General features: G+C 64.1%; 48 protein-coding genes and 1 tRNA gene (2 of these 49 cut by a window edge). 28 read left to right on the forward strand and 21 right to left on the reverse strand.

Features of this window, described 5'->3' with window-relative positions; translation table 11 throughout:
• Nucleotides 1-146, reverse strand: the beginning of a protein-coding gene (fucP, locus tag GCN78_RS01355) for an L-fucose:H+ symporter permease (RefSeq protein WP_152250076.1). It extends 1,156 nt beyond the left edge of the window; only the first 146 of its 1,302 coding nucleotides appear in the window; the start codon lies at nucleotides 144-146; the stop codon falls past the left edge of the window.
• A gap of 382 nt (nucleotides 147-528) precedes the next feature.
• Here fucP and GCN78_RS30015 point away from each other — a divergent pair, with 382 nt between their 5' ends.
• On the forward strand, nucleotides 529-762 hold the full coding sequence (locus GCN78_RS30015; RefSeq protein WP_152250078.1) for a DUF3563 family protein: 234 nt from the start codon (nucleotides 529-531) through the stop codon (nucleotides 760-762).
• 97 nt (nucleotides 763-859) lie between these two features.
• Complete coding sequence (locus tag GCN78_RS01365; RefSeq protein ID WP_193316566.1) at nucleotides 860-1,387, forward strand: NADPH-dependent FMN reductase; 528 nt, start codon at nucleotides 860-862, stop codon at nucleotides 1,385-1,387.
• Between the two features lie 58 nt (nucleotides 1,388-1,445).
• Here GCN78_RS01365 and GCN78_RS01370 read toward each other — a convergent pair whose 3' ends face one another.
• From GCN78_RS01370 to GCN78_RS01385, 4 genes are all read right to left on the reverse strand, one after another.
• A complete protein-coding gene (locus GCN78_RS01370; RefSeq protein WP_152250080.1) occupies nucleotides 1,446-3,152 on the reverse strand; it encodes a lactate permease LctP family transporter in 1,707 nt (568 codons plus the stop codon).
• A 102-nt stretch (nucleotides 3,153-3,254) separates the two neighbouring features.
• Nucleotides 3,255-4,700, reverse strand: coding sequence for a LutB/LldF family L-lactate oxidation iron-sulfur protein (locus GCN78_RS01375; protein ID WP_152250081.1), 1,446 nt, complete (start codon nucleotides 4,698-4,700; stop codon nucleotides 3,255-3,257).
• Nucleotides 4,697-5,413, reverse strand: a complete 717-nt coding sequence (locus GCN78_RS01380; RefSeq protein WP_152250082.1) for a LutC/YkgG family protein — start codon at nucleotides 5,411-5,413, stop codon at nucleotides 4,697-4,699. Before GCN78_RS01380 ends, GCN78_RS01375 begins: the two co-directional genes overlap by 4 nt.
• Complete coding sequence (locus GCN78_RS01385; RefSeq protein WP_152250083.1) at nucleotides 5,410-6,213, reverse strand: (Fe-S)-binding protein; 804 nt, start codon at nucleotides 6,211-6,213, stop codon at nucleotides 5,410-5,412. The genes GCN78_RS01380 and GCN78_RS01385 overlap by 4 nt, the downstream gene beginning before the upstream one ends.
• Before the next feature lie 152 nt (nucleotides 6,214-6,365).
• On the opposite strand from GCN78_RS01385, the gene GCN78_RS01390 reads away from it, so the two are divergent.
• From GCN78_RS01390 to GCN78_RS01430, 9 genes are all read left to right on the forward strand, one after another.
• Nucleotides 6,366-7,064: a FadR/GntR family transcriptional regulator gene (locus tag GCN78_RS01390; protein WP_152250084.1), complete on the forward strand. Its 699-nt coding sequence runs from the start codon at nucleotides 6,366-6,368 to the stop codon at nucleotides 7,062-7,064.
• 109 nt (nucleotides 7,065-7,173) lie between these two features.
• Nucleotides 7,174-8,274, forward strand: a complete 1,101-nt coding sequence (locus GCN78_RS01395; protein WP_193316568.1) for a GGDEF domain-containing protein — start codon at nucleotides 7,174-7,176, stop codon at nucleotides 8,272-8,274.
• Between the two features lie 81 nt (nucleotides 8,275-8,355).
• The gene (locus tag GCN78_RS01400) at nucleotides 8,356-9,375 is read left to right on the forward strand and encodes a helix-turn-helix transcriptional regulator (protein WP_152250086.1); all 1,020 of its coding nucleotides are present in this window, start codon (nucleotides 8,356-8,358) and stop codon (nucleotides 9,373-9,375) included.
• 63 nt (nucleotides 9,376-9,438) lie between these two features.
• Nucleotides 9,439-9,852, forward strand: a complete 414-nt coding sequence (locus GCN78_RS01405; RefSeq protein ID WP_152250087.1) for a hypothetical protein — start codon at nucleotides 9,439-9,441, stop codon at nucleotides 9,850-9,852.
• Nucleotides 9,853-10,092: 240 nt separating this feature from the next.
• Complete coding sequence (locus tag GCN78_RS01410; RefSeq protein WP_193316569.1) at nucleotides 10,093-10,884, forward strand: TorF family putative porin; 792 nt, start codon at nucleotides 10,093-10,095, stop codon at nucleotides 10,882-10,884.
• Nucleotides 10,885-10,941: 57 nt separating this feature from the next.
• On the forward strand, nucleotides 10,942-13,020 hold the full coding sequence (locus GCN78_RS01415) for a methyl-accepting chemotaxis protein (RefSeq protein WP_152250088.1): 2,079 nt from the start codon (nucleotides 10,942-10,944) through the stop codon (nucleotides 13,018-13,020).
• Between the two features lie 371 nt (nucleotides 13,021-13,391).
• A complete protein-coding gene (locus tag GCN78_RS01420; protein WP_152250089.1) occupies nucleotides 13,392-14,048 on the forward strand; it encodes a hypothetical protein in 657 nt (218 codons plus the stop codon).
• A 217-nt stretch (nucleotides 14,049-14,265) separates the two neighbouring features.
• Nucleotides 14,266-14,886 carry a hypothetical protein gene (locus GCN78_RS01425; protein ID WP_152250090.1) on the forward strand — a complete coding sequence of 207 codons (621 nt, stop codon included), beginning with the start codon at nucleotides 14,266-14,268 and terminating at the stop codon, nucleotides 14,884-14,886.
• Nucleotides 14,887-15,002: 116 nt separating this feature from the next.
• Nucleotides 15,003-16,031 (forward strand): acyl-CoA dehydrogenase family protein, encoded by a 1,029-nt coding sequence (locus GCN78_RS01430; protein ID WP_152250091.1) that lies wholly within the window; start codon nucleotides 15,003-15,005, stop codon nucleotides 16,029-16,031.
• Nucleotides 16,032-16,064: 33 nt separating this feature from the next.
• Here the strand turns inward: GCN78_RS01430 and GCN78_RS01435 are convergent, their stop codons facing one another.
• Nucleotides 16,065-18,077: a S9 family peptidase gene (locus GCN78_RS01435; RefSeq protein ID WP_152250092.1), complete on the reverse strand. Its 2,013-nt coding sequence runs from the start codon at nucleotides 18,075-18,077 to the stop codon at nucleotides 16,065-16,067.
• A 537-nt stretch (nucleotides 18,078-18,614) separates the two neighbouring features.
• On the opposite strand from GCN78_RS01435, the gene GCN78_RS01440 reads away from it, so the two are divergent.
• Nucleotides 18,615-18,860, forward strand: coding sequence for a hypothetical protein (locus tag GCN78_RS01440; protein ID WP_152250093.1), 246 nt, complete (start codon nucleotides 18,615-18,617; stop codon nucleotides 18,858-18,860).
• Nucleotides 18,861-19,083: 223 nt separating this feature from the next.
• Here GCN78_RS01440 and GCN78_RS01445 read toward each other — a convergent pair.
• The 5 genes from GCN78_RS01445 to GCN78_RS01465 all read right to left on the reverse strand — a co-directional run bounded on the left by GCN78_RS01445 (nucleotide 19,084) and on the right by GCN78_RS01465 (nucleotide 25,780).
• Nucleotides 19,084-19,160 (reverse strand) — tRNA-Pro (locus GCN78_RS01445).
• 103 nt (nucleotides 19,161-19,263) lie between these two features.
• Nucleotides 19,264-19,878 (reverse strand): TetR/AcrR family transcriptional regulator, encoded by a 615-nt coding sequence (locus GCN78_RS01450; RefSeq protein ID WP_152250094.1) that lies wholly within the window; start codon nucleotides 19,876-19,878, stop codon nucleotides 19,264-19,266.
• 63 nt (nucleotides 19,879-19,941) lie between these two features.
• Entirely contained in the window at nucleotides 19,942-21,390 is a 1,449-nt protein-coding gene (adeC, locus tag GCN78_RS01455; protein ID WP_152250095.1) for an AdeC/AdeK/OprM family multidrug efflux complex outer membrane factor, read from the reverse strand.
• Between the two features lies 1 nt (nucleotide 21,391).
• Entirely contained in the window at nucleotides 21,392-24,556 is a 3,165-nt protein-coding gene (locus tag GCN78_RS01460; protein WP_152250096.1) for an efflux RND transporter permease subunit, read from the reverse strand.
• A 15-nt stretch (nucleotides 24,557-24,571) separates the two neighbouring features.
• Entirely contained in the window at nucleotides 24,572-25,780 is a 1,209-nt protein-coding gene (locus GCN78_RS01465; protein ID WP_152250097.1) for an efflux RND transporter periplasmic adaptor subunit, read from the reverse strand.
• 419 nt (nucleotides 25,781-26,199) lie between these two features.
• On the opposite strand from GCN78_RS01465, the gene GCN78_RS01470 reads away from it, so the two are divergent.
• Both GCN78_RS01470 and GCN78_RS01475 read left to right on the forward strand, forming a co-directional pair.
• Entirely contained in the window at nucleotides 26,200-27,714 is a 1,515-nt protein-coding gene (locus tag GCN78_RS01470) for an ATPase domain-containing protein (RefSeq protein ID WP_226939405.1), read from the forward strand.
• Nucleotides 27,715-27,722: 8 nt separating this feature from the next.
• Nucleotides 27,723-29,273 carry a hybrid sensor histidine kinase/response regulator gene (locus tag GCN78_RS01475; protein ID WP_152250098.1) on the forward strand — a complete coding sequence of 517 codons (1,551 nt, stop codon included), beginning with the start codon at nucleotides 27,723-27,725 and terminating at the stop codon, nucleotides 29,271-29,273.
• Nucleotides 29,274-29,276: 3 nt separating this feature from the next.
• On the opposite strand, the gene GCN78_RS01480 is transcribed toward GCN78_RS01475, so the two are convergent.
• Nucleotides 29,277-31,163, reverse strand: coding sequence for an MFS transporter (locus tag GCN78_RS01480; RefSeq protein WP_152250099.1), 1,887 nt, complete (start codon nucleotides 31,161-31,163; stop codon nucleotides 29,277-29,279).
• Nucleotides 31,164-31,397: 234 nt separating this feature from the next.
• Between GCN78_RS01480 and GCN78_RS01485 the strand changes: the two genes are divergently transcribed.
• Both GCN78_RS01485 and GCN78_RS01490 read left to right on the forward strand, forming a co-directional pair.
• A complete protein-coding gene (locus GCN78_RS01485) occupies nucleotides 31,398-34,580 on the forward strand; it encodes a DUF2339 domain-containing protein (protein ID WP_152250100.1) in 3,183 nt (1,060 codons plus the stop codon).
• Complete coding sequence (locus GCN78_RS01490; protein WP_152250101.1) at nucleotides 34,577-36,031, forward strand: DUF3999 family protein; 1,455 nt, start codon at nucleotides 34,577-34,579, stop codon at nucleotides 36,029-36,031. The genes GCN78_RS01485 and GCN78_RS01490 overlap by 4 nt, the downstream gene beginning before the upstream one ends.
• A 28-nt stretch (nucleotides 36,032-36,059) precedes the next feature.
• On the opposite strand, the gene GCN78_RS01495 is transcribed toward GCN78_RS01490, so the two are convergent.
• On the reverse strand, nucleotides 36,060-36,803 hold the full coding sequence (locus GCN78_RS01495; RefSeq protein WP_077407465.1) for a helix-turn-helix domain-containing protein: 744 nt from the start codon (nucleotides 36,801-36,803) through the stop codon (nucleotides 36,060-36,062).
• A 160-nt stretch (nucleotides 36,804-36,963) separates the two neighbouring features.
• On the opposite strand from GCN78_RS01495, the gene GCN78_RS01500 reads away from it, so the two are divergent.
• From GCN78_RS01500 to GCN78_RS01510, 3 genes are read left to right on the forward strand one after another with little or no spacing between them, the layout of a single operon-like run.
• Nucleotides 36,964-37,386, forward strand: a complete 423-nt coding sequence (locus tag GCN78_RS01500; RefSeq protein ID WP_152250102.1) for a hypothetical protein — start codon at nucleotides 36,964-36,966, stop codon at nucleotides 37,384-37,386.
• A 6-nt stretch (nucleotides 37,387-37,392) separates the two neighbouring features.
• Nucleotides 37,393-37,821, forward strand: coding sequence for a hypothetical protein (locus tag GCN78_RS01505; RefSeq protein ID WP_152250103.1), 429 nt, complete (start codon nucleotides 37,393-37,395; stop codon nucleotides 37,819-37,821).
• Nucleotides 37,822-37,825: 4 nt separating this feature from the next.
• Nucleotides 37,826-38,611, forward strand: coding sequence for a DUF2145 domain-containing protein (locus GCN78_RS01510; RefSeq protein ID WP_152250104.1), 786 nt, complete (start codon nucleotides 37,826-37,828; stop codon nucleotides 38,609-38,611).
• On the opposite strand, the gene GCN78_RS01515 is transcribed toward GCN78_RS01510, so the two are convergent.
• The 6 genes from GCN78_RS01515 to GCN78_RS01540 all read right to left on the reverse strand — a co-directional run bounded on the left by GCN78_RS01515 (nucleotide 38,608) and on the right by GCN78_RS01540 (nucleotide 45,798).
• On the reverse strand, nucleotides 38,608-39,654 hold the full coding sequence (locus tag GCN78_RS01515) for an AbrB family transcriptional regulator (RefSeq protein ID WP_152250105.1): 1,047 nt from the start codon (nucleotides 39,652-39,654) through the stop codon (nucleotides 38,608-38,610). The genes GCN78_RS01510 and GCN78_RS01515 overlap by 4 nt on opposite strands.
• Before the next feature lie 2 nt (nucleotides 39,655-39,656).
• Nucleotides 39,657-40,730 (reverse strand): ABC transporter ATP-binding protein, encoded by a 1,074-nt coding sequence (locus GCN78_RS01520; protein WP_152250106.1) that lies wholly within the window; start codon nucleotides 40,728-40,730, stop codon nucleotides 39,657-39,659.
• Between the two features lie 20 nt (nucleotides 40,731-40,750).
• The gene (locus GCN78_RS01525) at nucleotides 40,751-42,541 is read right to left on the reverse strand and encodes an ABC transporter permease (RefSeq protein WP_152250107.1); all 1,791 of its coding nucleotides are present in this window, start codon (nucleotides 42,539-42,541) and stop codon (nucleotides 40,751-40,753) included.
• A 69-nt stretch (nucleotides 42,542-42,610) separates the two neighbouring features.
• Nucleotides 42,611-43,708, reverse strand: coding sequence for an ABC transporter substrate-binding protein (locus GCN78_RS01530; protein WP_152250108.1), 1,098 nt, complete (start codon nucleotides 43,706-43,708; stop codon nucleotides 42,611-42,613).
• A 44-nt stretch (nucleotides 43,709-43,752) separates the two neighbouring features.
• Nucleotides 43,753-44,733: a Bug family tripartite tricarboxylate transporter substrate binding protein gene (locus GCN78_RS01535; protein ID WP_193316570.1), complete on the reverse strand. Its 981-nt coding sequence runs from the start codon at nucleotides 44,731-44,733 to the stop codon at nucleotides 43,753-43,755.
• Between the two features lie 3 nt (nucleotides 44,734-44,736).
• On the reverse strand, nucleotides 44,737-45,798 hold the full coding sequence (locus GCN78_RS01540; protein WP_152250109.1) for a porin: 1,062 nt from the start codon (nucleotides 45,796-45,798) through the stop codon (nucleotides 44,737-44,739).
• A 214-nt stretch (nucleotides 45,799-46,012) separates the two neighbouring features.
• Here GCN78_RS01540 and GCN78_RS01545 point away from each other — a divergent pair, with 214 nt between their 5' ends.
• From GCN78_RS01545 to GCN78_RS01560, 4 genes are all read left to right on the forward strand, one after another.
• Nucleotides 46,013-46,735, forward strand: coding sequence for a response regulator (locus tag GCN78_RS01545; protein ID WP_152250110.1), 723 nt, complete (start codon nucleotides 46,013-46,015; stop codon nucleotides 46,733-46,735).
• Nucleotides 46,732-48,225: a sensor histidine kinase gene (locus GCN78_RS01550; RefSeq protein WP_152250111.1), complete on the forward strand. Its 1,494-nt coding sequence runs from the start codon at nucleotides 46,732-46,734 to the stop codon at nucleotides 48,223-48,225. The genes GCN78_RS01545 and GCN78_RS01550 overlap by 4 nt, the downstream gene beginning before the upstream one ends.
• A gap of 168 nt (nucleotides 48,226-48,393) precedes the next feature.
• The gene (locus GCN78_RS01555; protein WP_152250112.1) at nucleotides 48,394-48,954 is read left to right on the forward strand and encodes an outer membrane beta-barrel protein; all 561 of its coding nucleotides are present in this window, start codon (nucleotides 48,394-48,396) and stop codon (nucleotides 48,952-48,954) included.
• Nucleotides 48,955-49,098: 144 nt separating this feature from the next.
• The gene (locus tag GCN78_RS01560) at nucleotides 49,099-49,464 is read left to right on the forward strand and encodes a ribonuclease E inhibitor RraB (RefSeq protein WP_152250113.1); all 366 of its coding nucleotides are present in this window, start codon (nucleotides 49,099-49,101) and stop codon (nucleotides 49,462-49,464) included.
• Between the two features lie 64 nt (nucleotides 49,465-49,528).
• Here GCN78_RS01560 and GCN78_RS01565 read toward each other — a convergent pair whose 3' ends face one another.
• Complete coding sequence (locus tag GCN78_RS01565; protein ID WP_152250114.1) at nucleotides 49,529-50,851, reverse strand: homoserine dehydrogenase; 1,323 nt, start codon at nucleotides 50,849-50,851, stop codon at nucleotides 49,529-49,531.
• A 74-nt stretch (nucleotides 50,852-50,925) separates the two neighbouring features.
• On the reverse strand, nucleotides 50,926-52,155 hold the full coding sequence (locus GCN78_RS01570) for a pyridoxal phosphate-dependent aminotransferase (protein ID WP_152250115.1): 1,230 nt from the start codon (nucleotides 52,153-52,155) through the stop codon (nucleotides 50,926-50,928).
• A 424-nt stretch (nucleotides 52,156-52,579) separates the two neighbouring features.
• On the opposite strand from GCN78_RS01570, the gene GCN78_RS01575 reads away from it, so the two are divergent.
• The 5 genes from GCN78_RS01575 to GCN78_RS01595 form a co-directional block, all read left to right on the forward strand.
• A complete protein-coding gene (locus GCN78_RS01575; RefSeq protein ID WP_070260554.1) occupies nucleotides 52,580-52,972 on the forward strand; it encodes an Mth938-like domain-containing protein in 393 nt (130 codons plus the stop codon).
• The gene (locus GCN78_RS01580; RefSeq protein ID WP_152250116.1) at nucleotides 52,969-54,642 is read left to right on the forward strand and encodes a glycosyltransferase family 39 protein; all 1,674 of its coding nucleotides are present in this window, start codon (nucleotides 52,969-52,971) and stop codon (nucleotides 54,640-54,642) included. Before GCN78_RS01575 ends, GCN78_RS01580 begins: the two co-directional genes overlap by 4 nt.
• 210 nt (nucleotides 54,643-54,852) lie before the next feature.
• The gene (locus tag GCN78_RS01585) at nucleotides 54,853-55,989 is read left to right on the forward strand and encodes a DegT/DnrJ/EryC1/StrS family aminotransferase (protein WP_152250117.1); all 1,137 of its coding nucleotides are present in this window, start codon (nucleotides 54,853-54,855) and stop codon (nucleotides 55,987-55,989) included.
• An 11-nt stretch (nucleotides 55,990-56,000) separates the two neighbouring features.
• On the forward strand, nucleotides 56,001-56,996 hold the full coding sequence (locus tag GCN78_RS01590) for a glycosyltransferase (RefSeq protein ID WP_152250118.1): 996 nt from the start codon (nucleotides 56,001-56,003) through the stop codon (nucleotides 56,994-56,996).
• Nucleotides 56,996-57,671: the 5' portion of a formyltransferase gene (locus tag GCN78_RS01595; protein WP_152250119.1), read on the forward strand. Its footprint extends 242 nt past the window's final position; 676 of the gene's 918 nt are visible here — the first part of the coding sequence; it begins with the start codon at nucleotides 56,996-56,998; its stop codon lies beyond the right edge, outside the window. The genes GCN78_RS01590 and GCN78_RS01595 overlap by 1 nt, the downstream gene beginning before the upstream one ends.

Raw genomic sequence — 57,671 nt, forward strand, 5'->3', positions numbered from 1 at the left:
CGCAGATGGGGAATCAGCACGTCATTGAGCGAGGTCAGCAGCCCCCACATGAAAAACAGCACCGTGACAATGATCAGGGCGCCCGTATTGTTTTGCGTGCCGGCCTGCGCGGACGATGCGCCCAGGCCTTGCTTTACGTATTCCATACCTTCTCCATTTTTCAATTCCAAGTTGATCGCGCCAGGCATGGAAGCGTTTCCACCCGGGCAGCACCAGGACGCGCAAGCGCCACGCAGATATCAGCGTGGGCCATGACTGCCATCAGCGATACAGGGCAGGCATGGCATCGCGCGTGCGGCACGCCTGCGGGCTGCGTCTGAAAACAACATCCAGGACAAAACGTCTTGTAGTAAAACTACGATACCGCGCCGGCATTATGCCTTAAAGCCCCGTATTGCGCAGCTTTCCCGCCTGTTATTTGAAAAATGAATAGCTGACATTTGAAATCAAAAGTAGCCTTATAACTTGGAATCGCTATACTTATATTGCAGTGCAGCACAACGCGGCACGCCACTTAAGGAGTCTGCCATGTCTACCGCATTTACTTATCACACCACGCAAAACAGCAATATCGTCGCCACCCTGGTCCACGCCGCCAAGCGCGTCGGTGCCTGGCTGAACCACAGCAGCGACCGCCGCGAACGCGCTTACGAAGAAGCCTACCTGGCCGAATCGACCGACCGTTACGATCTGGAATACCGCATGCGCGAACTGGCCCGTGCCAACCCGCAGCCTACCTGGATGAGCGGCCTGAGCCGTTAAGAGCAACGCAATATCCAGCCACTCTGGCTGTTGCAACAAACGATAGCGCCATCCTGCTCGCCTTGCGCTTGAGCACAGGATGGGCTATACAGGCGGAATGCAAACGCCCATCACCATTCTCGCCATCGCCGGCAGCCTGCGCGCCGCCTCGCTGAACACCGCCCTGCTGCACGCCATCGCCCGGCTTGCCCCAGCGCCATTCGACATTCGCATCTATCAGGGACTCGGTGACCTGCCGCTGTTCAATCCCGACCTCGACGCCGACCGCCTGCCGGCCGTGACGGGCCTGCGCGACGCCATCCTGGCGGCCGACGTGCTGCTGCTGGCCAGCCCCGAATACGCGCACGGCGTGAGCGGCCCCATGAAAAACGCGCTGGACTGGATGGTGGGAAATGAATCGTTCATCGACAAGCCGCTGGTGCTGCTGAACGCCTCGCCGCGCGCCACGCATGCGCAGGCGGCGTTGCGCGAAACGGTGCGCACCATGTCGGCGCGCCTGATCGACGAGGCCTGCATCAGCCTGCCCCTGCTGGGGTCGGATCTCGATGCGGACGGCATCGCCGCGGACCCGGCATTGCGCCGGGCCCTGCTCGATATGCTGCAGTGCATCAGGTCATTTTCATGACCCTTTGCACGTTTTACTATCATTTCATCTAGTTTTACTACGTACTTCTACGGACCGCTCAGTGCGGGATCATGCCGGTGAATACGTACGCCTGCAGCATGGTGATGATGCCGATGATGATGGCGAACAGCAGGCTGTGTTTCAAGGTAAAACGGAACAGGTCCGATTCCTTGCCCACCAGGCCCGTTGCCGCGCAGGCGACGGCGATTGATTGGGGCGAGATCATCTTCGCCGTCACGCCGCCCGTCGTATTGGCCGCCACCAGCAAGGTGTCGGACACGCCGATCTGGTGCGCCGTGGTGTTTTGCAGGGAGCAGAACAAGGCGTTCGAGGACGTGTCGGAACCCGTCAGGAAGACGCCCAGCCAGCCCAGGAAGGGCGAGAAGAACGGGAACGCGGCGCCGCTGCCGGCCAGCAGCAGGGCCAGGGTGGACGACATGCCCGAATAATTGGCAACGAAGGCGAACGCCAGCACCAGGCCGATCGACAGCACGGGACGGCGCAATTCCACCACGGTTTCCACGAAGGCCTCGGCGCCATCGCGCGGCTTCATGCGCAGCATCAGCATCGACAGCACGGCCGTCAGCAGGATCGCCGTGCCCACGGCCGACAGCAAATCGAGCTTGAACACGGCGTCATACGCCTTCGGCGCGGCCACGATGGGCATGGTCTTGATCACCAGCTGGTCAAGGTAGGGCACGTGGATCTTGATGACCAGGCTGGACAAGGCGCCGCCGGCCGAGAACAGGGCCTTGAAGCCGGGCAGGCTCCACACGGTGACGATGGCCGTCAGCAGGCCGAACGGCGCCCAGGCGCGCATGGTCTGCGCCGTCGTGTAGGGCGAGGCGGCGCGGCTGCCGCTGCCGCGCAGGTCCGCCTTGCCGGCGCCACCGCCAAAACCGGACAGCGCAGCCGTGCCGCCGCCGACGGCATGCGCCACTTTCGCATTCTTCGGCTGCCACACTTTCAGGAACAGGGTCAGCGACACCAGGCTGACGAGGGCCGAGGTGATGTCCGGCAGCTCGGGGCCGATATGGTTCGACGTGAAGTACTGGGTGACGGCAAAGCTCAAGCCCGTCACCAGCGCGGCCGGCCATACTTCGCGCACACCGCGAAAGCCATCCATCATGAACACCAGCCAGAACGGCACCAGCAGCGACAGCAGCGGCAGCTGGCGGCCCGCCATGGCGCCGATCAGGAACGGATCGATGCCCGTCACCTGGCCCGCCACGATGATGGGAATGCCCATGGCGCCAAAGGCCACGGGCGCCGTATTGGCGATCAGGCACAGGCCCGCCGCATACAGCGGATTGAAACCCAGGCCCACCAGCAGCGCCGACGTGATGGCCACGGGCGCGCCGAATCCGGCCGCGCCCTCCAGGAAGGCGCCGAAGGCAAAGCCGATCAAGAGCACCTGCAGGCGCTGGTCATCCGTCACCGACAGCACGGAGGCGCGGATGATCTCGATCTGCCCCGTCTTGACGACGATCTTGTACAGGAAGACGGCCGTGACGATGATCCAGGCGATCGGCCACAAGCCATATGCGAAGCCGTAACCGGCGGCCGCCAGCGCCTGCGGCACGGGCATGCCGTACGCGAAGATGGCCACCATAAGCGCCAGCGCCAGGGTGACGGCGGCCGCCACGTGGCCCTTGATGCGCAGCGCCGCCAGGGCGATGAAGAAGAAAATGATGGGAACGGCTGCCGCCAGCGACGACAGCCACAGGCTGCCGAGCGGAGTATAAAGTTGGGTCCAGGTTTGCATGTCGGGTCTCCTCCGGTGGATGCGGGTTGATTGAAAAAACGGCTTTTGATGTAATTGTGTGTAGCGTGTTTTTCGCGGTGCTGCGGTGCTGCGGGGGCCGGCTTACTCCTCCTGCCCGCGTGCATTGAGCAGGTCGGCCAGGCTGCGCGGCGCCGGCGTCAAGGGCTTGCGGTGCTGCGTCCAGCCCAGTTGCGCGCGCGGCGTCAGCAGCCGCAGGCGCGTGGCGGCCCAGCGGAACAAACGGTAGCTGGCGGGCCGCGCGAAGGCCCCGCTCCAGAAGCGCCAGATCAAGCTTTCGCCGCGGCTGAACTTGGCGCCCTGGCCGCGCAGCGGATGCGCCACCTGTTCCTGCGGATTGCGGTTGGCCTCCGTGCGCAGGCGCACCAGCAACTGCGGAATCGGGATGCGCACGGGGCACACTTCGCCGCAGGCGCCGCACAGGCTCGACGCCGTGGCCAGGTCGGCCGTCGCGTCCAGCCCCAGCAAGTGCGGCGAAATGATCTTGCCGATCGGCCCCGGATACGTGGTGCCATAGGCGTGGCCGCCGATGCGCGTGTAGACGGGGCAATGGTTCATGCAGGCGCCGCAGCGTATGCACTGCAGGGTGGCGCGCAGCTGCTCGTCGGCGTAGGCCTGGCTGCGGCCGTTGTCGAGCAAGACCAGGTGCACCTCGCGCGGGCCGTCTTTTTCACCTTCGCGGCGCGGGCCGGAAATCAGGTTGAAATACGTGGTGATGGCCTGCCCCGTCGCCGAACGCGTGAGCAAACTGGCCAGCGGCACGATATGTTCGAGCTTGGCCACCACTTTTTCCATGCCCATGATGGCGATATGGATCTCCGGCACGGAGGTCGTCAGCCGTCCATTGCCTTCGTTTTCCACCAGCCACAGGGTGCCCGTGTCGGCCGCCGCGAAGTTGACGCCCGACAGGCCGATGTCCGCCTCGACGAAAGCCTGGCGCAGGGCGCGCCGGCCCGTCTGGATCAGGCTGTCGACGTCTTCCGTGTAGGGCGCGTCGGGAATGTGCTCGGCGAACAGGCCGGCGATGTCGGCTTTCGTCTTGTGAATGGCCGGCATGACGATGTGCGACGGCTTTTCGCCCGCCAGCTGCACGATGTACTCGCCCATGTCCGACTCCAGGCAGGTCATGCCGCGCGCTTCGAGGTAGTGATTGAGCTCGATTTCCTCGCTGGCCATCGACTTGCCCTTGATGAAGCGCGTCGCCTTGGCCTTTTGCGCGATGGCGTGGATGATGGCATTGGCCTGTTCGCCATCCTCGGCCCAGTGCACCTGCACGCCGGCCGCCGTCAGCTTGTCTTCCAGCTGCACCAGCAGGTCGGGCAGGCGCGCCAGCGCGTGCCGGCGCACGGCTTCGCCGAGGTCGCGCAGGCGTTCCAGCTCGTCGCCGTCGGGAAATTGCGCCGTGCGCTTGTCCTGTAGAAAATCCATGGCGCCGCGGAAGCTCTGGCGCAGTTTCGGGTCGTCCAGCGCGGCGCGGGCGCGCGCATGGAAGTCCGCCGGCTTGACGAATTGCAGTGGCTTGGCGTTCATGGCTGGCCTCCTTCCCGGACTGACAAGTCATCGATGATCAGCACCCACAGCCAGCGCGGGCCATGCGCGCCATAGGCCAGCGTCTGCTGGATGTCCGACGTTTTCGAGGGCCCCGACACCAGCACCAGGTTGGCCGGCATGCCGTCCGCCCAGCGCTCGGCGCGCGCCGCCGCCTGCAAGTCCGCATGCAGGGAACTGGCATACACGAGGCAGATGTGCAGCGGCGGCGCCAGCGACACCGTGCGCGGTGTGGCCGCGTCGGGCGCGATGACCAGGGTGCCCGTGGCGGCGATGCCCGAGCGGGCGATGGTGAAACCGGCATCGACGGTGTCGAACAATTCGCCCTTCCACTGCGCCAGCGGACGCTCGAAAGACAGCGCTTCCACGCCAGCGGGCAAGGCGGCGCGCAAGGCCTGCCCTGCGGCGCTGCCGGTATCCATCAGCACACGGCGCGCGCCGTGCGCGTCCAGGCGCTGCGCCAGCAGGGCGGGCCAGGCATCGGCACGCACGCAATCGACATCCGCATGCGCGGCGCGCAGGGCGGCCTGCATGGCGGCTATCCGGCTCTGTGGCGACAGCGGCGCCTGCGCGCGGCGCGCCAGGTAGTGCCGGTCGATGGCCGTATCGATGACGTCCACCGCCTCGGGCGCGGAGGGGGCGGCGGCGCGCAGGCGTCCCAGCATGCGTTCGCGGGCGCTCAAGGCCGCGCTCATGCTGCGCCTCCCGTGCGGCGCCACAAAAAGCTGGCCAGATGTTCGACGGGCAGCGGCGCGCCCTGGTGCTGCGCGGCGTGGCCGATGTTGAGCAGGCAGCCGCAGTCGGCCGAGACGAGCCGGTCGCAGCCCGTGGCGCAGGCCGAGGCGATCTTGTCGCTGACCATGGCGCCGGAAATGTCCGGGTGTTTCAGTGAAAACGTGCCGCCGAAGCCGCAGCATTCCGATTCGCGCTGGTGCTCGATGCGCGTCACGCCAGGCAAGGCGTCGAGCAGGGCCACGCCGTGCACCCGCGTGCCCATCTCGCGGCGCGCGCCGCACGAGGTATGCAGCACCACGTTTTCCTCCTGCTGCCCCGCACCAGCCAGACCGGCCAGGTCGAGCTTCAGCACGCAGACGAGAAATTCGCTCAATTCATACACGCGCTCGGCCAGTTCCAACGCCTTGGGGCCGGCCACCGGGTCATCCTGGAACAGCTGCGGCCAGTGGTGGCGCATCATGCCGGCGCAGGAACCGGACGGCACGATCACGGGCCACGGCTGCGCAAACAGGTCGAGCTGGGCGCGGGCCACGGCGCGCGCCTGTTCCGGGTTGCCGCTGCTGTAGGCGGGCTGGCCGCAGCAGCTCTGGCCGCGCGGATAATGCACCAGCAAGCCTTCCCGCTCCAGTAGGCGCACCGCGTCGAGCCCCGCCTGCGGCACGAACAGGTCGACCAGGCAGGTGGCGAACAGGTACACCTGGAGCGGTGCGGGCGGATAATGGCGTGGGGCGTGGCGTGGCTGGCGCGGGTCTGGCTGCATGAGTGTGTCTCCCCGGCGCTCTGTGTGTTGCTGCGGCGCCGCTGTGTGTTGTTAAGAATGACCGGTTCACGCATAATTCCAGCTTCCGCGAGCCACTTCAAATTGCTCGGACCACTTTAAAACAACACCGGAAGACAGCGATGGCGACAGGCATGCAAACGCGGGGCAGGGTCGAGATGGTGATGCGCAGGCTGGAGACGGCCCTGCTGGACGGCAGCTTGCCGGCGGGCGCGCAACTGCCGGCCGAACGCCTGCTGGCGCAGCAATATGGGGTTTCGCGCAACACCGTGCGCGAAGCGGTACAGCGGCTGGCGGCGCGGGGACTGGTGCGCAGCCGGCGTGGCGCCGGCGTGTTCGTGACGGATCAGCTGCGCACGGGCATGGCGTCGCCGTGGAGCCAGCTGGTGGCGGACCACCCCGCCCTGCGCGACGATATCCTGGAATTTCGCCGCGTGCTGGAGGGAGCGACGGCCTATTTTGCGGCGCAGCGGGCCAGCGGGGACGAGCGCGCGCAGATCATGGCGCTGCTGGCCGAGCTGGAACAGGCGCGCGCCAGCGACGACAAGCACGGCGAGGCGCAGGCCGACGCGCGCCTGCATGAAGTCATCGCGCAAGCGTCGCACAACACCATGTTTTTGCACTTGCACACCAGCATCATCGGCATGCTGCGCGAACACATCACCATCAATGGCACGGGCTTGCGCCAGCAGGACGAGGCCACTTCGCTGCAACTGCTGTCGCAGCACCGCACCCTGTGCGAGGCCATCTGCGCCAGCCAGCCCGAGGAGGCGCGCACGGCCATGCAAGGCCATATCGATTTCGTGCGCACGCGTGTCACCAGCGACGAATAAAGGTCACTGGTAGGACCAATCAAGATGACGAACATGGTCGGCAATGCGTCGTGGCTTGTCGCAGGGCCGGGCAAGAATGGAGTCCCGATTCGCCATCCGACAGGTTTCCATGCATCTGCACCATGCAACTGACGATATCCGCAAGCCGGCGCCGCTTCCCTTGCCGGCGCGCTTGCACGATCCGCAACAGCAAGCGGCGCCTCTGCGCCTGGCGCCCGCCTGCGACACGCACGCCTGGCCGTTGCTGGCCCTGCATGCCGGCGCCAGCGCCGCCTTTGCCGCCGCGCTGCTGCCGACCGCCGGCTGGCCGCTGGCCCTGACCTGCTGCCTGCTCATCCTGGTCCTGCTGCTGCGGGCCGTGCGCGCAGCAGCGACACAGCCTGGCCGCAGCGCCTGCGGCACCGCGCTGCTGGCGCTGGACCTGATCGTCTTCCTGCTCTGCTATGCCTTGCGCGAGACCGATGCCGACTGGCACGCGACCGCCTTTTGCCTCCTGCTCGCCGCACCCTATGCCGGCCTCACGCGGCATCTGCTGGACGGCGCCGTCCTGGCCATCGTGGCGAGCCTGGCCTGGTTCGGCCTGCAGGATGACTTTCAGGCTGGCAGCGCCGCCACCTTGCTGCTGCTCAACCTGAGCGGGATCGTTGCCGGCCATGGCCAGCAGCGCCAGCGCCGCGCGCACCTCCGGCGACACGCCATCCTCGCCGAGCAGGCCGTACGCGACCACCTGACCGGCTGCTACAACCGCCGCTATCTCGATGAGCACTTGCTGGGTGCCGAACTTGCGCGATCACAACGCCATGGCCTGTGCCTGACGGCCATCCTGTGCGATCTCGACCACTTCAAGCGCATCAACGACGCCCATGGCCATGCCGCAGGCGATGCCGTGCTGCGCACCTTTGCCGCCCTGCTCGGCAACGCGACGCGGCGTGGCATCGACAGCGTGGTACGCCACGGCGGCGAGGAATTCCTCCTGATCCTGCCGGAAACGGACCTGGCAGGCGGCGTGCGCCTGGCCGAACGCCTGCGCGCCGGCCTGGTGCGGCACATCGGGACGACGGCCAGCTTCGGCGTCGCCTCCCACGTCTGCGCGCCCGACAGCCAGGCACCCGACGCCGCCGCCCTGGTCGCCGCCGCCGACAGCCTGTTGTACCAGGCCAAGCACGCGGGCCGCGATTGTGTCAGGGCGGCCATGCTGGATGCCCTGTAATTGTCATCGGATCAATGTTACCATTCGATAACTTGTGTACTAATCAGTACACATCCTGCCACTGAATTGAACGGAACCACCATGTCTGCACACGCGCCCCGCCCCTCCACCATCATGCGCCAATGGCAAATGCTGCGCCTGATACCGCAGGCGCCCCGCACCATCACCGCCAACGAATTGCACGACAAACTCAAGGCCATCGACTTCGCCATCGGCGTGCGCACGATCCAGCGCGACTTGCTGGATCTGGCCGAGATTTTCCCGCTGACCAATCCAGCCGACAGCAAGCCGTTTGGCTGGTGCTGGATGGAAAATGCGGCGCGCATGGACATGCCGGGCCTGTCGACGCCTGCCGCGCTGACCCTGGCCCTGATGGAACAGCACATGCGCCATGCGTTGCCGCCATCCACCCTGGACAGCATGCAGCCGTATTTCAGCGCGGCGCGCCAGACCCTGAACGCCGCCAGCGAGCGTGCCAGTGCGTCCGCCTGGCTGGGCAAGATCCGCGTCATCGCTCCCATGCAGCGGCTGCTGGCGCCCGACATCGACGAAGCTTGCCAGCGCACCGTGTATGAAGCGCTGATGCAGAACCGCCAGCTCAAGCTGACCTACAAGAAGCGCGATAGCGACAAGCTCGTCAGCTATGACGCCGTCCATCCGCTGGCCATCGTGCAACGTGGCCAACTGCTCTATCTGGTATGCCTGTTCGCCGACTACAACGACGTGCGCACCCTGGTCCTGCACCGCGTGCAGCAGGCGGAAATGCTCTTCCTGTCCGCGCGCGCGCAGCCAGGCTTCGACCTCGACGCGTATATCGCCTCCGGCGCCATGGGCATCCGCGATGGCGAACCGCTGCGGCTCGAAGCCGTGTTTGCCCGGCGCAGCGGCGAACACCTGTATGAGACGCCGCTGAGCACGGACCAGCAATTGCAGGAACGCGACGATGGTACGCTGCACCTGACCGCCACCGTGCCCAGCACGCGCGAACTGCGATGGTGGTTGCTGGGCCTGGGCGATGGCGTGGAAGTGCTGGCGCCCGCCGCGCTGCGCGAACAGATGAAAAGCACCATCGCCAGCATGGCCAGCCGCTACGCCAGCTGACGGCGGGCCCCGGCGGCGGCGAAAACTGCTACCATCGCGCGCCGCCACTCCTTTCGTCCGCACATGACCGTCCTCAGCCACACTCATCCGCTGGTGCGCCAGCTGGAAAACGATTTGCTGCCCCTGTTCCGCGCCGCCCTGCCGCCACTCGCGGCCGCCGCGCCGCAGGTGCTCGCCTCCGTGTTCGCCTTTTCCAGCGGCACGGCCAGCGCCTTCCAGGACTATCATTTCGGCATTTCCTGCCTGCTCGCGGACGTGTCCGAAGATGCCCCGGAAGAAGTCGCCCTCCTGGTCAGCGTCACGGACCTCGACGCCGGCGCCCGGCTGAGCGCCCAGGTGGCCTGGGGCCAGCCCTCGGGCCTGGTGGAACTGCAGGCCGAGCTACCGGCTGGCGACCTGCAGTCCCTGCATGCGGCCCTGCCCGGCTTGCTGGCCAGCCTGCAACAGGCAGCCGGCAGGGGCAGGCCTGGAATATGACAGGCGCATGAAAAAGTGCCAGGAAACAACAACTTATGCTTTCCTCCACGCAACTTTATTGACTTCCACTAGTCCCAGCCCCTATCCTTTCAGTTACGTTTGGTGAGAATGTGTGCATGTTCATGCGAGCATGCGGACGGTGTCGCCTTGCTTCCAAAATAGTCCATTCCGCATTTTTATTGCAACCATCAGGGCAACGCGCCTGGACGGCCGCTGCCGGCAAATACGGAGCTGACTGCCATGCCATCGCACCACCATTTCCCCGCATCATCCTTGCTGGGCTGCGCCTTCGTGCTGGCGACCCTGCCCGTGCAGGCGCAGACCACGGACGGCACGGCCGCCACCTTCAGCGCCAATGCCAGCGTCGTCTCGCAATACATTTCGCGCGGCTTTCGCCAGACCTGGGGCAAGCCGGCCCTGCAGGCGGGCGCCGACTACGCGCACCCGAACGGCTGGTCGCTGGGCACCTGGGCCTCCACCGTCAGCGACCGCTATATCGAAGATGCGACCATCGAATGGGACCTGTATGGCGGCTACAGCGGCACGGTGGGCGAGCTCGGTTACAGCGTGCAGGCCTACTATTACAAATATCCGGGCGCCGTCTACCGCGCCACGGGCGTCAAGTACGACTATGGCGAGCTGTCGCTGGGTCTTAGCTACAAGATGCTGTATGCCAAGTACAACCGTACCGTCACGCCGGACTTCTTCGGCATCACGCATGCGCGCGGCACGGGCTACCTGGACGTGGGCGCGAATGTCGACCTGGGCAACGCCTGGACCTTGAACCTGCACGCCGGCAATGGCCGCGTGGCGGGCACGGGCAATGCCATCTGGAACTGGCGCGACGCCAAGGTCGGCGTCACCCGGGTCTTCGATGGCGGCTGGAGCCTGAGTGGCGCCGTCACGCGCGCCTGGGGCGCCACCGACGCCTACGACCATTACACGCTGGGCATCCCGAATGCGGCCGGCCAGTTCGACACCTCGAATCCGGCCGCGACCACCTTCGTGCTGGCCGTCAGCAAGACTTTCTAGGCGCGCTACCCGCGACGCCCGAGACACCGATACCTCTCCCCATCAAGGAACAGCCTCATGCAACTATCACTGAACAGTAAAATCTGCGTCGCCGCCACCGCGCTCGCCATCCTCAGCCTCGGCGTCACGGCGGCCGTGATCGGCTACAAGAGCAGCGCCAGCGCCGAAGCGGCCGCGCTGGACCTGGCGCGCACCTCGGCGCGCGAAGTGGCGGGCGCCCTGCAGGCGCGCATCGCCAGCAACCTGGCCAGCGTCTCCAGCCTGGCCGGCGCCATGCGCGGCACCAGGAGCGCCAGCATGCCCCTGCAGCGCGAACAGATCAATGAACTGACCAAGGCAACATTGACCAGCTCGGAAGACTTGCTCGGTTCGGCCGTGACGTGGGAGCCGAACGCGCTCGACGGCAAGGATGCGGAGTTCGCCAACCAGAAGCCGAACTACGACGCCAGCGGCCGCTTCATGCCCTACTGGACGCGCGGCGCCGGCGGCAAGCTGCAAGTCGAACCGATCGTCTTCGACCCGAAACCGGGCGCCAACGACTGGTATGACGTGCCCAAGCGCACCGGCAAGACCTACTTTACGGAACCGTATATCTACCCCGTCGATGGCAAGGATGTGCTGATGGCTTCGCTGGTCGCGCCCATCATGATCGACGGCAGCTTCAAGGGCACGGCCAGCGCCGACTTCATGCTCACGCGCCTGGCGAAGATCCTCGCCGACCTGAAGGTGATCGAGGGCGGCAAGCTGGCCCTGATCTCGAACGGCGGCCTGTACGCCAGCCACCCCGAGCCTGCCCGGCTGGGAAAGAAGGCGGACGACGTGCCGGCCGCCGGCCTGGAAAAGGTGCGCCAGGGCCAGACGTATGAATACGAGGATGACAAGGGCTACATCCACTTGCTGCAGCCGCTGCAGATCCATCCCGACATCGCGCCGTGGAGCGTGGAACTGAATTTCCCGAAAAGCGTGGCCACGGCCTCGGCGCGCGACCTGATGATCTACACCTTGATCGTCGCCCTGCTATGCGCGGCGGCCACGGCCGGCATCCTGATCCTCGTCGTCAACCAGCTGACGCGTCCACTGCGCACCCTGGGCCGCACCATGACTGACCTGTCCAGCGGCGACGCCGACCTGCGCGTCAAGCTGGAAGTCAAGGGCACGGACGAGCTGGCCGTCATCGGCAAGGGCTTCAACGCCTTCGTGGAAAAGATCCACGCCGTGCTGCTGCAAGTGCAAGCCAGCGCCGACAACGTGGCACGCGCCAGCGCGGAAATTGCGCAAGGCAATAACGACCTGTCGGCCCGCACGGAACAGCAAGCCAGCTCGCTGGAAGAGACGGCCGCCTCGGTGGAAGAACTGACGGGCACCGTCAAGGAAAACGCCGACCATGCGCGCCAGGCGAATCAATTGGCCGCTTCCGCGTCGAACGTGGCACTGAAGAGCGGCGAAGTGGTCGGCAAGGTGATCGAAACGATGACCTCGATCAACGACTCGTCAAACAAGATCGTCGACATCATCAGCGTCATCGATGGCATCGCCTTCCAGACGAACATCCTGGCGCTGAACGCGGCCGTGGAAGCGGCGCGCGCGGGCGAACAGGGGCGCGGCTTCGCCGTCGTCGCCACGGAAGTGCGCAACCTGGCGCAAAGGTCAAGCCAGGCGGCCAAGGAAATCAAGCTGCTGATCGACGATTCCGTAGGCAAGGTGGCCGCCGGCAGCAAGCTCGTCGACGAAGCGGGCGCCACCATGGAGCAAGTGGTCGACAGCGTGCGCAAGGTGACCGCCATCATGGCCGACATCAGCGTCGCCACCACCGAACAAAGCGACGGCATCGCCCAGGTCAACCAGGCGCTGGCGCAGATGGATGGCGTGACGCAGCAAAACGCGGCCCTCGTCGAGGAAGCGGCAGCGGCCGCCGAAAGCCTGCAAGACCAGGCCAGCCATCTGGCCGAGGTGGTCAGCGTGTTCAAGCTGGGCGAGCAGCAGCGCCAGGTGGCTTCGACAGCAACGCCAGCAGCGCCACGCCCCGTGACGCCCAGGACACCGGCGCCAGCCAAGCGCCTGAGCGTTGCCAAACCGCAAGCGGCGCAACGCGCGCCGGCCAAGGCACCGGCAGGCGATGACTGGGAAGAGTTTTAAACCGGCCATTTCTGGCGGCGGCCGGCGCCATTCTCAGGCGCCGGCATTATCTCCCACTGCTCCATTCGCAAATCAATCGCGTTCTTTATAAACGCCCATATCGATATATCCCGCGCGGCATAAGGCGCGGCAGCCCGCCGTTTCTCCTCGTTGCGATTGAACGGCGGCGCTTGAGATGACCTTCATTTACCCCCCACATCGGCACCCGCAAATAATCAAGCGCTCCGGCCATCCATAATCCAATGACCAGGCGCAATGCAGGCATTCCAGCCAATTACCTATTTCGCAAGAATAAAATAGCCGTGCACCTTATAATATCGCCGCACATATGACACGGCTTCCAGCCGTTTGATGATTTATAGGGATTACGCATGAAAAAAGTATTGGCTGTATTAATGGTATCGAGCACGGTCGTATTGGTTGGCTGTGGCGGTGGCAGCGGTGGCAATAGCGGCGCTGATAGCGCCAGCGTTAACGCGGCCGTCCCGCCAGTGGTGGTCGCGCCTCCGGCTCCGCCGGCACTGGCCGCCTATGTCGGTACCTGGACGCCCGCTTGTAACCACTCTTACCGCCAGCGCCTCGTCGTCGCCCTCAAAAGCGATGGCAGCGGCGCCTTGGAAATGTCGACCTACGACGAAACGTTCAGCACTCCCGATTGCAGCGGTCCCGTGCAATTTACGGAAACCACGAGTGAAAAGATTACCGCGACGCCGGATGGCGCAGGCAATATCCAGCTCAAGCTGACGGCGGACAGCCCGGCCTCGGACATCCGCATCGACAAGGTCGTATCCTCGCTGCCAGCCCACACCGTCCAGATTACGGGCCCGGCCGTCACCACGATCATGGTCGATGGCAAACCCTATTGGCGCATCACTGATGGCAGTGGCGGCACCACGGACATTCCCGATACCGGCTTGCAAAAAGCAGTCAGTGGCAAGGGCGGCTTTTATCTGCGCGGTAACGAATTATTTACCGTGATGGAAAAAGACGGCGCCTACGTGCTCGATATGCGCTATGTAAAACAATAAAGCAGCCAATACAATAGCCATTGCGCCGCGTGGTCGGCGCAATGCGCAGCAATGACGCCACCCATTCCCTTCAGTCCACCAATTCATTTCAGCACCTTGCCGCGACATGATCTAAATCAAATCAGCGATAGATTCGGTGAGAATTTCCCCTTATTAATACTCCTATAATCAGGCCGCGTTGACGGCACGCACCGCTGCCGGATGAAAGGGAATCTGAATGAAAAAATTATTGGCAGTATTGGTCGGCTCGGCCGCGGCACTCCTGACCGGCTGCGGTGGCGGCGGCGGCGGTTCGACGCAGCAGCTTGCCGGCGATTCCGGCGCCACCTCGCCACTGGCCGCGTATATCGGCACGTGGCAGTCGGCCTGCGACAACCACGACCGTCAAATGCTCGTCATCGCGTTCAAGAGCGATGGCAGCGGTTCGCTGGAACTGACGCCGACCGGCGAAACCTACTTCAAGGCCGATTGCTCCGGCCCCGTGGTCGCGACGGACGGCATGAGCGCGAAAGTCACCGGCAAGCCGGATGGTACGGCCGACATGCTGATCAAGTTGGCCGACAACGCTGCGGCAACGACCTTGCGCGTCGATAAGGTTACCTCGTCGGTTCCGGCCTATACCTTCCAGCGCAGCGGCGCCACCGTGAAATACGTATTGCGCGATGGCAAGCAGCAATGGTGCGTCGACGTGGACAATGGCGAATCGTGCATGTTGGATGAAGGCATGCAGCCGGCATTAAGCGTCCCCGGCGGCCTGTCCTTGCGCGGCAACGACCTGTACACGGTGATGCTGGACAAGGGCGCATATGTCCTGGACATGCACTACGTGAAAAAGTAAGCGCAAGATTTGCTGCGGCCACGTCATGGAATCGTGGCCGTCAGCAGGGCTATGTGTAAAATCAAACAGACATTGTAAAAACAAGAAGCTATCCTGTTAAAAAACAGGAGCTTGCCATGTCGAAGCATTCCTTCTCCCTGCCCTCCCAAGCCACGCTGGATGCACTGCTGCAGCCGCAGGACAACACTTTCCACCCCATCGAAGGCTTGCGGCGTTTGTGCGACGCGGGACTGGACCAGCTGCCCCTGCCCGGCCACGGCGCCACCCTGCGGCGCTGGCAAATGCTCGCTGCCGTCGCCGCCATCGACCTCTCCCTGCTCAAGCTGTATGAAGGCCATACCGATGCGCTCGCCATCCTGGCGGAAATCGGCGGCCCCGGCGTGCCGGCTGGCAGCAGCTGGGGCGTCTGGTGCGCCGACATGCCGGGCGCGCGCCTGCGCTTGCGGCAAACGACCGATGGCCGCCATGTGCTCGACGGCCGCAAGGCCTGGTGTGCCGGAGCGAAGGGACTCAGCCATGCTTTAATCAACTGCTGGAACGACGCTGGCCAGGCTTGTCTGGCCTCGGTGGCCCTGTCGCAGCCGGGTGTGCACGTCACGGACGAAGGCTGGCAGGCCGTCGGCATGCATGCCTGCGCCAGCGTCGACGTGACTTTTTCCACCGCGCGCGCCTTTCCCGTGGGCGCGCCTGGCGCCTATCTGCAGCGCCCCGGCTTCTGGCATGGCGGCGCCGGCATCGCGGCCGCCTGGTATGGCGCGGCCTGCGCCGTCGCCAGCCACCTGCATGCGCGCGCACAGCACGCCGCCCCCGACCCCGTCCGCCTGGCGCAACTGGGGCAAATCGACTGCGCCTTGCGCGCCACCGGCGCCCTGCTGCGCGAAGGCGCCGCCGACATCGACCTGCACCCGCAACGCGACGCCATGGGCCTGGCGCTGCGCCTGCGCCTGGCGGCGGAAGATGCCGCCACCCTCGTCCTGCACCTGACCACGCGGGCGCTGGGCGCCGCGCCCCTGTGCCGCGATGCCCGTTTCGCCCGCCTGGCGGCCGACCTGCCCGTCTTCCTGCGCCAGAGCCATGGGGAACGCGATCAGGCCGTGCTGGGCGGCATTGTCGCCGGCGCCGAAGAGCATCCGTGGACGCTGTGACGGCGCGCCGGCGTCTTCCATCCGCCTCGCCGCCTAGCGCATCGCCTCCTGCAAGCCCGGCGCAAACTCGGCGCCATGCTTGATCTGCGCGGTGGAGGCCTTCAGGGTGGCGCCGATCGGCTCGGCCCGGCCAGCCAGGCATTGCCCCAGGAAATTTTCCGTCACCGCATTGAAGGCGATGTTGTTCACGGGCCGGGCAAAGCCGTGGCCTTCATCGGGGAACAGCACGTAGGTGACGGGGATGTTCTTGGCCGCCATGGCCGCCACGATCTGGTCCGATTCGGCCACATTCACGCGCGGGTCGTTCGCGCCCTGGCCAATCAGCAGCGGGCGCTGGATATGCTGTGCAAAGTTCAGCGGCGAACGCTCCTTCAGCAAGGCCTTGCCCTCCTCCGTGGTCGGGTCGCCCATGCGCTTGTAGAACTGCTGCTTGCCCGCTTCCCAGTATGGCGGGATGGTTTGCAACAAGGTGAACAGGTTCGACGGGCCGACGATATCGACGCCGCAGGCAAACGTGGTCGGCGTGAACGCCATGCCGGCCAGGGTCGCGTAGCCGCCGTACGAGCCGCCCATGATGGCCACCTTGTCGGCCGTGGTCACGCCGCTGTTCACGGCCCATTGCACCGCGTCGAGCAAGTCGTCATGCATCTTGCGCCCCCACTGCAGGTCGCCGGCCGAAATGAACTGCTTGCCGAAGCCCGTCGAGCCGCGGTAATTCACGGACAGCACGGCGTAGCCGCGGTTGGCCAGCCATTGGTGGTAGCTGTTGTAGCCATAGGTATCGCGCGCCCACGGGCCGCCGTGCACCAGCAGCACCATCGGCACCGCCTGCGTGGCCTTGCCGTCGGGCGTCGCCTTCGACGCCTGCGGCAAGGTCAGATAGGACACCAGGGTCAGGCCGTCGCGTGCCTTGATTTCCTGCGGGTACATGGGCACGAGCGGCGCGCCTTCCAGTTCCGGCCGCGTCACGTACAGCTGCGTGAGCTTTTTGCTCTTGCGCTCGTACAGCCAGCTCGATGCCGGCGCCGTGACGGCATCGACGCCCACCAGCCACTTGTCGTCGGCTTCCGTGCGCGACGTCACGTTGAACTGGCCCTTGGCATGCTTCTTCAGGAAGGCCAGGTCGGCCTTCAGGTCATCCGTCAGCGGCAGGTATTCGTGTTGCAGATAGTCGACGGAATAGGCTTGCACCTTGCCCGTGCGCGTATCGTACAGGGCATCGGAAATGTCGGCGCGCGCGTCTTGCGCCACCACCGTGGTCTTGCCGCTGGCGACATCCTGCGCCAGCAGCGCCGAAGTATTGCGGCCGCGAGAATCGGTCCAGTACAAGGTCTTGCCGTCGACCGTGAAACCCAGCGGCGCCGTGGTCTGCGAGTCTTCCAGGCCGACTTCGACCAGCGGCGTACTCTCGGCCTTGCCATCGGTCAGGCGGAAATACTGCATGCCGCCATCGGCGCGCGCCTTGCTGGCGATGCGCACATTGAGCAATTCATCGGCCAGGTAGCCGCCATAGCCATCGTTCTGCTGCACCAGGGTCAGCTTGCCGCTGGCCAGGTCCAGGCTGTACACGTCGTGCCAGCGCGCATCGCGGTTATTGATGCCGACGAGGATGCGGTCCTTCACCTTGCTGCTGATCTGCACGATGCGCACGCGGGTCTTCTCGAACGGCGTGTAATTGACCTGCTTGCCGCTCGCCACGTTCACGCCGTACAGCAGGAAATTCTCGTCGCCGCCCTTGTCCTGGATGAACAGCAGGGTCCTGGAATCGGGCGACCAGAAGCTGCCGCGGATCGGTCGCACCTTTTCGTCCGTCAGCGGGCGCGCCTGCGCCAGGTCGCCAGCCGGCGCCACCCACACATTGAGCACGCCATCGCGCGGCGCGATCCACGACAGCCACCGCCCGTCGGGACTGAGCTTGCCGCCGGACTTGCTGGGATTGCCGAACAGCTTGGCCCGCTCGATCAGCGGCGCTTCCTTGGCAGGGGCTTGGGCATGCGCCGGCAGTGCGCTGGCGAACAACAGAACAGGCAGGACATAGCGAATCATGGACACCTCATGGTTGATGAATGAAGGAAAACTTCACACGTGCATGTGCCAGCACAGCATAGGCCAAAACCGTATTGCCAGGTTGACCAGGCGACAGGGGTCGGAAATCGGGGGATGGAATGGCGAAAATGGGGCCTGGCTGGCGGCGTCGCCTGCACGGCATCCGCACTCCGCAGGAAACGTGGCACTTTGTTACCGGGAAATCGCGGCAATCAAATTGCCAAATCCATATCTTGCATGGTTTTCAACTGGGACATTTTGTCTCAATGTATGGAAATTGTTTTCAAGTAGTATGCATCGGAAGGCGCAGCAACCGCATCCATGCATGGCGGTCGCTGACCTTGTCTCCCCTCTCATCCGCATTCGGCATATCACCGCGCCTGATGCCCTGCTTATTTCATAGCTGGATATAATGAAAGCTTCAAACTGGATGCCTGCCGGGGGATGGCTTGAAAAAAAAGTGGCTGCTGAAGCAGCGTGTTGAGGGAGTGCTCCTCACAATGGATAGTCTTAAGTAATAGCCTGGAAATACTCAAAATGCTGGATTGGACCCCTATAGTCTTCGTTACCTTCAAGGCTCTCGTGCTCTGCACGGGCATGTTCTTCGCCATCAAGTGGCATTACGATCAAGGCAAGAAGGATAAGGACAAGGCGAAGCAGAATCGCGCGGTGCTGCGCGCAAGCGGCAAGGTCGTCGCGATCTTCATGCTATCGCTGCTGGCCCTGGGCATCGTCACCTTCTTCGTCGTCAAGATGGTCGGTTTGGAGATGACCTTCCCTTGACGCCAAAGCATGGCCGACCGATATCCACTGTCGGCAATGGCGGCGCAGGCCCGCGCCGCCATTGAGACCAGCGCGCTGGCTGCGATGGCCGAGCGCGGCGCCTGCAAAGGCGCGGAAAATCCTACGCCGCGTAAACGGAAAAACCCGGCACCGATATTATACAAACGTATAATATTCAGTGCCGGGTTTACATACAGATGAATCTGTAAGTCCTTGAATCTAATGGTCGGGGCGAGAAGATTCGAACTTCCGACCCCATGCACCCCATGCATGTACGCTACCAGGCTGCGCTACGCCCCGACGAGGTGGGAATTATAGCAGACGCTTTTAGGTTTTTGCCATGCTTTACGCATGATTCATATCGAACTGCGCAAACTTTTTTTCAACCTGGCGGCGTAGCGTGTTACTCGCCCAGCAGCAGCGCCGTCAGGACGATGCGGAAACCGGCGATCAGGGGTTCCACCTTCATGTCGGGATTGTGCACCGCGCGCACGGGCAAGCCCTGGTACATGGCGATCAGGGTGTTGAGCCGCCCCTCCAGCATCTCTTCGTCGGCCGGCAAGCCGCGCTTGATGCGCGCATCCCGGATGATGGAGAGAAACAGCTTGCGCGAGCGCACGTCCGCGCAATGCAACATTTCCGCGATGGCAGGATTGCGCGATGCCTCGGCAAAAATCTCCAGCGGCATCACCCACGTTTTCGGATCCAGGCTTTCCAGCACATGCTCGCCAGCATTGTCGACCACGGCCTGCAGCGGATCGTCGCGCAGCGCCAGATCCTGCATCAGGTTGGTGACGCGCTCCATGTTCTGCAGGACGAAGGCGGCGATGATCGCATCCTTGCTGTCAAAATAATTATAGATGTGGCCCGCGCTCATGCCGGCCGCCTTGGATATCTCGGCCATGCTGGCGCCGTGGAAGCCGCGGCGGCTGAAACAGCTTTCGGCCGCATCGAGCACCTGCTTGCGCCGCGTGTTGGCGCGTTCGGGATCCGGATGCTTCTTTTCAACTTGGTTCATGACTTTTCCAGTAGCGCGCCAGCCCTGCCCTTGCGGCCAAGGCCGGCGTCGGCGTCCCCGTGATTATTGGACGCCGCCAGCCGCCGCGACGGCTGTCTGCTCAGGCTGCCAACCGCCGCCCAGCACCTTGTACAAGGTCACCAGGTTGGTCGATTTGGCCAGACGCGCCGTGATCAGGCTTTGCTGCGCCGTGTACAGCGCGCGCTGGGCCACCAGGGCGTTCAGGTAAGACTCGGCGCCCTGCTTGTAGCGCGCGTCGTGGATGGTGTAGCTCTTCGTCGACGCCTCGACCAGCGAGACCTGCGACTGCAGGCGCTCGTCGATGGTGCCGCGCTGGGCCAGCGCATCGGACACTTCACGGAAGGCGACCTGGATCGCCTTTTCGTATTGCGCCACGGAGATTTCACGCTGCACCTTGGCGATATCGAGGTTGGCGCGGTTCACGCCGCCATCGAAGATCGGCAAGCTGATCTGTGGGATGAAGCTCCACGTGCCGCTGCCCGCCTTGAACAGGCCGGACAGGTTGTCGCTCAGCGAACCGGCCGTGGCCGTCAGCGAAATGCGCGGGAAGAAGGCCGCGCGCGCCGCGCCGATGTTGGCATTCGCGGCGCGCAAGGTGCGCTCGGCCGCCAGCACGTCGGGACGGCGTTGCAGCACGTCCGACGGCACGCCGGACGGGATGTCCACCAGCGCCGTCACAGCACCGAACTCGCCTTGCGGCAACAGGTCGGCCGGCACGGGGCCGCCCACCAGCAAGACCAGCGCGTTCTGATCGAGCGCCACCTGGCTCGTGTAGACAGCCACGTCGGAACGGGCCGACTCGACACTGGTCTGGGCGTCGTACTTGTCCAGGCCGGAAGTCGCACCGGCACTGAAGCGGCGCACGGCCAGGTCATACGACGACTGCTGGCTCTTCAGGGTATCTTGCGCCACGCGCAGGCGCTGCTGGTCGGCCACCAGGTTCAGATAGGTGCTGGCCACTTCGGCCACCAGGCTGATCTGCTGTGCACGGCGGGCTTCTTCCGTGCCCAGGTATTGCTCCAGCGCGCTGTCGGACAGGCTGCGCACGCGGCCGAAGAAGTCCAGCTCGTACGCCGACACGCCCAGGTTCGCCGTGTACTGGCGATTGATGGACGCTTCGCCGTTGGCGCTGGCGTTCTTCGGCACGCGGCTGGCCGACTGGCCGCCGGCAGCGGACAGGGTCGGGATCAGCGCGGCGCGTTCGATGCCGTAGGTGGCGCGCGCCTTCTCGATGTTGAGGATCGAGACGCGCAGGTCGCGGTTGTTGGCCAGCGCCAGTTCCAGTACCTGGCGCAGGCGCGCATCGGCAAAGAACTCGCGCCAGGCGACGTCCGCCACCGGCTTGGCGTCGGCGGCCGCCGCGTCGGCCTTGTAGGAAGGGCCCGTCGGCCAGCTTGTGGGCGCCGGCGCTGCCGGACGCTCGTACGTGGGAGCCAGGCTGCAACCGGCCAGCAAGGCCAGCGCCGCCATGGAGAGTAGCGATTTTTTCATATTAATGTGCATCCTTGGAAAGCGTGACGGCTGGCGAGCCAGGCGTCGCCGGCGTGGCGGGCGCGTCCGGCTTCGAGAAGAAGCCGCGCACCAGCACGAAGAACACCGGCACGAAGAAGATACCGAGGAAGGTGGCCGTCAACATGCCGCCCAGCACGCCGATACCGATGGCGTTCTGGCTGCCGGAACCGGCGCCGCTGGAAATAGCCAGTGGCAATACGCCCAGGCCGAAGGCAATCGAGGTCATCAGGATTGGGCGCAGACGCAGACGCACCGCGTGCAAGGTCGCGTCCAGCAGCGACATGCCCGATTCCTGCATTTCCTTGGCAAACTCGACGATCAGAATCGCGTTCTTCGCCGACAGGCCCACCACCGTGAGCAAGCCCACCTGGAAGTACACGTCGTTCGACAGGCCGAACATCCACGTACCGAGCACGGCGCCGATCACGCCCAGCGGTACCACCAGCAGCACGGAGAACGGAATCGACCAGCTCTCATACAGCGCGGCCAGGCACAGGAACACGATCAGCAGGGACAGCGCGTACAGCTGCGGCGTCTGCGAACCGGATTCGCGCTCTTCCAGCGACACGCCGGTCCAGCTGAAGCCGATGCCAGGCGGCAGCTTGGCCACCATCTCTTCCATCGCGTTCATGGCAGCGCCCGTGCTCTGGCCCGGCGCCGGCGTACCGAGGATCTCGACCGACGGCAAGCCGTTGTAGCGTTCCAGGCGTGGCGACGCGTAAATCCACTTGCCGGTAGCGAAGGCCGAGAACGGCACCATCTGGCCGGCGGCATTGCGCACGAACCACTTGTTCAAGTCTTCCGGCAGCATGCGCGAACTGGCATCGCCCTGGATGAACACTTTCTTCACGCGACCGCGGTCGAGGAAGTCGTTGACATAGGAACTACCCCAGCCGACGCTCAGCACGCGGTTGATTTCCGAGATCTGCAAGCCCAGCGCGGTGGCTTTCTGCTGGTCGATGTCGATCTTGTATTGCGGCGTGTCTTCCTGGCCGTTCGGGCGCACGCCCACCATGGCCGGATTCTGCGACGCCATGCCCAGCAACTGGTTACGCGCCGCCATCAGGGCGTCGTGGCCGACACCGCCGATATCCTGCAGCTGCATGTCGAAACCGGTGGCGTTACCCAGTTCCAGCACGGCGGGCGGCGCAAACGTAAACACCATCGCATCCTTGATCTGCAACAACTTGCCCATGGCGCGACCGGCCACGGCCGGCGCTTTCTGCGCCACGTCCTTGCGCAGCGACCAGTCTTTCAGGCGCACGAAGGCGATACCCGTGTTCTGGCCGTTGCCGCCGAAGCTGAAACCGGCCACGGCAAACACGGAAGCGACGTTGTCTTTCTCGCTGTTCATGAAGTGGTCTTCGACCTGCTCGATCACTTTCAGGGTGCGCTCTTGCGTGGCGCCCGTCGGCAATTGAATCTGCGTAAACAGGATGCCCTGGTCTTCTTCCGGCAGGAAGGAGGTAGGCAGGCGCATGAAGATGAACACGAGGCCGGCCAGCAACAGCACGTACAACAGCATCGAGCGGAAACGGTGCGTGATCATGGCGCCGACCCAGCCCTGGTATTTGTTGCTGCTGCTGTCGAAGCTGCGGTTGAACCAGCCGAAGAAACCCTTGTTGGTGGCGTGATGGCCTTTCTCTACCGGTTTCAGCAGGGTGGCGCACAAGGCTGGCGTAAACACCAGCGCGACAATGACGGACAGCACCATCGACGAGACGATGGTGATCGAGAACTGGCGGTAAATCACGCCCGTCGAGCCGCCGAAGAAGGCCATCGGCACGAACACGGCCGACAGCACCATGGCGATACCGACCAGCGCGCCCGTGATCTGCGTCATGGACTTGCGCGTCGCTTCCAGCGGCGACAAGCCCTCTTCGCTCATCACGCGTTCGACGTTTTCCACCACCACGATCGCATCATCGACCAGCAAGCCGATGGCCAGCACCATGGCGAACATGGTCAAGGTGTTGATCGAATAGCCAAACGCATTCAGGATGCCGAAGGTACCGAGCAGCACGACTGGCACGGCCATGGTCGGGATCAGGGTGGCGCGGAAGTTCTGCAGGAACAGGTACATCACCAGGAACACCAGGATGACCGCTTCGACCAGGGTTTTGACCACTTCCTCGATGGACAGTTTCACGAACGGGGTCGTGTCGAACGCCACCTGGTAGCTCATGCCTTCAGGGAATTGCTTGCTCAGGTTGCCCAGCATGGCTTTCGCCGCGTTGGCCGTATCGAGCGCGTTGGCGCCCGTCGCCAGCTTGATCGCCACGCCGGTAGCCGCATGGCCGTTGTAGCGGGCCACGGTGTTGTAATTCTCGCGACCCAGTTCCATGGTCGCCACGTCCTTCAGGTGCACCATGGCGCCGTCGGTGGTGGTCTTCAGCAAGATGGCGCCGAACTGCTCGACCGTCTGCAGACGGCTCTGGGCCGACACGGTGGCGTTCAGCTGCTGGCCCTTGATGGACGGCGTGCCGCCCAGTTCACCGGCCGACACTTCCGCATTCTGCGCCTGCACGGCCGTGATCACGTCCGCCGGGGTCAGGTTGAAGCTTTGCAGCTTGGCCGGATTGAGCCAGATGCGCATCGCGTACTGCGAACCGAACAGGGTCACGTCGCCCACGCCGGCAACACGGCTTAGCGGATCGACGACGTTGGCGGCCACATAGTCGCTCAAGTCGGTCTGGTCCATCTTGCCGTTCTCGGAAATGAAGCCGAACACCATCAGGAAGTTCTTCGTCGCTTTCGACACGACGAGACCCTGTTGCGTGACAGCCGTCGGCAGCAGTGGCGTGGCCAGCTGCAGCTTGTTCTGTACCTGCACCTGGGCGATGTCGGGATTGGTGCCGCTGGTAAACGTCAGAGTGATGCTGATGCCGCCAGTCGCATCGCTCGACGAGGCCATGTAGCGCAAGCCGTCGATACCCTTCATCTTTTGTTCGATGACCTGGGTGACGGCGTCTTCCACGGTCTTGGCGGAGGCGCCAGGATAGGAGCCGCTGATCGAAATCGACGGCGGAGCAATGCTCGGGTACTGCGCGATCGGCAGGCTGAGGATCGAAATCACGCCGGCAAGCATGATGACGATCGCGACCACCCAGGCAAAAATCGGGCGGTCAATGAAAAAACGGGCCATTAATATTCTCCTGAATTAGTGGGCGCTGGCAGCCGATGCGGCGGCGGAAGCGGCAGCGGCAGGCGCGGCGGCGGCCTTGGCCGGCACGGCAACGGCTGGCGCGCCCGGCTTGACTTTTTGCAAGCCTTCCACGATCACGCGATCGCCTGCGGCCAGGCCGGACGTCACCAGCCAGTCAGTGCCGACGGTGCCGCTGGTGGTCAGCACGCGTTGCTCGACCTTGTTTTCCTTGTTCAGGATCAGGGCGGTGGCCTGGCCCTTCTGGTTGCGCGTCACGCCCACTTGCGGCACGGTGATGGCTTTTTCATCGACGCCCGTTTCCAGCTGGGCACGTACGTACATGCCAGGCAGCAATTCGCCTTTCGGGTTCGGGAACAGCGCGCGCAAGACCACGTTGCCGGTGGTCGGATCGACCGTCACGCCGGCGAACTGCAGCTTGCCCGATTCGCCGTACTTGCTGCCGTCCGGCAGGATCAGGTCGACCTTGGCCTGACCTTCGCCGACTTTTTTCAGCGAGCCGTCGGCCATCTGGCGCTTCAGGCGCAGCAGGTCCGTGCTCGACTGGGTCACGTCGACATAGATCGGATCGAGTTGCTGCACGGTGGTCAGGGCTTCCGCCTGGCCCGCCGTGACCAGCGCGCCGGCCGTCACGGTCGAGCGGCTGGTGCGGCCGCTGATCGGCGCCGTCACGGTGCTGTACTTCAGGTTGATATTCGCCGATTCCAGCGCCGCGGTGGCGGATTCGACATCGGCCTTGGCTTGCTCGAAGGCGGCGACGGCATCATCGTATTCCTGGCGGCTCACGCCTTCGATGGCGACCAGTTCCTTGTAGCGCGACGCTTTCGGACCGGCCGTCAGCAGGTTGGCCTTGGCTTTCGACAGCGCGGCCTTGGCCGAATTATAGGCAGCCTGGTAGGTGGCGGAATCGATCTGATACAGGGCCGTGCCCGCTTTCACATCGCTACCCTCGACGAACAGGCGCTTCTGGATCAAGCCACCGACTTGCGGACGCACATCGGCGACCTGGTAGGCATTCGTACGGCCGGGCAATTCGGCACTCATCGGCAACGCGGCCGGATTAACAGTAAACACGACCACCTGTGGCGCTTGCTGCGCGTGAGGTGCTTCCTGTTTTTTACTGCAGCCGGCCATGATTACAGTGGCGCACAGAACGGCAATAGCGCCGCTCGTACGCGGCGACGTCAAGGAAAAGGTTGGTTGCATCTTGGACTTTCTGAAAAAGAAGCTGGCTAGTGTCGTTAGAAATGACTAAATTTATTAACGCAGATCAAAGAATGAACGATCATTCTAAAATCGTCAAGCATCGTTACAATTGAAACATAGTAACTATCAAGCGAATTAAATTATCAATGAGGCAACAAATTGAGGACGGCGACAGCGGCGGCACGCCAGCAAAGTCAGCTACGAACCTGGCGGACGGCGGCAAAAACGGCAATGCGGTAAAGGTGGATTGAGTGAATACTGTAGCAGGGTCAAGATTTCTTTGCAGAACTGAACGACAACGGTGCAACACCGGCCGTCAGGCAGGCATCGAACAATAATTCTTTACCAATGGTATCGAAAAGACATGCCACGACGGACGCGCTACTATATTGGCCATGGCGTGGCGAAGCGGAGGCGCGATGATGACGGCACAGGCGCAAGGAGAAACACAGCGCGATGGCGCGCACGGCCCAGGCACGCCGCCACTGCTGTCGACCGGCGTCGCCGGCCTCGATACCATCCTGACGGGCGGCTTGCTGGCCGAGCGTCTGTACCTGATCGAAGGCGTGCCCGGCACGGGCAAGACCACCCTGGCATTGCAATTTCTGGCCGAAGGCGCGCGCAGCGGCGCGTCCGTGCTGTATATCGCCCTGGCGGAATCCGAGATCGAGCTGCGCGGCGCGGCCCTGTCGCATGGCTGGGACCTGGCCGGCATCGCCATCGAAGAGGTGGCGCCCAGCGACAACATGCTCGACCCCGAGCGCCAATACACCATCTTCCATCCGTCGGAAATCGAACTGGCCTTGACCAACCAGCGCATCCTCGCCGCCATCGAAAAGCACCGCCCTGCCCGCCTCGTGCTCGACTCCCTGTCCGAACTGCAATTGCTGGCGGAAAACCCCCTGCGCTACCGGCGCCAGGTAATCGCATTGAAGCAATATCTGGCCAGCCGGCACTGCACCACCCTCTTGATCGACGACCGTTCCGCCCTCGATGACGGCTTGCAAGTACGTAGCGTGGCCCATTGCGTGATCGCGCTGGAGCTGCAGCAGCAGGCGTATGGCAATGACCGGCGCCGCGTGCGGGTGGTGAAGTACCGGGGCGTGTCGTTTCGCAGCGGCACGCACGACTACAAGATCGCCGACGAGGGCCTGGTCGTCTATCCACGCCTGGTGGCGGCCGATACGCGCCGCGATGGCGACCATCGGCGCCTGTCGAGCGGCGTGCCTGAGCTTGACGCCATGATAGGCGGCGGCCTGGAAGAAGGCATGAGCACGCTCATTTCCGGCCCGGCCGGCAGCGGCAAGTCCACGCTGGCGGCACAATTCGTGCATGCGGCCACGATGCGCGACGAACCGTGCGCCATGTTCCTGTTCGAGGAGGCGCGCAGCAAGCTGCTGAACCGGACCGACAACGTGGGCATGCGCCTGCAGGCGGCGCTCGACACCGGCCTGCTGAGCGTGCAGCAAATCGATCCGGCCGAGCTGACCCCGGGAGAATTCGCCCAGGCCGTGGTCGACGCGGCGGAACGGGGCGCCCGGGTCATCGTCATCGATAGCCTGAACGGCTACATGCACGCCGTGCCCGACGAGCGCTTCCAGAGCACCTATCTGCATGAACTGCTCAATTACCTGAGCCAGCGCGGCGTGGCCACCCTGCTCGTCGGCGTGCAGCAAAACATGCTGGGCACGTCGATGACGACCGCGGCCGACGCCAGCTACCTGGCCGACAGCGTCATCATGCTGCGCTATTACGAAACGGAAGGCGAAGTGCGGCAAGCCATTTCCGTCTTCAAGAAGCGCGGCAGTGCGCACGAGCGCAGCATCCGCCCCTTCCAGATCAGCTCCCAGGGCATCCGCATCGGCCCGCCCCTGGCAGGCTTTCACGGCATCCTGTCGGGCTTGCCCACCATCGGTGGCACGCCCCTCCCCTAGGAATGATCATGGAGCAACGCATCCTGATCTACACGCCTGGCGGCCAGGACGCCGCCTTGGCCGCCAAGGTGCTCACCAGCGAAGGCATCGCCTGCCACGCCTGCCGCTCCGCAGACGACCTGGCCGAACAGCTGGCGCTGGGCGCCGGCGGCGTGCTGACGCTGGAGGAAGCCCTGCCCGCAGGCGTCTACGCCGTGCTCGACGCCTACGCCCGCCAGCAGCCGGACTGGTCCGATTTGCCCATCATCCTGCTGACGCACGCGGGACTCGATTCCCTGCCCTTGCGGCAAGCCGTCGCCACCCTGGGCAACCTGACCCTGCTGGAACGCCCCGTGCACATCTTGACCCTGATCACGTCGGCCCAGGCCATGCTGCGCGCGCGCCAACGCCAGTACCAGATGCGCGAGACGCAGCGGCGCAAGGACGAATTCCTTGCCAGCCTCGGGCATGAACTGCGCAATCCGCTGGCGCCCATCAAGACCTCGGTGGCTCTGCTCAAGCACCTGTATCCGGCATCGGAGCAGGTCGGCAAGGTGAGCGACGTGATCGAGCGCCAGGTGACGCACCTGACGCGGCTGGTGGATGACTTGCTCGACGTGGCGCGCATCACCAGCGGCAAGGTCATGCTGCAGCGCAAGGAGTTCACCTTCCAGCAAGTGCTCGACCATGTGATCGAGTTGTGCCAGCCCGCGGCCAGCGGCCGGCATATCCGCATCACGCAGGACTTGCCGCCGCGTGCCGTGACCTTGCACGCCGACTATGCCAGGGTGGTGCAGATCTTTGCCAATATCGTCTCGAATGCCGTGAAGTTCACGCCGGATGGCGGGCACATCCACGTTACGGCGCGCCAGGTGCAGGACCGTTTGCTGGCGACGGTCGAAGACAATGGCATCGGCATCGCCCCGGACGCCATCGCGCGCATCTTTTCCATGTTCGAACAGGGCCCCACGGTGGCGGGCCAGATGGCCAGCGGCCTGGGCATCGGCTTGAGCCTGGCGCGCCAATTTGCCGAGATGCATGGCGGCAGCATCGAAGCCTATAGCGACGGCCCCGGGCGTGGCAGCCGCTTCATCGTCACCTTGCCGGCCAGCATCGGCGACGCCCAAACAGCCACCCCGGCCACGTCGGCCGCCGCCACGCGCGAGGCACCCGCCAGCGCTGGCCAGCCGGTGCGGGTGCTGGTGGTGGACGACAACCGCGACGCGGCCGATTCATTACAAAGCCTGTTCCAGCTCGAGGGCTATGCCGCCAGCGTCGCGTATGGCGGCGCACAGGCGCTGGCGGCCGTCGACCAGGCGTGGCCGCAACTGGTCGTGATGGACCTGGGCATGCCGGACATGGATGGCTACGAAGCGGCACGCCAGATACGCCAGCGCGCGCACGGGCGCCCGGTGCTGCTGATCGCCCTCACAGGCTGGGGTCAGGGTGAGGCGCGCTCACGCACGGAACAAGCGGGTTTCGACCATCACCTGACGAAACCGGTGGATTTCGCCGCCATCACCGCCCTGCTGGAACAGCACCTGGCGCGGCGTGCGGACGCGGCTACGCGAGCGCCATAGCGCTTATTTCCACTTGCCGCGCAGTTCCTGCACCTTTTGCTGCAACAGTTCCGGGGTGGCGGCCTCGGGCGGCACGGGCATGCCGACGGCCAGCGACAGACGCGAGCGCAAGCCGGCCTTGAAGGCGCGCTCGAACAAGTGACCATTGCGATGGCTCAACAAATGTCCCCACAAGCCGCGCAGCGCCAGCGGAATCACGGGCACCTTGCTGCGTTCGACGATCTTGGCGATGCCGCCCTTGAATTCGCTGATCTGGCCCGTGCGGGTCAGCTTGCCTTCGGGGAAGATGCACACCAGTTCGCCTTCGTGCAGCGCTTGCGCGATATCGATAAAGGCCTTTTCCATGAGGAACGGGTCTTCCTTGGCCGGCGCGATGGGGATCGCCTTGGCCGTGCGGAAAATCCAGCCCATCAGCGGCATCTTGAAGATGCGGTGATCCATGACGAAACGGATGGGGCGAGGGCTGGCCGCCATGATGACGATGGCGTCCACATAGCTGACGTGGTTGCACACCAGCACGGCCGCGCCTTCCGTGGGGATGCGTTCGCCATCGACGACTTTCACGCGGTGCACGGTCTGGATGAGTATCCACGCGAGGAAGCGCATGAGGAATTCCGGCACCAGCGAGAAGATGTAGGCGGCCACCAGCGCGTTCAAAATGGCCGTGACGAGGAACAGCTGGGGAATCGTAAATCCTTGGCCCAGCAGCACGATGGCCACGCCGGCCGCCGCCACCATGAACAGCGCGTTCAGGATATTCATGCCGGCGATCGTGCGCGAAATGTGTTTCGGGTCGCAGCGCGTCTGGATCAGGGCGAACAGGGGCACGATGAAAAAGCCGCCGAACACGCCGATCATGACGATGTCGATCAGAATGCGCGGCACGCCCGCCTGGCCGACAAACGCCAGCGCATCGACCACTTGCGTGTTCGCATATGCATTGCTGGCGAAATACAGGTCGATGCCGAACAGCGACAGGCCGATGGAGCCGAACGGCACCAGGCCGATCTCGATCTTGTGGCCCGACAAACGCTCGCACAGCAGGGAACCGGTGCCGATGCCGACGGAAAACACGGTCAGCAGCAGCACGAACACGCTGTGGTCGCCATGCAGGAAATCCTTCGAATACACGGGAAATTGCGCCAGGATCAGGGCGCCGTAAAACCAGAACCAGGAATTGCCCAGCATGGCCAGGAAGACGGGGCGGTTCTTGCGCGAAAAATTCAGGTTGCGGAACGATTCGGCGACGAAGTTCAGACTCACCTTCAAGTCCGGCTCCGGCGCGGGCGTGCGCGGCACGCGGTAGCTGGCGAGCAGGCCGAACACGGCCACGGCAATCGTCGCGCCGGCCACCAGTTCCACGCCCAGCGGCTTGTGCACGATCAGCACGGCGCCGAGGATTTCACCGAGCAAGATGCCGACGAAGGTGCCCATCTCGATCAGGCCATTGCCGCCGACCAGCTCCTCTGGCTTGAGCTGCTGCGGCAGGTAGGCATACTTGACGGGACCGAACAGGGTCGAATGCACACCCATGCCCACCACGGCGGCCACCAGCAGCCACAGGGTATGCGTCATCCAGCCTGCGGCGGCCACGGCCATGATGGCCAGTTCCATCCATTTCACGAAACGGGCCAGGCCCGCTTTTTCGAATTTGTCGGCCAGCTGGCCCGCCGTGGCCGAAAACACGACGTAGGGCAGGATGAACAGGCCGGGAATCAGGTTGGTGATGGTGGACGGGTCGAGCGTGGTCCAGCTCAGCGCATCGTAGGCGAGGATCACCATCAGGGCCGTCTTGAACAGATTGTCGTTGAAGGCGCCAAAGAACTGGGTCCAGAAGAAGGGCCCGAAACGGCGCTGCGACAATAAGGAAAACTGACTGCTTTGACTCATGGCATGGGGGACTGGCAATTAAGGAATTGCTAAAATACAGCACTATCTTGCGCACGACAATCTGAATGTCGTCATCTTGCTTGGCATCAATACCGAAAGCGCCGCACCGCGCCATGCTGGCCACGCAGCTGACTCCTTTCCCCGGCGCAACAAAAATCGCCTGTTTCTTAATAATAAGGTAATGTGCGCATACATCGGGCGCCTTCGCCCTGACCATCCAGGAAAGCTGCCCCCATGTTTGGATTGATATCGCTGATCATATTTGGCTTGCTGATCACCGCCTTCGTGCAGGTGCTGCAGTACCGCAGGAAAGTCGCCGATCTGGAGTTGCTGACGGCGCGTTTGCGCAAGGACGTCGACAGCGTGCAGGCGCGCGTGCGCGCGCTGGAAGGCCACGCCGAAGCACCGGTTGCCGTACCCGCCATGCCCGCCAGCGTGGCGCCGGAGGCCAAGCCAGAGTCCGCGGCCGTGCCCGTGCCGCAAGCGGCCGTGATCAAGGTGGCCGAGGTGGCGCAGGCCGCGCCGGCAGCAGTTCCCGCGCCAGCCGCACCCGTGCCGCCGAAACCGGCCCCACCGGCTCCCGCCAGGCCCGCCCCTGTCGTTCCCAATACCCCTTCCTGGATCGCGCGCCCGGACGGCATCGTTGCCAGGGCGAAGAACTGGCTGTTTACCGGCAACCTGGTGGCCAAGCTGGGCTTGCTGATCCTCTTCCTCGGCGTCAGTTTCCTGCTCAAGTACGTGTCGGCGCAGGTGACGCTGCCCATCGAACTGCGCCTGGCCGGCATCGCGCTGGCCGATATTGCCCTGCTGGCCTGGGCCTGGCGCATCCGCCTCAGCCGTCCCGGCATCAGCTTGCCGCTGCAGGGCACGGCGCTGGCGATCTTGATGCTGGTGACGTTTGGTGCCTTCCGCCTGTATGAATTGATCCCGGCCGGCCTGGCGTTTGCCGTGCTGTTCGTGCTGACGGCATTCACGTGTTTGCTGGCCGTGCTGCAAAACGCCGTCTGGCTGGCCGTCTTCGGCATCGTCGGCGGCTTTGCCGTGCCGCTGCTGGTGTCGACGGGCAGCGGCAACCATATCGGTCTGTTCAGCTATTACGCGCTGCTCAATGCGGGCGTCTTCGCCATCGCCCTGAAACGCGCCTGGCGCGTGCTGAATGTGCTGAGCTTTGGCTTCACCTTCGTCGTCGCCACCACCTGGGGCCTGCTGCGCTACACGCCCGAGCACTACCTGTCGACGCAACTGTTTTTGATCCTGTTCGTGCTGTTCTATATCGGCATCGCCATCGCCTACTGCGCGCGCCAGGCGCCGCGCCTGAAACACTATGTGGATGGCACCCTCGTCTTCGGCACGCCGCTGGCGGCCATGGGCCTGCAATACGGCCTGGTCCGGCACTTTGACTTTGGCCTGGCGTTTTCCGCGCTGCTTGCCGGATTGACCTACACGGGCCTGGCCGTGGCCCTGTGGCGCCGCAATGGCTTCAAACTGCTGGCCGAAGCCTTCCTCGCGCTGGGCATCGTCTTCGGCACCCTGGCCATCCCGTTCGCCCTCGACGGCCGCTGGACGTCCGCCGCCTGGGCGCTGGAAGGCGCGGGCATCGTCTGGGTCGGCTTGCGCCAGCGCCAGACCCTGGCCTGGGCCTTCGGCCTGCTGGTGCAGGGGGCAGCCTGGCTTGCCTTCCTTGGCGCCATGCAGGGACTCGATACGGCGACGGCCTTGCAGGCCAACATCTGGCTCGGCTGCGCGCTGCTGGCCGCCGCCGCGCTGGTGATGGCCTACAATTTCCGCCGCCACGCCAGCCACCTGCATCCTGAGTTCATGAGCAGCCTGTCCGTGCTGTTCCTGACGGCCGCCACGGCCTGGCTGCTGGGCGGTATCTGGAGCGAAATCCTGCTGCGCACCGATAGCATCACACAACTGAACCTGCTCACCGTCAGCGCGCTGGCCGTGGCCGCCCTGCTGGCATGGCTGGCGCGGCGCGAGCAATGGCATGCGCCGCGCGCCCTGCTGCTGGCCGTGCAGGTATTGGCCGGCATGATCTTGCTCAGCCGCGCCAGCTGGGCCTGGGATCAGCACCCGGCCAGCCTGTTCGACGGCTCCTTCCTCAGCGCCCTGCTGCTGGGCACCGCCGCCTTTGCCAGCGCCCGTTTCCTTGCGCTGCGCGCGCGCGGCGGCGACGAGCTGCTGGCCCTGGTAGCGCGCCCTCTGCTGGTCTGGAGCGGCTTGCTGTGGTTTGCCGCCATCCTCGTGCCGCTCGTCAGCTGGCTGCTGCGCCTGATCAACGGCGACCTCGCCATGCAGCCGCACGCGGGCGAACACTGGCTGGCGCTGTACCTGCTCGCCGTGTCCGTCACGACGCCCGCGTTCGCCCTCCTGGCGCGGCGCCTCGATTGGCCGCAACTGCGCTGGATCAGCGTGGCCGTCTGGCTCGGCCTGGGTTTGTGGAGCGCCAACCTGCTGCTGGCGCTGTACCTGCGCGACTACCTGCCGGCGGGCTTGAGCTGGCTGGCGCTGGCCGGCACGCTGGCGGCCGGCGAATACCTGCTGCGGGTCTGGCCGCAAGCGGGCTGGCAACTCGACGTGCGGGTGCAGCGCCTGCTGCATACGCTGCGCACGGCCGCGCCATGGCTGATGCTGTGGCCAGTTGGCGCCATGCACGTCGGCGCCTGGCTGGCGCGCCACGAAGGCAGCGTCAGCCCCGCCTGGGCCCGCTATTTGCCGGCCTGGTCCATGATGCTGGTGCTGGCCTGGCTGATCCGCCGCTGCCGCGCCGACGCCTGGCCGGTGGCGCCGATCGCCAACTGGTACCAGCGCACCCTGATACCGCTGGGCGCGCTGTGGTCGCTGCTGCTGATCGCCGCGTGGAACATCCTCGACGACGGCGCCATGGCGCCCCTGCCCTATTTGCCACTGCTCAATCCGCTAGACCTGAGCACGGGCTTTGCCGTCCTGCTGGCCATTGCCAGCTACCGTTTATTCCCGGCCGGCCAGATCCCGCTGCCCGCCCTGTGGCAAGCGCGCTTGCCTGCCGTGGCCGCCTGCTGCGTGTATGGCTGGTTCAACCTGATGCTGCTGCGCACGGTCTCCCACTATCTGGGCGTGCCCTACACCTTCGACGCCATGCTGGCCTCGCAATTCGTGCAGGCGATGCTGTCGCTGGTATGGAGCGTCACGGCCCTGCTGCTGATGCGCCATGCGGCCCGCCAGCAGCGGCGCCAGCAGTGGAGCCTCGGCGCCGTTTTGCTGGGCTTGGTTGTCGTGAAACTGTTCCTGATCGACTTGTCGAACGTGGGCGGCATCGAACGCATCGTCTCGTTCGTCGGCGTGGGCTTGCTGATGGTCTTGATCGGCTACCTCGCGCCCTTCCCCAAGGCTGCCGCGCCGGCGCCAGCCGAACCGCAACAAGGAGCCGCATGAAAGCCTCATTGATCTGTTGCAGCCTGCTGGCGGCAGGCGCCGCGCTGGCAGCGCCTGGCCAGGACCGGCCCCAGGACTATGCCTGGAGCATGTCCATCCAATCGCCGGCCGGCGCGGGCATCGTCCAGCTATCGTTGCCCAGGGAAGTCTACCTGCACGCCAGCTCGGCCAGCCTGGCGGACGTGCGCCTGTTCGACGCCGACGGCAAGCGCCTGGCCTATGCCATCGGCGCGCCACCGGCGCAATCGGCCACGCAGCGCACGAACATTCCAGCCCGCATTTTCCCCGTGACGGGCGCGCCGGCAACGGGCGATGGCTTGCAAGGCATCGACATCCGCACGGCCGACGATGGCCGCTTGCTGTCAGTCAGCACCCGCGCTGGCGCGGCAGCGACCACGGCGGCACTGCAGGCGCTGATCCTCGACCTGGGCAAGCAAGCGGAAGACAAGCGCATCGCCGCCTTGCGCTTCACGCCACCGGCCCGCACGGACAATTACAGTGCGCAAGTGTTGCTGGAAGTGAGCGATGACCTGAAGCAATGGGACGCCATCGGCACCACCACCTTGAATTGGCTCAGCAACAGCGACACGCAAACCCTGGCCAACGACAGTATCGCCTTTGCGCCACGCGCCTTCCGCTATGCGCGCCTGAGCTGGCAAGCGGGCGAACCGCTGGCCTTTGCGGCGATCACGGCGCAAGCCATCAGCGAAACGGACATCGCCGCGCCCCGCGCCACCGTCGTGCTGCAAGGCGCGCCCGGCAAGCAGGCGAATGAATGGCGCTACGCCACGCCCCCCGCCATTCCTGCCGACAGCATCGCCCTGCAATTGACGCAGACCAATACGGTACTGCCCGTGACCCTGGGCGTGTATCGCCAGAGCAGCTATGTTCCCCGGCACCGGCTGCAGCTGCGCCACCAGGCACGTCCCGCCCAAGGCGCCTATTTTGATCCCCTGCTGAGCACGACGTTTTACCGCATCGGCCTCGATGGCAAGGAGAGGATCTCTGGCGACCTGGCCATGCCCGTGACGCAAACGGCCGAATGGGTGCTGCAGACGGCCACGGAGCACCCGCTCTCCGCCAGCGACGCGCCCGCCTTGCGCCTGGGCTGGGCGCCAGCCACCGTCGTTTTCCTGGCCAGCGGCAAGCCGCCCTATCAACTGGCATTCGGCAACAGCAACGCCGCCGCCGTCGCACAGCCGCTGTCGCAGGTGGCGCCCGGCTTCAAGGCGGACGAACTGCTGGCGCTCAAGACGGCCAGCGCCGACTCTCTCAAGGCCAACGGGAGCACGGCGGCGCCAGCACCCGTCACAAAGGATGGGACACCGTGGCGCCTGGCCGCGCTATGGGCGGCACTGCTGCTGGGCGTGGCCGTGCTGGGCTTTTTTGCCTGGCGTTTGCTGTCGCAGATGAAAGAGGAACAACGCAGTAGCGACAAGCAGGAACATTAGCCGCGCGGGCGCGATCGATATCGCTGCCTCACTGCCGCAGCAGCGCCTTGAACGTCTGCGGCATCCATGGGCGCGCCGCCAGCATGAAGCTGATGGCCAGGCGCTCATCGCCGGGCAGGCGCGCGTCTTCCTGGTGCTGCTGCGAGAATTCCACCGCCACTTGCTTCAGGCGCTCCAGCAAGGCGGCCGTGGATTTCTTCGACAGCATCACGTTCACCAGGCGCAGCAATTCCGTCTCGCCATCGAACTGCGAATTCAAATAGTCGCCATAAGCTTCCTTTTTGAAGTACGTGTGGATGGGACCGTTCGGTATCCACGCAAACGTGCGCGCCACCAGCAGTTTGACCCGGTTATTCGGCAGCAGTTCCAGGAAACCGATCTTGTCGAGGCGCAGCAGGTATTTCACGGCTTGCGCTTCGCTGATGTCGTAGATGGCGACGATCTGCTCCAGCGGCAGCAGGTTCAGGGCGGACACGGCCACCACGAACAAGCGGGTGTCCTCGATGATTTCCTTTTCCTGCGCATACGTCAGCCCCGTGATCAGGGTCGGCGCGGCCTGGGCGGATTGCACGGCCAGCGCCAGCTGCTGGAAATCGCTGCCGATGGCCACCAGTATCTGGTCCAGCCGCTGCAGCGTAAATTGCTTCTGCGAAAACATCCGCTTGACGCTGGCTTCGGACACGCCGATGCGCTGGGCCAGCTCGGCATACGTGACGGCGCGCGCCTTCAACAGGCGTTTCAAGGCTTCGATCAAGGCGTGGGTTTGCGGCATGCACTTCCTTTATAAAAATGGCATCGGTTCTGGCGGCAAAAAAGTAGCGCAATACGCTACCTGCGGTATGCCTGCCCGCTACGAGTAGCGTTTTCATTGACCAATTGCCCACAGTCTACAATGATGGCGTTGCCACTTGGCACACTTGAAGGAGAAACACATGAAACGCCTGCTGCCCCTCTGCCTGTCCCTGTCGCTGTTGACGCTCTCCGTGGCCGCGCCCGGCCTGGTCCACGCCGCCGCCTCGGAAAACCTGTCGAAAGGCTCGCAGAACCTCAGCCAGGGTTCCGCCGTCGTCGTCGCCGGTTCCATGTCGATGCTGGTCGCTTCCGGCCAGGTGCTCGTCGCCAGCGTGGAAACGGTGGGCGAAGGCATCGTCATCGTGCTCAAGGGCGCTTCCGAGGCGGGTGGCGCGTCTATCCAGATGAGCACGCAAGCGGCCCAGGGCCTGTCGCTGGCGGCCGGCACCGTGGTCAATGTGGTGGCGCTGTCCACCGGCCACATGCTGGTGCTGTCCGGCAAGGCCATCGCCTTCATCCCGAACGAACTGGGCAAGGCCCTGCTGCACCATTCCAAAGTGTAAACACCCATGAAAAACCACCACTCCATGAAACAGTTGCTCGCCACCGCCCTGCTGTGCGCCGCCACCCTGACGGCCCAGGCCGCCAACTCCGACACCACCAACGCGTCCGACAACGCCAGCATGGCGTCGGCCATCGTGCTCGTCGGCTCCATGTCGGTGCTGGCCGCCGCCGGTGAGATCGTCATCGACAAGGTGGAAGACGTGGCCGACGGCAGCGTCCTCGTGCTGAAAAGCGTGGCCAAGGGCGCCTCGCAGGCGGCCACGGCCTCCGTCAAGCTGAGCCAGAAAGCCACGCAAGGCCTGTCGCTGGCGGCCGGCACGGTGATCAAGGTAGTGGCCGTCTCGACGGGCCACATGCTGGTGCTGTCGGGCAAGGCCATCGCCTATGTGCCGGATGCGGCCGGCAATGCCATCCTTCACCATTCGAAAGCGTGAACCCATGAAACGCCTGACCGTGATTCTCATCAGCCTGGCCCTGGCCGGCGCCGCCCATGCGGGACGCTCGTGCGAGGAAAAGCCAACGGACGCGACCACGCTCGTCAAATCGATGGACCTGGCGCAAAAGACCTTGCAGGCGCTCGACGCCTCGGGCGCGCAGGTGGCGCTGGTGGCGCGCGCCGGACAGGACTTGTCGAAATACCATTTGCGCTATTCGCACATGGCGCTGGCCTGGCGCGACCACCCGCAGGGCCGCTGGCTGGTGGTGCATGAACTCAATGAATGCGGCACGGCGCAATCGTCGCTGTACAACGAAGGCTTGGGCAATTTCTTCATGGATGATGTGTTCATGTATGAAACCCTGATCCTGATCCCGGGCCAGGATACGCAGCAGCAACTGGTGCGCCTGCTGACGTCGAACACGCCCAAGCGCCTGCATGAGCCGCACTACAATATGCTGGCCTACCCGTTTTCCACCAAGTACCAGAATTCAAACCAGTGGGTGCTGGAAACCCTGGCCGCCGCCAGCAACGAGCCGGGCAAGATCGAGACGCGCGCCGAAGCGCAAGGCTGGCTGCGCAGCGCCAGCTACGCGCCGCAAACGCTCAGCATCCCCGCCGCCACGCGCCTGGGCGCGCGCATGTTCCGCGCCAATATCGCCTTTGACGATCACCCGTTCGAGCGCCGCATGACGCGCCAGATCGACGTCGTCACCGTCGACTCCATCGTGCGCTTCATGCGCCAGCGCGAACCAAAGGTGCAGGAAATCGTCGTGCGGGGAAATTAAGGGCGCTGCAGCAGGCGGAACAGCGGCCCGATCGCCAGCACCAGCACCACCATGCGCGCCACGTGGAAGGCCGTGACGATGGGCACGCCCAGATGCAGGGCCTTGGCCGTCAGCGACATTTCCGCGATGCCGCCGGGCGACGTGGCCAGGATGGCCGTGCCGGGGTGAATCTCCAGCCAGTGCGCAAGTCCCAGTCCGAAGGCGGCCGCCAGCAACAGCATCAGTAAGCTGCACAGGGCCACGCCGGCCAGGTAGCGCGGGGCCGCATGCAGGAATGCGGGGCTGAAGCGCGTGCCCAGGGCGATGCCGATGAAGAGCTGGCCCGCGCGTATCATCCACTCGGGCAGGCGCGTCAGATGAATGCCGCAGGCCGTCAACAGCAGGGCCGCCAGCAGCGGGCCGATGACCCAGGCGTTGGGCACCTGGCCCCGTTTCAATGCGAGGGCCGCCAGCACCGTGATGCCGACCAGCAGCGCCAGCCCGCCATAATCGACCAGCGCGGCGCCGGGCACGAAGTTTTCATGCCCCAGTGCCAGGCCGTGGCTGCCCCAGTAGCGCACGCCGAACGGAATCGTCGCCACCACCAGCATCATGCGCAGGCTGTGCGCAGCCGCCACCTTGCCCACGTCGGCGCCATGGCGCTCGCTCTGCACGGCCATCTCCGACGCGCCGCCGACCGCCATGGCAAAGAAGGCGGTGGCATGGTCGACGCCGGAAAGGCGCCGCAGCAACATGGCGCCAGCCGCGCCCAGCGCCAGCGCGAACAGCACGGCGCCGGCGATCCACGGCGTATAGACAGTCAGGACGGTCAGCACGGGCGCCGTGAAATACAAGCCCAGGGCCGTGCCGATGGCCCACTGGCCCGCCTCGCGCACGCGCACGGGGCAAGCCAGTTCGCGCCCCGCCAGGCGCAGCGCGGCCGTGGCGAACAGGGGGCCGATCATCCAGGGCAGCGGCGTGTGCAGCCACAGGCAGATGGCGGCGCCCGCCAGCCCGGCGGCCAGCGCGGCGCCGACGGCGCGCCAGCGTGGCCACCACGGCACCGTTAAAACACCCAGAGCTTGTCGGCCGGCATGTGCAGCCAGTACTTGCCCGCCTCGAGCTTGTGACGCGAATACGCGCGCAGGCTGATGTTATCGGCGCCGCCGCGCTCGAACAGGCATTCCCAGCGGTCGCCCAGGTACATGCAGGTCAGCAGCGGCAGCTCGATGGCGTTCTCCACCTGCGTGGCGCTGATCTTCACTTCCTCGACGCGGATCATGGTCGTCACTTCCGTGCCCACGTTGGCGCCGCGCGCCACGCCCTGCATGGATGCGCCGTCGACCAGCAGGCGCACCTGCTTGCCTTCGCGCTGCACCACCTTGCCGGGCAGGCGGTTGTTGCTGCCCATGAATTCGGCCGTAAACAAGGTGTCCGGCGTTTCATACATGCTTTGCGGCGTGCCCTGCTGCTCGATCTTGCCGTTATTGAGCAGCAAAATACGGTCGGAAATGGCCATCGCCTCGCCCTGGTCATGCGTCACCATCAGGGCCGACAGGCCCAGGCGCACGATCAGTTCGCGCAGGAAGGCGCGCGCCTCCTCGCGCAGCTTGGCGTCCAGGTTCGACAGCGGTTCGTCGAGCAGGATCACGGGCGGGTTGTACACGAGCGCGCGGGCGATCGCCACGCGCTGCTGCTGGCCGCCGGACAGCTGGTGCGGATAGCGCTCGCCCAGATGGCCCAGGCCCAGCTGCGTCAGCACTTCCTTGATGCGCGCGGCGATTTCCGTGCTGCCCATCTTGCGCAATTTGAGGCCGTAGGCGACGTTGTCGAACACCGTCTTGTGCGGCCACAGCGCGTACGACTGGAACACCAGCCCCAGATTGCGATGCTCGGCCGGCATCTCGAACTGCTGCGCGCCGTCGAAGACATTGCGCTCGCCGATCTGGATGGTGCCGGCCTTCGGGCTTTCCAGCCCGGCCACGGCGCGCAGCAAAGTGGTCTTGCCGCTGCCCGAAGGCCCCAGCAGGGCGACCACTTCGCCTTTTTGCAGGTGCATCGAGACACCCTTCAGGATCTGGTTGGCGGATGCGCCCGTGCCGTAGTCCAGGTACAGCTCATTGACGGTCAATTCATTCATGATGTGGTCTCAGTCTTCTATTAATTATGGAGTTTCACGCCGAAACGCAAGGCGATGCCCAGGCCGATGGCCACCAGGGTGATATTGATGAAGGACAGCGCCGCCACCAGGTCGGTCGAACCGCCCGCCCACAGCGACACCAGCATGGCGCCGATCACTTCCGTGCCAGGCGAGAGCAGGTACACGCCCGTCGAATATTCGCGCTCGAAGATCAGGAACACCATCAGCCAGGCGCCCAGCAAACCGTATTTGATCAATGGCAGCGTGACGTCGCGCGTCACCTGGCCGCGGCTGGCGCCGACGGCGCGCGCCGCCTCCTCCAGCTCCGGCCCCACCTGCAGCAGCGCGGTGGAAATGAGGCGCATGCCGTAGGCCATCCACACCACCGAATACGCGAGCCACAGGGCGAAAATCGTCGAACGCAGTTCGCGCAGCACAGGGATCACATGGCCGCTCAGCCACAGGGCCACGCCGTTGTCCATGCCTTTCAAAATGCCGTCGAGCCAGGCCGGCACGAACAGGAACACCCACAGGAAGGACAGGCCGGCCAGCAGGCCCGGCACGGCACGCGGCACCAGCACGCTGTAGTCGAGCAGGCGCGTGATGCCGTCCTGCTTGCGGTGCATGGCCAGCGCGATGAAGCTGTAGCAGCCCACGGCCAGCGCGCCGCCGACGACGCCGATCAGGATGGTGTTGACGATGCCGCGCACCAGCGAGGGCTGGTCGAAGATATCGCGGAAATGCTGCAAGGTCAGCACGTCGGCCAGGTGCACGCCCTCACCCCAGTACTGCACGAAGGAGCGCAGCACGATACCCGTCAACGGCAGGATGATGGTGAAGATCAGCCAGCCGGCCAGCAAGGCGAACGCCAGCCACTTCCAGCGGCCCAGCGGCATGGCCTTGCTGCGCGCGCCCTTGCCCTTGATCGACACATACTTGTTGGCCGATTTCAGCAGCCAGCGCTGTATCATCACCAGCGGCATGGTCACCATCACCAGACAGACGGCGACGGCCGCCATCAGGTGGTACGACGGCGTGCCGAGCTTGTTGGTCAGCTTGTACAGGTAGGTCGGCAGCACCAGGTGGCCTTCCGGATCACCGAGCACCAGCACCAGGCCGAACACTTCGAAGCCGAGGAAGAACACCAGCACGCCCGCATACGCCAGCGCCGGCATGATCATCGGCAGCGACACATTGAGCATCACCTGGATCGGCGAAGCGCCGGCCACGCGGGCCGCTTCTTCCACGTCCGAGCCCAGGCTTTTCAGCGCCGACGAGGCGTACAGGTAGACGTGCGGCACGTGCGTCAGGCCGGCGATGATGACGATGCTGGTGAAGGAGTATATATTCCAGGGCACGAAGCCGAGCAGTTCCTTGGCCCAGATCGAGTAGAAGCCCACGGGCCCCATCGAGACGACGTAGCCAAAGCCCATCACCATCGGCGACACAAAGATCGGCACCAGCAGCATAGGCGCCACCCAGCCGCGGCCGGGCAAGTCGGTGCGCACCATCAGGAAGGCCAGCATGCCGCCCAGCGGCACGGCGATGACGGTCAGGCCCAAGGCCAGCATCAGGCCATTCTTGAAGGCCATGGCGAAATCGGGATCATCGAAGATGAAACGGTAGGAATCAAAGCCGAATTCGCGCACGGGCATGAAGAACGGCGCGTTCAAAAAGCTCTGGTAAAAAATCAGAAATAGCGGCAGGAAGATGGCGATCAGCGTGATCGTCACGACCACGCCGCGCGACCAGTTCAGGCGCGACAAGGGAGAGCGCGACCGTGCAGGCAGCGGCAAGATGGCAGTTTGCATGATGAATCCAATGAATGAAGGGTGCGGCATCCGTCCGCGGGCACGCGCCCGCGGATGGCCAGGACGGCATTATTTTTTGCCGGCTGTCTCTTTCCATTGTTTCAGGAAGGCCATGCGCTTGGCCGGTCCCAGGAATTGCAGGATGATCGGATGCACGGGAATCGGCTTGACGTTGGCCGCGCCGATTTGCTTGATCAGGTCAGCCGAGGTGGTTTCGCCCGTGACGTCGGCGCGGATGGCGAACAGCTTGGCGCCGTTGGCGATGATGGTCTGGCCGCGGTGCGACAGGATGTAATCGAGCCACAGCTTGCCGGCGTTGACGTTCTTCGCGTTCTTGTTGATGAACTGCACGCGCGACAGGATCAGCGTGTAATCCTTCGGCAGCACCACGCCGATCGACGGGTCGGTCTTGGCGCGCACCAGGGCATACGAGCCCAGCACGTTGTAGCCGATCAGGTTTTCACCCGAGGAGATGCGCTCCATCATGGTGCCCGTCGACGACTGCACGCGCACCTTGGCCGCGCCAAAGGCGTTTTCCAGCGCCAGGAACTGCGGATATTCCTTCGCATCCTGCGCCATGAACATGAAGCCGACGCCCGACTTTTCGATGTCGTAGGTGGTGACCTTGTCCTTGAATTTCGGCGTGGCGATCAGCTTGACGAAATCGTCGTGGTTCTTCGGCACTTCCTTAGCATCGAGCAAGCGCTTGTTGTAGACGATGGCGGCCGGCTCGAACGTGGTGCCGTAGGCCTGGTCGTCCCACATGGCCCAGCCGGGAATCTTCGCCGCTTCGACGGATTTGTACTTGAGCGCGTAGCCATCGGAGGCCAGGCGCATCTGCAAGTCCATCGCCGACGACCACATCACGTCGGCCGTGTTGCCGCCCGCCGCCACTTCGGAAATGAAGCGGTTGTACACCTCGGTGGAATTCATGTCGTTGTATTCGACCGAGATGCCCGGATACAGGGCGCTGAAATCCTTGATCAGCGGCGCGGCGGCCTTGCTGTCGGTGGCGCTGTAGATCACCACCTTGCCTTCCTTCTTGGCGGCGTCGATGACCTTCTGGTAGTCGGCCGGATAGCCGGCTGGCACTTGCGCGAAGGCGGCGCCGGCCAGGCTGGCAAATGCGCCAGCCATGGCGATGCTGAGGATGGTCTTGGTTTGCATGGGGTTGTCTCCGTCTATGAATAGGTTTTTTAATGGGATGTCGTTCAGCGCATCAGGCCAAGCTCATTCGCCTGCCGGGCATACTCGTCGACCGCCTTCTTGACATACGCGGTCAGCTTCGGCCCCGTCAGGGCGAATGGGTACAGGCCGGCCTGGGCGCGCCACTCGGCGAACTGCGGCGTGGCCATGACGCGATCAAAGGTGGCCACCCAGCGCTGGTAGTCCGCCTCGGGCACCTGCGGCCCCATCCACACGCCGCGGATGATGGGCCAGACCACGTCGAAGCCCTGCTCGCGCGCCGTCGGCACGCCGGCCAGCACGCCGGGCAGGCGTTTTTCCGACAGCACCGCCAGCACGCGCGCATGGTTGGCGCTGGCGTTCAGGGTGGCCTCGGAGGTGTCGCCCGAGACCACCTGCACATAATCGGCCTGCATCGCCGTAAATACTTCGCCGCCGCCTTCGAGCGCGACAAAACGCAGCACTTTCGGATCGATGCCGGCATGGCGCGCCACCAGCGCCATCTTCAGCCAATCCTGGCTGCCGATGGTGCCGGAGACGCCGATCAGCACCTTGTCCGGATGCTGGCGCAATGCCGCGATCAGGTCGCCCAGCGTCCTGTAGGGCGAATCGCTGCGCACGGCGATCATGCCGTAGTCGGCGCCCAGCGCCGCCACCCAGCGCACGTCGCCCGCCTTGGCATTGCCGAACTTGCCCTGCGCCAGATTGAGCAGCGAGCCGCCCGAAAAAGCCACCAGCGTGTTCGGCTCCGCGCGGCGGCGCTGCGAGCCCATCGAGTGCCAGGCCACGGCGCCGATGCCGCCGGGCAGATAGCTGATGCGCATCGCCGCTCCCGCGGCGGCCACGCCCTCCTGCGCCAGGCCTTTTTTCGCCAGCTTGCAGGTCAGGTCCATGGCGCCGCCCGGCTTGGACGGCACCACGCACTCGGCCGGCGCCGACGCCTGCGCCGCCGCGAGAGCGGGCAACAGGCACAGCAACGACAGGAACAGGGAGCGCAGCATCGTCATGGCTTAGAAGCGGTGCTGGATGCCGGCGATCAGGCCGCGCTGCGTGTCGCCGAAACCGGCATCGTCACGCGACAGGCTGACCAGTTGGTTGTGCTTGGCCTTGGCGTAGGCACCGGCCACATACAGGTCGGTGCGTTTGGACAGGGCATAACGCACGCGCGCCACGTACATGATCGGATCGGCATCGAGGTTGGCCGCCACGTTTTTCACGTCCTGGTAGTAGATCACGCCCGTCAGGGTGATGACCGGCGTGGTCTTGTAGCTGACGCCGCCCCAGTACAGGGTGCCGCGCACGTCGGCCTTGCCGGAGGCAGCCGGATCGAGCTTGTAGTCGCGCGCCGCCGCCTGCACTTTCCACGGGCCGTCGTCATACATGGCGCCCAGGTGGTACACGGTGGTCTTGTCGCGCGCGCCGCCGGCGATGGCGTTGCCGTTCACCTGTTCATACGTGGCCAGCAGGCTGACAGGACCGGTCTTGTAGGTGACGGCCGTGGACAGCTTGGCGCTGTCCGAGCTGCCCGTCGTCTGCTCGCCGAAACCGTACGATGCGCCGTAGCTGAAGTCGCCCGTCTTGCCCGAGTACTTGACCATGTTGTCGAAGGCCGTCGTCATGCCGTATTTGCTCGGACCCGTCGCGTTGCCCGAAGTGGCCCACGAGTAGAACGGCGCATACGCCATCGGGTCGAACGGCAGCACGAAGTCATACACGGTGGTGAACGAGCGGCCCAGCACGACGCGACCGAATGCGCCTTCCAGGCCCACATTGGCCTGGCGCTTGAACAGCGCGCCGTCGGCCGCGCCCGTGTCGACCAGGATGCCGCCTTCCAGATTGAAGACGGCCTTCAGGCCGCCGCCCAGGTCTTCGCTGCCCAGGATGCCCCAGCGCGAGGTGTTCATGCCGCCGGAGCTCACCTGCGTCATCGAGCTTTTGTTCGGACCGGCGTTGCTGGTGTTGCTGATGCCGGCGTCCAGGCGGCCGTACAGGGTCACGTTCGATTGTGCCTGGGCGCTGCCAGCGGCGGCCAGGACAGCCAGAGCGGCCAGCGAGTATGCGGTCTTCTTCATGTAGAGTATCTCCCTTAGATATAGTTATTAGTGATATGCCTGATCAATTTCATGAATCAGGATCACACTATATGAGCGCGATCCTTTCAATTGGCTTTCAGACTGACAGGTGTCGCCAGCCAGCCACAAAGAGCACAAACATATTCATCGCCGCCCCTGTCGGCGCGGCGCCGGCAGGCTTACACTGCACCAATTCAAACGAATGGCGGAGACCATGCGCATACTATTAGTGGAAGACCATCTGGAGCTGTCGCACTGGCTGGCAAAGGCCCTGCGCGACGCGCACCTGACGGTAGAGACCGCCCACAACGGCGCCGATGCCGACGCCCTGCTGCACACGCAGGAATACTCGCTGGTGCTGCTCGACCTGACCCTGCCGAAGATGGATGGCCTGGACGTGCTGCGCCGCCTGCGCGCGCGTGGCGGCACGCGCGGCAAGACTCCCGTCATGATACTCACGGCGCGCGGCGGCCTCGATGAAAAAGTGCAGGGCCTGAACCTGGGCGCCGACGACTACATGGCCAAGCCGTTCGAACTGGCCGAACTGGAAGCGCGCGTGAAAGCCCTGCTGCGCCGCAGCCAGGGCAATGAAGCCCTCGTGCACACTTGCGGCGCCCTCAGTTTCGACACCGTCACGCGCATGTTCAGCTACGCCGGCGCGGCGCTGGCCCTGACGCCGCGCGAACACGCCGTGCTCGAAGCGCTGATCACGCGCTCGGGGCGCGCCGTGTCGAAGGAAAAGCTGTTCGACGAAGTCTTCGCGCTGGCCGACGACGCCAACCTGGACGCCATCGAGCTGTACATCCACCGCGTGCGCAAGAAGCTGGAAAACGGCGTGGAGAGCGGCGCGCCCGACGGCGCCGTGATCACCACCCTGCGCGGCATCGGCTACCTGCTGCAGCCGCGCAGCGCCATGGCGCCGGCCGCGCCAAAATGAGCGCGCCCCGCCTGCCACTGGCCGCACGCCTGCGCCGGCGCTGGGCGCAGGGCCGGCCGCTGGGCAGCCTGCGCAGCCAGCTGCTGCGCTGGCTGCTCATTCCCCTCGTGATGCTGGTGCTGCTCGATGCCGTTTTCGTCTACCGCAACGCGCTCGACGCGGCCGACATGGCCTACGACCGCTCCTTGCTGGCGTCGACGCGGGCGCTGGCCGAGCGCGTCTCCATCGTCGGCGGCAAGGTGGTGGCCGAAGTGCCCTACGTGGCGCTCGACAGTTTCGAGACAGATACCCTGGGCCGCATCTACTACAAGGTCACGGGCATCAACGGCGAACTGGTGTCGGGCTATGGCGACTTGCCGCCCGTGCCGAAGAACGTGCCCCGCTCGCAGAATTATCCGGCCCTGGTGCGCTTCTACCACGCCGATTACCACGGCAAGCCGATCCGCATCGCCGCCCTGCTGCAACCCGTGTACGACGACTCGATGCGCGGCATCGCCCTGATCCAGGTGGCCGAGACGCTGGACGCGCGGCGCGGCCTGTCGAACCAGATCCTGTTCGATACCCTGAGCTGGCAGGCGGCGATGATACTGGTGATGGGTGCCCTCGTGTGGTTTGCCGTGCGCCTCGTGCTGCGCCCGCTGATGCGCCTGAAAACGGAAGTCGAGACGCGCACCCTGTCCGACCTGTCCGATGTCGATCCCACGCTGGTGCACAAGGAAATGCGGCCACTGGTGAGCGCCATGAACGGCGCCATGTCGCGCCTGCAGCAGCTGATCGCCAGCCAGCGCCGCTTCATCGCCGACGCCTCGCACCAGCTGCGCACGCCGCTGACGGTACTGAAAACCCAGGCCGAACTGGCCATGCGCGAGTGCGACCGCCAGGCGGGCGCGCCGCCGGACATCGCCGCCCTGCGCGACATCGTGCGCTCGATCGCCGCCACCACCGATTCGACCGTGCTGCTGGCCAATCGCCTGCTGACCCTGGCGCGCATCGAACATGGCGGCGACAGCCTGGCCATGGATACCGTGCCCTTGCGCGACGTGGCGCAGCAAGTGGGACTGGAAATGGCCATGGCCGCCGTCGGCAAGCACATCGACCTGTCGCTGGAAGCGCCCGACGAAGCGCCCGTGCATGGCCAGGCCTTGCTGCTGCATGAACTGCTGGCCAACCTGGTCGACAACGCCCTGCGCTACACGCCGCAGGGCGGCAGCGTGATCCTGCGCGTGCGCGCGGCGCAGGCAGGGCAAGAACACGGCGCCGTGCTGGAGGTCGAAGACAGCGGCAAGGGCATCCCGCCGGCCGAGCGCGAACGGGTATTCACGCCGTTCTACCGCGTCGGCACGGCGCTCGAGAGCAACCCTGGCGGCGCGGGGCTAGGTTTAGCCATCGTGCGCGACATCGCCGCCCTGCACGGCGCACGCCTGGAACTGGCGACGGCGGCAAATGGCCACGGATTGAAGGTCAGCGTGCATTTCGGCGTGGCCGCATGATGGCCTGCATGGATAGTCATTCGACACTAATCGTTGCTCAAAAACAACACGTAGTTTATTTCTAATATTTTTTAAATAATTGCCTTACATAAACATATTCATCCCTATACAATTCGGTTCCCATTAAGCGGCGAGACGGTCTCTCCGCATTAATTACCTAGGATTAATATGAAAAAGCAATTGTTTGCAGTAGTTGTAGGCGCCGCCCTGGCATTCCCATTGTTCGCTCAAGCAGAAGGCGCTTACATTGGCGCTAACGTTGGCCGTTCGGAATTGAAAATATCGGACGAAACAGGTTCGGTCAAGAAAAGCGACACCGGCTACAAAGCTTACGCTGGCTACGATTTCACGCAAAACTTCGGCGCAGAAGCCGGCTACGTCGACTTCGGCAAACTGACGCAAAACTTCGACGGCGGTAAACTGGAAGTAAAAAGCCATGCATTCTACGTCGCCGCCACCGGCACCCTGCCGCTGAACGAACAGTTCTCGCTGTTCGCCAAGGCTGGCGTTTCGCAAAACCGCACCAAAGCCACCTACAACGAATTGAATTTCAGCCAAAACGAATCGCAAAACAAGACCTCCGCCATGTTTGGCATCGGCGCTGCTTACCACTTCGACAAAAAACTGTCGCTGGTTGCAGAATATGAAAACTTCGGCAAGGTAGGTAACAACGATGGCACCAAAGTGAAAGCCGACCTGCTGTCGATCGGCCTGCGCTACAAGTTCTAATTCGCGCTTGCGTGAATGAATGTCCAGCCGATTTCATGGCGGATAAGAAAAACCGGCTGCACAGCCGGTTTTTTTATGGGCGCATGGCGCGCCACGGGCGCCAATGTTAAGATCTCGCCCTGAAATTGACTGAAAGATTCCGCCATGATGACCAAAGAAGACGTAAGCGAACTGTTCGCCAACATCGCCGAGAACGCGCCCTGGGACTTGACCCAGCCGCTGCTGTGGGGCTATTACTTCACCAACCCGACTTCCGAGCCGCTGGAGCAGGCCGCCACCGTGCTGGCGCTGCAGGGCTACCGCCCGGTGGAACTGTACCAGCCGGAACTCGACGATCCGGCGGCACCGCCCGTGTGGGTGCTGCACGTGGAAAAGGCCGAAGTGCATGGCGTCGACAGCCTGCACGCGCGCAATGGCGAACTGATGGCGTTTGCCCAGGAGAACCAGCTGGCCAGCTATGACGGCATGGACGTGGGCCCCGTCGGCGCGCCAGACGTGCCGCAGCATTAAGACAGTCATCGGATGAAAAAACGGCGCCCGCGGGCGCCGTTTTGCATGGATCGCTTGAAAACGCTCAGCTGAGGTTTTCCAGGCGGATCTTGGTGACCGTGCCCACCACGCTATTTAACGCTTCCATCTTCTCGATGGCGGCCGTGACGTTCTTTTCCTGCGTCTGGTGCGTCAGCATGATGATGTCCGTGTGCGTCTCGCCTTCGGCCGGCTCCTTTTGCAGCATGGCGTCGATCGAGATGCTGCGTTCGGCCAGGATGCGCGTCAGGTCGGCCAGCACGCCCGGCTGGTCGGCCACGTGCATGCGCAGGTAGTAGCTGGTGGTGATTTCCGACATCGGCAAGATCGCGATATCGGTCATCGCGTTCGGCTGGAACGCCAGGTGCGGCACGCGGTGCTCCGGGTCGGCCGTGGCCAGGCGCGTGATGTCGACCAGGTCGGCGATCACCGACGAGGCGGTCGGCTCGGCGCCCGCGCCGCGGCCCGAGTACAGGCTGGCGCCGACGGCGTCGCCATGCACCAGCACCGCGTTCATGGCGCCTTCCACGTTGGCGATCAGGCGCTTGGCCGGAATCAGGGTCGGATGCACGCGCAGCTCGATGCCTTCCACGCCATTGACGGTGGCGCGCTTGGTGATGCCCAGCAGCTTGATGCGGTAGCCCAGTTGCTCGGCGTAGCGGATGTCGACGGCATTGAGGTTGCTGATGCCTTCCACGTAGGCCTTGTCGAACTGCACCGGGATGCCGAAGGCGATGGCCGACATGATGGTGGCCTTGTGCGCGGCGTCGACGCCCTCGATGTCGAAGGTGGGGTCGGCTTCGGCATAGCCCAGTTCCTGCGCCTGTTTCAGCACGGTGGCGAAATCGAGGCCCTTGTCGCGCATCTCGGACAGGATGAAATTGGTGGTGCCGTTGATGATGCCGGCGATCCATTCGATGCGGTTGGCCGTCAAGCCTTCGCGCAGCGCCTTGATGATGGGAATGCCGCCGGCGACGGCCGCTTCGAAGGCCACCATCACGCCCTTGTCCTGGGCGGCGGCGAAGATTTCGTTGCCGTGCACGGCCAGCAGGGCCTTGTTGGCCGTGACCACGTGCTTGCCGTTGGCAATGGCCTGCATCACCAGGGTCTTCGACAGGTCGTAGCCGCCGATCAGTTCGACGACGATGTCGATCTCGGGATCGTTGACGATCAGGTGCGGGTCGTTGACGACCTTGCAGCCGCCGGCGACGAGCGCCTCGGCGCGCGCCACGTCGCGCACGGCGACGGCGACGACTTCAATGCCGCGGCCCGCGCGGCGCTTGATTTCTTCCTGGTTGCGTTTCAGGACGCTGAACGTGCCGTAACCGACATTGCCCAGGCCCAGCAGGCCGATCTTGATGGATTTCATAGTTGTGCTTGACTGCTCATAAGTGGCGCCTCCCTTGGGCGGCGCCAGGTTGATCGAGATTGCTGCTGGCTGCTTCAGCCCCTACCGTGACGCTTGCGATAGCCTTCGAGGAAGCGCGCAATGCGCCCCATGGCCTCGGTCAGGTCATCCGAGTTGGGCAGGAAGACGACACGGAAATGGTCGGGCGCGATCCAGTTGAAGCCCGTGCCCTGCACGATCAGGACCTTCGCTTCGGCCAGTAATTCATAGGCAAACTGCTGGTCGTCGGCGATCGGATAGATCTCCGGGTCCAGGCGCGGGAACATGTACAGCGCGGCCTTCGGCTTGACACAGGTGACGCCCGGAATATCGGTCAGCAGCTTGTGCGCCAGATCGCGCTGTTTCAACAGGCGCCCGCCGGGCCCCACCAGGTCTTGTATGCTCTGGTAGCCGCCAAGCGCCGTCTGGATGGCAAACTGCCCCGGCGCGTTGGCGCATAGCCGCATCGAGGCCAGCATGTTGAGGCCTTCGATGTAATCTTTTGCGTGGCGCTTTTCGCCCGAGACCACCATCCAGCCGGAACGGTAGCCGCAGGAGCGGTAATTCTTCGACAGGCCGTTCATGGTGATGAACAGCACGTCGTCGGCCAGCGAGGCGATCGACACGTGCTCGGCTTCGTCGTACAGCACCTTGTCGTAGATCTCGTCGGCGAAAATGATCAATTGGTGCTGGCGCGCCAGTTCGACGATCTGCAGCAGCACGTCCACCGGATACAGCGCGCCGGTGGGATTGTTCGGGTTGATGACGACGATGGCTTTCGTTTGCGGCGTGATCTTGCGGCGCATGTCCTCGATGTCGGGATACCACTCGTTGCGCTCGTCGCACACATAGTGCACCGGGTTGCCGCCCGACAGGCTGACGGCCGCCGTCCACAGCGGATAGTCGGGCGCCGGCACCAGCACCTCGTCGCCACTGTTGAGCAAGGCGTTCATCGACATGACGATCAGTTCGGAAGCGCCATTGCCCAGGTAAATATCATCGATGGTCACGCCGGCGATATTCTTGCCCTGCGTGTAGTGCATGACGGCCTTGCGCGGCGCGAACATGCCCTTCGAATCCGTATAGCCGGCCGCATTCTGCAGATTGAGCATCATGTCGCGCACGATCTCGTCGGGCGGATCGAAGCCGAATACGGCCAGATTGCCGATATTGAGCTTGGTGATCTTGTGGCCTTCTTCTTCCATTTGCCTGGATTTTTCCAGGACCGGGCCGCGGATGTCGTAGCAGACGTCCGCCAATTTATTCGATTTCTGAATCGGTCGCAAAATAAATCCCTGTCGTGATGCGGCGCGGTGAGCAGAACTTGCAGCATGATCGCCGCGCCAGAACTATGAACCCGTGAAACTGCGATGCGAAAGACTGCAAGGCGAAAACAATCATTCTCGCCGAAAACAGGCCATTTTATCAAATTAAACATGGCGAACCTCAGCATTTGACGCCGATTCTGCCACGCTGGCGCATCGCGACGACAATCCGGCGGGCGCCCTCTTCATCTTCCCTTAATATTGCAGCATTACCATGGCGCGGGCAGGCATCCCCACTGTGGCGCTGAACATTGCAAATTGGAAAGGATGTTGCTTTTCAGTCGCTCTTTTCTGTCATTTATGGCATGCTTACGCCCTTGGGCCCGGCACGCAATGTGGCCGCGCGCGCACCGATCAACCGACACGACCAGCCCCCGATATCGCCATGAAACTCCATGCCAGCAGCACCCAACAATACCAGACTGTCACCGGCTATGACGAAAACGGCGTCGAGATCAATGCCCAGCCGTACAACTACAGCCTGATCGTCATGCCGGAAATGCCGCCACGGGCGTGGGAAGTGGACAGTTTCGAACAATTGAACGAGGCGCATTTCGCGCAAATCCTGGCCGATGCGCCCGACGTGGTCATCCTCGGCACGGGCGAGCGCCAGCGCTTCGTGCATCCGAAGCTGACGGCCGCGCTGACCATGCGCCGCATCGGCGTCGAATGCATGGATAGCCAGGCCGCCTGCCGCACCTACAATATCCTCATGGGCGAAGGCCGCAAGGTCACCCTGGCCCTGATCCTGGCCCCGGCCGCAGGCAAGGCCGCATGAAAATCAACGTCAACGAACTGCACGCTTCCCGGGTGCTGATGTGGTCCCTGCTGGGCATCTTCATCGTCGTCACCCTGTATGCGCTGGGCGTACGCACCCTGGTACCGCCCGACGAAGGCCGCTACGCCGAGATGGCGCGCGAAATGTTCGTCACGGGCGACTGGATCACGACGCGCCTGAACGGCATCAAGTACTTTGAAAAACCGCCGCTGCAAACGTGGATGAATGCGCTGACCTTTGCCGCCTTCGGCCTGGGCGAATGGCAGGCCCGCCTGTGGACCGGCCTGTGCGGCATCATCGGCGTGTGCATGACGGCTTACGCGGGCAAGAAAGTATTCGGCCCGCGCGTGGGCCTGTATGCGGGCCTGGTGCTGGCGTCGAGCCTGTTCTGGCTCGCTTCCGGCCAGATCAATTCGCTGGACATGGGCCTGTCGGGCATGATGACACTCACCCTGGGCAGCCTGCTGATCGCCCAGCGCGACGAGGCCACGGCACGGGAACGGCGCAACTGGATGCTGGCCTGCTGGGCCGCCATGGCGCTGGCCGTGCTGGCCAAGGGCCTGATCGGCATCGTGCTGCCGGGCGCCGTGCTGGTGCTGTATTCGCTGTGCGCGCGCGACTGGCGCATCTGGACCCGTCTGCACCTGGTCAAGGGCTTGCTGCTGTTCTTTGCCATCGCCACGCCATGGTTCGTGCTGGTCGCCCTGCGCAATCCGGAACAGCCGCATTTCTTCTTCATCCACGAGCATTTCCAGCGCTTCCTGATGAAGGGCCACAAGCGCGAAGGCGCCTGGTACTACTTCCTGGTGCTGCTCGTTCCCGGCATGCTGCCATGGATAGGCGTGCTGCCGCAAAGCATCGCCGCCGCCTTCCGGCGCCAGGAAGGCGCCTTCCAGCCCCGCTTGATGCTGCTGGTCTGGGCCGTCTTCATTTTCTTCTTCTTCAGCTATTCGACCTCGAAGCTGCCTGGCTATATCGTGCCCATCTTCCCGGCGCTGGCCCTGCTGGTGGCGCTGTACCTGGAATCGGCCTCGCGCCGCCAGCGCCTGTTCGCCGCCGGCCTGCTGTGCGTGCTGGGCGCGGCCATCCTGATCGGCGGACCGATCGCCTTCGGCAAGGCCAGCGCACGCGACGCGCAAGCCTTGATCGCCCTGAAGGGCTACCAGCCCTGGCTGATGGCGGCCGGCTTCTTCGCCCTGGCCGGCGGCGCCCTGGCCTTGCTGCATGCGCGCCAGTTGCGCCGCGACATGACGGTGCTGACCATCGCCGGCGCCGGCTTCCTGGCCACGCACTGCATCCTGGCCGGCTCGGAACTGTATGGCCAGAACCGCGCAGGCACCGACATGCTGCCGCAGATCCAGGCCGAACTGACGGCCGACACCAAGCTCTATTCGGTCGGCATCTACGAACAGTCGCTGACGTATTATCTGCAGCGGCCCGTGATCCTCGTCGATTACTGGGATGAATTCACATTTGGTCTGAAACAGCAGCCCGAACTGTCCATCCCGAACATCGAGCCTTTCATCACGCAGTGGACGAACGATGCCAACGCCGGCGTGCCCGACATGGCCATTATCAGCCTGAACCGTTACAAGGAATTGCAGGAGCGTGGCGTGCCCATGCGTGTGATTGCCGCAGATGCGCGCCGCATGGTCATTGCCAACAAATAAATGTTTAACCGGGGCGCGAGGCAGCATGGATCGCGCCCCCCCCCGGCTGGCCAGCCCCGCTCCCGTATCAGCAGGATTTTTCACCGCTGAAGAGGCTGCGCCGCCATACTGACGATATAAAATAGCCATGCCTGCCGGCCGCTTTTCACCGCACGGCAGCCTCGGCGACGCCGATACCCTGACACCATACAGATCCAAGAACCGCGCCCCATGACCTCTACCCTGCCCTTTTTGCCCTTTTCCAAACCCACCATCGACGAAGCGACCATCGCCGCCGTCGGCGAAGTGCTGCGCTCGGGCTGGATCACCAGCGGCCCGAAAGTACAGGCCTTCGAAGCCCAGCTGTCCGAATATTTCGGCGGGCGCCCCGTGCGCACCTTCAATTCGGGCACGTGCACCATGGAAATCGCGCTGCGCATCGCTGGCATCGGTCCCGGCGACGAAGTCATCACCACGCCCGTGTCGTGGGTGGCGACGGCCAACGTCATCATCGAAGTGGGCGCCACGCCCGTGTTCGCCGACATCGATCCCGTCACGCGCAATATCGACCTCGACAAGCTGGAAGCGGCCATCACCCCGCGTACCAAAGCCATCATTCCCGTCTACCTGTCCGGCTTGCCCGTCGACATGGATCGCCTGTACGCGATCGCTGAAAAGTACAATTTAAGGGTCGTGGAAGACGCGGCGCAAGCGTTCGGCTCGACCTGGAAGGGCAAGCGCATCGGTTCCTTTGGCGATTTCGTCTCGTTCAGCTTCCAGGCCAACAAGAACATCACCACGGGCGAAGGCGGCTGCCTCGTCCTGAACAACCTGGAAGAAGCAAAACTGGCCGAAAAATACCGGCTGCAGGGCGTCACGCGCAGCGGCGTCGACGGCATCGACGTCGACGTGCTGGGCGGCAAATACAACATGAGCGACATCATGGCCGCCATCGGCCTGGGCCAGTTCGCCAATATCGACGCCATCACGGCTCACCGCCGCGCGCTGGCACGCCACTATTTCGCGCAATTCGGCAGCGACTTCGAAGCGCTGAGCGGCGCCCAGCTGCCCGTGCAGGACTTTGAAAACAGCAACTGGCATTTGTTCCAGATCATCCTGCCCGACAATGGCCCCGGCACGCGCGCCGCCTTCATGCAGGCGATGGCGCAGCAGAACGTGGGAACGGGCTATCATTACGCACCGATCCACCTGTTTACCATGTACCGCGAACGCGGCTTTACGGAAGGCATGTTCCCCGTCTCGGAAAAGATCGGCCGCCTGACCGTGACCTTGCCGATGTTCTACGCCATGACAACACAGGACGTGGAACGCGCCGTCGCCACCGTCAAATCCATTCTCATCAAATGAGCAGCGCGCCGATGAAACCTGAACTGTCTATTATCATTCCAATCTACAACGAGCAGGATGGCCTGGCCAGCCTGTTCGCCCGCCTGTATCCGGCCCTCGACGCCTTGCAGACGAGCTACGAAGTCATCTTCATCAACGATGGCAGCCGCGACAATTCGGTGCCCATCCTGGCGGAACAGTTCCGCCAGCGCCCCGACGTCACGCGCGTGATCTTGTTCAACGGCAATTACGGCCAGCACATGGCCATCCTGGCCGGCTTTGAAGCGTCGCGCGGGCAAATCATGGTCACGCTCGACGCCGACCTGCAGAATCCGCCCGAGGAAATTGGCAACCTGGTGGCGAAGATGCGCGAAGGCTACGATTACGTGGGCTCGATCCGGCGCAAGCGGCAAGATTCCGCCTGGCGCACGCTGGCCTCGAAGATGATGAACCGCCTGCGCGAAAAAATCACGAATATCAAGATCACGGACCAGGGCAACATGCTGCGCGCGTATGGCCGCAACGTGATCGACCTGGTCAACCAGTGCGCCGAAGTCAACACCTTCGTGCCCGCTCTGGCCTACACGTTTGCCCGCAAGCCCACGGAAATTACCGTCGAGCACGAGGAGCGCTCGGCCGGCGAATCGAAATACTCGCTGTACAGCCTGATCCGCCTCAATTTCGACCTGGTCACGGGCTTTTCGCTGATTCCCCTGCAAATCTTTTCCATGCTGGGCATGCTGCTGTCCTTCAGTTCGGCCGTGCTGGTGATCTATTTGCTGTCGCGTCGCTTCTTGTTCGGCGCCGAGGCGCAGGGCGTGTTCACCCTGTTCGCCATCGCCTTCTTCCTGATGGGCGTGATCCTGTTCGGCATCGGCCTGGTGGGCGAATACGTGGGACGCATCTTCCAGCAGGTGCGCGCCCGTCCCCGCTACGTGGTGCAAACCATCTTGCAGGACGGCATGACCCAGGCGGAAGCCGAGGCGCCATCGTATGTGCGCCTGGAAAAACGCCAGGTGAGCCGCTGATGGGCGCGCCACGCGCCGTCGTCTTCGGCTACCACAATGTGGGCGTGCGCTGCATCAAGGTGCTGCTGGCCGGCGGCGTCGATATCGCCCTCGTCGTCACGCACGAAGACAGCCCCACGGAAAACCTGTGGTTCGAATCCGTCGCCAGCCTGTGCCAGGCCGAAGGCATCCCGTACATCACGCCATCGGACGCGCGCGCGCCCGAACTGCTGGCGCAGGTGCGGGCGGCGGCACCGGACATGCTGTTCAGCTTTTACTATCGCCACATGCTGCCCGCCAGCATCCTGGAAGTCGCGCCCGCCTACAATATGCACGGCTCGCTGCTGCCGCAGTTCCGCGGCCGCGCGCCAGTCAACTGGGCCGTGCTGCATGGCGCCACGGAGACGGGCGCCACCCTGCATGAAATGACGGTCAAGCCGGACGCGGGCGCCATCGTGGCGCAAACGGCCGTGCCCATCCTGCCCGACGACACGGCCTTCGAAGTCTTCGGCAAGGTCACCGTGGCGGCGGAACAGACGCTGTGGGGCGTGCTGCCGGCCTTGCTGGACGGCACGGCGCCGCGCCATCTCAACGATTTGCGCCAGGGCGGCTACTTTGGCGGACGTACGCCCGAAGACGGCAGGATCGACTGGAAGTTACCCGCGCAGCAGGTCTACAACCTGCACCGGGCCGTCG

It is taken from the genome of Janthinobacterium rivuli (assembly GCF_009208735.1).
Lineage (GTDB): Bacteria > Pseudomonadota > Gammaproteobacteria > Burkholderiales > Burkholderiaceae_D > Janthinobacterium.

Bases quoted from the DNA above. Each gene is read 5' to 3' on its own strand.
- GCN78_RS01435 (WP_152250092.1), bottom strand. From the start codon at position 18,077: ATGATTCGCTATGTCCTGCCTGTTCTGTTGTTCGCCAGCGCACTGCCG.
- GCN78_RS01470 (WP_226939405.1), top strand. From the start codon at position 26,200: ATGATGACGGCACAGGCGCAAGGAGAAACACAGCGCGATGGCGCGCAC.
- GCN78_RS01410 (WP_193316569.1), top strand. From the start codon at position 10,093: ATGCCATCGCACCACCATTTCCCCGCATCATCCTTGCTGGGCTGCGCC.
- GCN78_RS01405 (WP_152250087.1), top strand. From the start codon at position 9,439: ATGACCGTCCTCAGCCACACTCATCCGCTGGTGCGCCAGCTGGAAAAC.
- GCN78_RS01390 (WP_152250084.1), top strand. From the start codon at position 6,366: ATGCAAACGCGGGGCAGGGTCGAGATGGTGATGCGCAGGCTGGAGACG.
- GCN78_RS01460 (WP_152250096.1), bottom strand. From the start codon at position 24,556: ATGGCCCGTTTTTTCATTGACCGCCCGATTTTTGCCTGGGTGGTCGCG.
- GCN78_RS01575 (WP_070260554.1), top strand. From the start codon at position 52,580: ATGAAACTCCATGCCAGCAGCACCCAACAATACCAGACTGTCACCGGC.
- adeC (WP_152250095.1), bottom strand. From the start codon at position 21,390: ATGAAAAAATCGCTACTCTCCATGGCGGCGCTGGCCTTGCTGGCCGGT.
- GCN78_RS01485 (WP_152250100.1), top strand. From the start codon at position 31,398: ATGTTTGGATTGATATCGCTGATCATATTTGGCTTGCTGATCACCGCC.
- GCN78_RS01425 (WP_152250090.1), top strand. From the start codon at position 14,266: ATGAAAAAATTATTGGCAGTATTGGTCGGCTCGGCCGCGGCACTCCTG.
- GCN78_RS01540 (WP_152250109.1), bottom strand. From the start codon at position 45,798: ATGAAGAAGACCGCATACTCGCTGGCCGCTCTGGCTGTCCTGGCCGCC.
- GCN78_RS01375 (WP_152250081.1), bottom strand. From the start codon at position 4,700: ATGAACGCCAAGCCACTGCAATTCGTCAAGCCGGCGGACTTCCATGCG.
- GCN78_RS01495 (WP_077407465.1), bottom strand. From the start codon at position 36,803: ATGCCGCAAACCCACGCCTTGATCGAAGCCTTGAAACGCCTGTTGAAG.
- GCN78_RS01520 (WP_152250106.1), bottom strand. From the start codon at position 40,730: ATGAATGAATTGACCGTCAATGAGCTGTACCTGGACTACGGCACGGGC.
- GCN78_RS01430 (WP_152250091.1), top strand. From the start codon at position 15,003: ATGTCGAAGCATTCCTTCTCCCTGCCCTCCCAAGCCACGCTGGATGCA.
- GCN78_RS01500 (WP_152250102.1), top strand. From the start codon at position 36,964: ATGAAACGCCTGCTGCCCCTCTGCCTGTCCCTGTCGCTGTTGACGCTC.
- GCN78_RS01535 (WP_193316570.1), bottom strand. From the start codon at position 44,733: ATGACGATGCTGCGCTCCCTGTTCCTGTCGTTGCTGTGCCTGTTGCCC.
- GCN78_RS01555 (WP_152250112.1), top strand. From the start codon at position 48,394: ATGAAAAAGCAATTGTTTGCAGTAGTTGTAGGCGCCGCCCTGGCATTC.
- GCN78_RS30015 (WP_152250078.1), top strand. From the start codon at position 529: ATGTCTACCGCATTTACTTATCACACCACGCAAAACAGCAATATCGTC.
- GCN78_RS01550 (WP_152250111.1), top strand. From the start codon at position 46,732: ATGAGCGCGCCCCGCCTGCCACTGGCCGCACGCCTGCGCCGGCGCTGG.
- GCN78_RS01590 (WP_152250118.1), top strand. From the start codon at position 56,001: ATGAAACCTGAACTGTCTATTATCATTCCAATCTACAACGAGCAGGAT.
- GCN78_RS01585 (WP_152250117.1), top strand. From the start codon at position 54,853: ATGACCTCTACCCTGCCCTTTTTGCCCTTTTCCAAACCCACCATCGAC.
- GCN78_RS01400 (WP_152250086.1), top strand. From the start codon at position 8,356: ATGTCTGCACACGCGCCCCGCCCCTCCACCATCATGCGCCAATGGCAA.
- GCN78_RS01580 (WP_152250116.1), top strand. From the start codon at position 52,969: ATGAAAATCAACGTCAACGAACTGCACGCTTCCCGGGTGCTGATGTGG.
- GCN78_RS01525 (WP_152250107.1), bottom strand. From the start codon at position 42,541: ATGCAAACTGCCATCTTGCCGCTGCCTGCACGGTCGCGCTCTCCCTTG.
- GCN78_RS01385 (WP_152250083.1), bottom strand. From the start codon at position 6,213: ATGCAGCCAGACCCGCGCCAGCCACGCCACGCCCCACGCCATTATCCG.
- GCN78_RS01465 (WP_152250097.1), bottom strand. From the start codon at position 25,780: ATGCAACCAACCTTTTCCTTGACGTCGCCGCGTACGAGCGGCGCTATT.
- GCN78_RS01545 (WP_152250110.1), top strand. From the start codon at position 46,013: ATGCGCATACTATTAGTGGAAGACCATCTGGAGCTGTCGCACTGGCTG.
- GCN78_RS01480 (WP_152250099.1), bottom strand. From the start codon at position 31,163: ATGAGTCAAAGCAGTCAGTTTTCCTTATTGTCGCAGCGCCGTTTCGGG.
- GCN78_RS01420 (WP_152250089.1), top strand. From the start codon at position 13,392: ATGAAAAAAGTATTGGCTGTATTAATGGTATCGAGCACGGTCGTATTG.
- GCN78_RS01395 (WP_193316568.1), top strand. From the start codon at position 7,174: ATGCATCTGCACCATGCAACTGACGATATCCGCAAGCCGGCGCCGCTT.
- GCN78_RS01560 (WP_152250113.1), top strand. From the start codon at position 49,099: ATGATGACCAAAGAAGACGTAAGCGAACTGTTCGCCAACATCGCCGAG.
- GCN78_RS01370 (WP_152250080.1), bottom strand. From the start codon at position 3,152: ATGCAAACCTGGACCCAACTTTATACTCCGCTCGGCAGCCTGTGGCTG.
- GCN78_RS01365 (WP_193316566.1), top strand. From the start codon at position 860: ATGCAAACGCCCATCACCATTCTCGCCATCGCCGGCAGCCTGCGCGCC.
- GCN78_RS01565 (WP_152250114.1), bottom strand. From the start codon at position 50,851: ATGAAATCCATCAAGATCGGCCTGCTGGGCCTGGGCAATGTCGGTTAC.
- GCN78_RS01505 (WP_152250103.1), top strand. From the start codon at position 37,393: ATGAAAAACCACCACTCCATGAAACAGTTGCTCGCCACCGCCCTGCTG.
- GCN78_RS01380 (WP_152250082.1), bottom strand. From the start codon at position 5,413: ATGAGCGCGGCCTTGAGCGCCCGCGAACGCATGCTGGGACGCCTGCGC.
- GCN78_RS01440 (WP_152250093.1), top strand. From the start codon at position 18,615: ATGCTGGATTGGACCCCTATAGTCTTCGTTACCTTCAAGGCTCTCGTG.
- GCN78_RS01510 (WP_152250104.1), top strand. From the start codon at position 37,826: ATGAAACGCCTGACCGTGATTCTCATCAGCCTGGCCCTGGCCGGCGCC.
- GCN78_RS01475 (WP_152250098.1), top strand. From the start codon at position 27,723: ATGGAGCAACGCATCCTGATCTACACGCCTGGCGGCCAGGACGCCGCC.
- GCN78_RS01490 (WP_152250101.1), top strand. From the start codon at position 34,577: ATGAAAGCCTCATTGATCTGTTGCAGCCTGCTGGCGGCAGGCGCCGCG.
- GCN78_RS01450 (WP_152250094.1), bottom strand. From the start codon at position 19,878: ATGAACCAAGTTGAAAAGAAGCATCCGGATCCCGAACGCGCCAACACG.
- GCN78_RS01530 (WP_152250108.1), bottom strand. From the start codon at position 43,708: ATGCAAACCAAGACCATCCTCAGCATCGCCATGGCTGGCGCATTTGCC.
- GCN78_RS01415 (WP_152250088.1), top strand. From the start codon at position 10,942: ATGCAACTATCACTGAACAGTAAAATCTGCGTCGCCGCCACCGCGCTC.